General features: G+C 64.9%; 60 protein-coding genes and 3 tRNA genes (1 of these 63 only partly in view). 25 read left to right on the top strand and 38 right to left on the bottom strand.

Annotation, left to right across the window (positions count from 1 at the left end; all coding sequences use genetic code 11):
• Together HMI57_RS19630 and HMI57_RS17090 are read right to left on the bottom strand one after the other, a co-directional pair.
• On the bottom strand, nt 1–67 hold the beginning of the coding sequence (locus tag HMI57_RS19630) for an AraC family transcriptional regulator (RefSeq protein WP_171587197.1). It extends 797 nt beyond the left edge of the window; 67 of the gene's 864 nt are visible here — the first part of the coding sequence; its start codon is at nt 65–67; the stop codon falls past the left edge of the window.
• Nucleotides 60–446, bottom strand: a complete 387-nt coding sequence (locus tag HMI57_RS17090; RefSeq protein ID WP_171587196.1) for a DoxX family protein — start codon at nt 444–446, stop codon at nt 60–62. The genes HMI57_RS19630 and HMI57_RS17090 overlap by 8 nt, the downstream gene beginning before the upstream one ends.
• 47 nt (nt 447–493) lie before the next feature.
• Between HMI57_RS17090 and HMI57_RS17085 the strand changes: the two genes are divergently transcribed.
• Nucleotides 494–1,090: a hypothetical protein gene (locus tag HMI57_RS17085; RefSeq protein WP_171587195.1), complete on the top strand. Its 597-nt coding sequence runs from the start codon at nt 494–496 to the stop codon at nt 1,088–1,090.
• Nucleotides 1,091–1,108: 18 nt separating this feature from the next.
• Here HMI57_RS17085 and HMI57_RS17080 read toward each other — a convergent pair whose 3' ends face one another.
• The 3 genes from HMI57_RS17080 to HMI57_RS17070 all read right to left on the bottom strand — a co-directional run bounded on the left by HMI57_RS17080 (nt 1,109) and on the right by HMI57_RS17070 (nt 3,358).
• Nucleotides 1,109–1,528: a DUF3151 domain-containing protein gene (locus tag HMI57_RS17080; protein ID WP_171587194.1), complete on the bottom strand. Its 420-nt coding sequence runs from the start codon at nt 1,526–1,528 to the stop codon at nt 1,109–1,111.
• Nucleotide 1,529: 1 nt separating this feature from the next.
• Nucleotides 1,530–2,549 (bottom strand): class II fructose-bisphosphate aldolase, encoded by a 1,020-nt coding sequence (fbaA, locus tag HMI57_RS17075; protein WP_171587193.1) that lies wholly within the window; start codon nt 2,547–2,549, stop codon nt 1,530–1,532.
• Nucleotides 2,550–2,722: 173 nt separating this feature from the next.
• Nucleotides 2,723–3,358, bottom strand: a complete 636-nt coding sequence (locus HMI57_RS17070; RefSeq protein ID WP_171587192.1) for a TrmH family RNA methyltransferase — start codon at nt 3,356–3,358, stop codon at nt 2,723–2,725.
• A gap of 63 nt (nt 3,359–3,421) precedes the next feature.
• Between HMI57_RS17070 and HMI57_RS17065 the strand changes: the two genes are divergently transcribed.
• Nucleotides 3,422–4,201, top strand: coding sequence for an HAD-IIA family hydrolase (locus tag HMI57_RS17065; protein WP_171587191.1), 780 nt, complete (start codon nt 3,422–3,424; stop codon nt 4,199–4,201).
• A 4-nt stretch (nt 4,202–4,205) separates the two neighbouring features.
• Entirely contained in the window at nt 4,206–4,940 is a 735-nt protein-coding gene (locus tag HMI57_RS17060) for a tyrosine-protein phosphatase (protein WP_346655252.1), read from the top strand.
• Here HMI57_RS17060 and HMI57_RS17055 read toward each other — a convergent pair.
• Together HMI57_RS17055 and pyrE are read right to left on the bottom strand one after the other, a co-directional pair.
• On the bottom strand, nt 4,934–5,935 hold the full coding sequence (locus HMI57_RS17055) for a thioesterase domain-containing protein (RefSeq protein ID WP_171587190.1): 1,002 nt from the start codon (nt 5,933–5,935) through the stop codon (nt 4,934–4,936). The genes HMI57_RS17060 and HMI57_RS17055 overlap by 7 nt on opposite strands.
• A 16-nt stretch (nt 5,936–5,951) precedes the next feature.
• Nucleotides 5,952–6,515 carry an orotate phosphoribosyltransferase gene (pyrE, locus tag HMI57_RS17050; protein ID WP_171587189.1) on the bottom strand — a complete coding sequence of 188 codons (564 nt, stop codon included), beginning with the start codon at nt 6,513–6,515 and terminating at the stop codon, nt 5,952–5,954.
• 94 nt (nt 6,516–6,609) lie between these two features.
• Here pyrE and HMI57_RS17045 point away from each other — a divergent pair, with 94 nt between their 5' ends.
• Entirely contained in the window at nt 6,610–7,542 is a 933-nt protein-coding gene (locus HMI57_RS17045; protein ID WP_171587188.1) for a DUF5996 family protein, read from the top strand.
• A 42-nt stretch (nt 7,543–7,584) separates the two neighbouring features.
• Here HMI57_RS17045 and HMI57_RS17040 read toward each other — a convergent pair whose 3' ends face one another.
• Entirely contained in the window at nt 7,585–8,796 is a 1,212-nt protein-coding gene (locus tag HMI57_RS17040; RefSeq protein WP_171587187.1) for an ROK family protein, read from the bottom strand.
• 116 nt (nt 8,797–8,912) lie between these two features.
• Here HMI57_RS17040 and HMI57_RS17035 point away from each other — a divergent pair, with 116 nt between their 5' ends.
• The 12 genes from HMI57_RS17035 (at nt 8,913) to HMI57_RS16980 (ending at nt 21,392) form a co-directional block, all read left to right on the top strand.
• The gene (locus HMI57_RS17035) at nt 8,913–10,445 is read left to right on the top strand and encodes a sugar ABC transporter ATP-binding protein (protein WP_346655251.1); all 1,533 of its coding nucleotides are present in this window, start codon (nt 8,913–8,915) and stop codon (nt 10,443–10,445) included.
• Complete coding sequence (locus tag HMI57_RS17030; protein WP_171587186.1) at nt 10,442–11,449, top strand: ABC transporter permease; 1,008 nt, start codon at nt 10,442–10,444, stop codon at nt 11,447–11,449. Before HMI57_RS17035 ends, HMI57_RS17030 begins: the two co-directional genes overlap by 4 nt.
• Nucleotides 11,446–12,552, top strand: a complete 1,107-nt coding sequence (locus tag HMI57_RS17025) for an ABC transporter permease (protein WP_171587185.1) — start codon at nt 11,446–11,448, stop codon at nt 12,550–12,552. Before HMI57_RS17030 ends, HMI57_RS17025 begins: the two co-directional genes overlap by 4 nt.
• Nucleotides 12,552–13,790, top strand: a complete 1,239-nt coding sequence (locus HMI57_RS17020) for a substrate-binding domain-containing protein (RefSeq protein WP_171587184.1) — start codon at nt 12,552–12,554, stop codon at nt 13,788–13,790. The genes HMI57_RS17025 and HMI57_RS17020 overlap by 1 nt, the downstream gene beginning before the upstream one ends.
• Before the next feature lie 55 nt (nt 13,791–13,845).
• Nucleotides 13,846–14,745 carry a sugar phosphate isomerase/epimerase family protein gene (locus HMI57_RS17015; RefSeq protein ID WP_228721176.1) on the top strand — a complete coding sequence of 300 codons (900 nt, stop codon included), beginning with the start codon at nt 13,846–13,848 and terminating at the stop codon, nt 14,743–14,745.
• The gene (locus tag HMI57_RS17010) at nt 14,742–15,902 is read left to right on the top strand and encodes a Gfo/Idh/MocA family oxidoreductase (RefSeq protein ID WP_171587183.1); all 1,161 of its coding nucleotides are present in this window, start codon (nt 14,742–14,744) and stop codon (nt 15,900–15,902) included. Before HMI57_RS17015 ends, HMI57_RS17010 begins: the two co-directional genes overlap by 4 nt.
• A 26-nt stretch (nt 15,903–15,928) precedes the next feature.
• Nucleotides 15,929–16,666 carry a sugar phosphate isomerase/epimerase gene (locus HMI57_RS17005; protein ID WP_171587182.1) on the top strand — a complete coding sequence of 246 codons (738 nt, stop codon included), beginning with the start codon at nt 15,929–15,931 and terminating at the stop codon, nt 16,664–16,666.
• Nucleotides 16,663–17,766 carry a Gfo/Idh/MocA family oxidoreductase gene (locus tag HMI57_RS17000; protein WP_171587181.1) on the top strand — a complete coding sequence of 368 codons (1,104 nt, stop codon included), beginning with the start codon at nt 16,663–16,665 and terminating at the stop codon, nt 17,764–17,766. The genes HMI57_RS17005 and HMI57_RS17000 overlap by 4 nt, the downstream gene beginning before the upstream one ends.
• 9 nt (nt 17,767–17,775) lie before the next feature.
• Nucleotides 17,776–18,774 (top strand): sugar phosphate isomerase/epimerase family protein, encoded by a 999-nt coding sequence (locus tag HMI57_RS16995; protein ID WP_171587180.1) that lies wholly within the window; start codon nt 17,776–17,778, stop codon nt 18,772–18,774.
• A gap of 105 nt (nt 18,775–18,879) precedes the next feature.
• Nucleotides 18,880–19,704, top strand: coding sequence for an ammonia-dependent NAD(+) synthetase (gene nadE, locus HMI57_RS16990; protein WP_171587179.1), 825 nt, complete (start codon nt 18,880–18,882; stop codon nt 19,702–19,704).
• Between the two features lie 29 nt (nt 19,705–19,733).
• Nucleotides 19,734–20,534, top strand: a complete 801-nt coding sequence (locus tag HMI57_RS16985; protein ID WP_171587178.1) for an exodeoxyribonuclease III — start codon at nt 19,734–19,736, stop codon at nt 20,532–20,534.
• A gap of 3 nt (nt 20,535–20,537) precedes the next feature.
• On the top strand, nt 20,538–21,392 hold the full coding sequence (locus HMI57_RS16980) for a hypothetical protein (protein WP_171587177.1): 855 nt from the start codon (nt 20,538–20,540) through the stop codon (nt 21,390–21,392).
• Nucleotides 21,393–21,402: 10 nt separating this feature from the next.
• On the opposite strand, the gene HMI57_RS16975 is transcribed toward HMI57_RS16980, so the two are convergent.
• The 5 genes from HMI57_RS16975 to HMI57_RS16955 form a co-directional block, all read right to left on the bottom strand.
• Nucleotides 21,403–22,140, bottom strand: a complete 738-nt coding sequence (locus HMI57_RS16975; RefSeq protein ID WP_171587209.1) for an alanine--tRNA ligase-related protein — start codon at nt 22,138–22,140, stop codon at nt 21,403–21,405.
• A 9-nt stretch (nt 22,141–22,149) separates the two neighbouring features.
• On the bottom strand, nt 22,150–23,175 hold the full coding sequence (locus HMI57_RS16970) for a LacI family DNA-binding transcriptional regulator (RefSeq protein WP_171587176.1): 1,026 nt from the start codon (nt 23,173–23,175) through the stop codon (nt 22,150–22,152).
• A 6-nt stretch (nt 23,176–23,181) separates the two neighbouring features.
• Nucleotides 23,182–24,144, bottom strand: a complete 963-nt coding sequence (locus HMI57_RS16965) for a carbohydrate ABC transporter permease (RefSeq protein ID WP_171587175.1) — start codon at nt 24,142–24,144, stop codon at nt 23,182–23,184.
• On the bottom strand, nt 24,141–25,106 hold the full coding sequence (locus HMI57_RS16960; RefSeq protein WP_171587174.1) for a sugar ABC transporter permease: 966 nt from the start codon (nt 25,104–25,106) through the stop codon (nt 24,141–24,143). The genes HMI57_RS16965 and HMI57_RS16960 overlap by 4 nt, the downstream gene beginning before the upstream one ends.
• A gap of 129 nt (nt 25,107–25,235) precedes the next feature.
• Nucleotides 25,236–26,588, bottom strand: a complete 1,353-nt coding sequence (locus tag HMI57_RS16955; RefSeq protein ID WP_171587173.1) for an ABC transporter substrate-binding protein — start codon at nt 26,586–26,588, stop codon at nt 25,236–25,238.
• A gap of 175 nt (nt 26,589–26,763) precedes the next feature.
• Here HMI57_RS16955 and HMI57_RS16950 point away from each other — a divergent pair, with 175 nt between their 5' ends.
• Complete coding sequence (locus tag HMI57_RS16950) at nt 26,764–28,509, top strand: alpha-amylase family glycosyl hydrolase (protein ID WP_171587172.1); 1,746 nt, start codon at nt 26,764–26,766, stop codon at nt 28,507–28,509.
• Here the strand turns inward: HMI57_RS16950 and HMI57_RS16945 are convergent.
• The 8 genes from HMI57_RS16945 to HMI57_RS16910 form a co-directional block, all read right to left on the bottom strand.
• On the bottom strand, nt 28,506–29,126 hold the full coding sequence (locus tag HMI57_RS16945; RefSeq protein ID WP_171587171.1) for a hypothetical protein: 621 nt from the start codon (nt 29,124–29,126) through the stop codon (nt 28,506–28,508). The genes HMI57_RS16950 and HMI57_RS16945 overlap by 4 nt on opposite strands.
• Nucleotides 29,123–29,710: a DUF6286 domain-containing protein gene (locus HMI57_RS16940; RefSeq protein ID WP_171587170.1), complete on the bottom strand. Its 588-nt coding sequence runs from the start codon at nt 29,708–29,710 to the stop codon at nt 29,123–29,125. The genes HMI57_RS16945 and HMI57_RS16940 overlap by 4 nt, the downstream gene beginning before the upstream one ends.
• Complete coding sequence (locus tag HMI57_RS16935; protein ID WP_171587169.1) at nt 29,707–30,072, bottom strand: hypothetical protein; 366 nt, start codon at nt 30,070–30,072, stop codon at nt 29,707–29,709. The genes HMI57_RS16940 and HMI57_RS16935 overlap by 4 nt, the downstream gene beginning before the upstream one ends.
• Entirely contained in the window at nt 30,069–30,260 is a 192-nt protein-coding gene (locus HMI57_RS16930; RefSeq protein WP_171587168.1) for a DUF2273 domain-containing protein, read from the bottom strand. Before HMI57_RS16930 ends, HMI57_RS16935 begins: the two co-directional genes overlap by 4 nt.
• A gap of 8 nt (nt 30,261–30,268) precedes the next feature.
• Entirely contained in the window at nt 30,269–30,766 is a 498-nt protein-coding gene (locus HMI57_RS16925; protein ID WP_171587167.1) for an Asp23/Gls24 family envelope stress response protein, read from the bottom strand.
• An 84-nt stretch (nt 30,767–30,850) separates the two neighbouring features.
• A complete protein-coding gene (locus tag HMI57_RS18910) occupies nt 30,851–31,486 on the bottom strand; it encodes a hypothetical protein (RefSeq protein WP_216607646.1) in 636 nt (211 codons plus the stop codon).
• 106 nt (nt 31,487–31,592) lie between these two features.
• Nucleotides 31,593–32,789, bottom strand: coding sequence for an acyl-CoA desaturase (locus HMI57_RS16915; RefSeq protein ID WP_171587166.1), 1,197 nt, complete (start codon nt 32,787–32,789; stop codon nt 31,593–31,595).
• A gap of 13 nt (nt 32,790–32,802) precedes the next feature.
• The gene (locus HMI57_RS16910; protein ID WP_171587165.1) at nt 32,803–33,885 is read right to left on the bottom strand and encodes a ferredoxin reductase; all 1,083 of its coding nucleotides are present in this window, start codon (nt 33,883–33,885) and stop codon (nt 32,803–32,805) included.
• A gap of 105 nt (nt 33,886–33,990) precedes the next feature.
• Between HMI57_RS16910 and HMI57_RS16905 the strand changes: the two genes are divergently transcribed.
• Together HMI57_RS16905 and HMI57_RS16900 are read left to right on the top strand one after the other, a co-directional pair.
• Entirely contained in the window at nt 33,991–35,184 is a 1,194-nt protein-coding gene (locus tag HMI57_RS16905; protein WP_171587164.1) for a helix-turn-helix domain-containing protein, read from the top strand.
• Between the two features lie 143 nt (nt 35,185–35,327).
• The gene (locus tag HMI57_RS16900; RefSeq protein WP_171587163.1) at nt 35,328–35,708 is read left to right on the top strand and encodes a YtxH domain-containing protein; all 381 of its coding nucleotides are present in this window, start codon (nt 35,328–35,330) and stop codon (nt 35,706–35,708) included.
• A 98-nt stretch (nt 35,709–35,806) separates the two neighbouring features.
• Here HMI57_RS16900 and HMI57_RS16895 read toward each other — a convergent pair whose 3' ends face one another.
• The 4 genes from HMI57_RS16895 to HMI57_RS16880 all read right to left on the bottom strand — a co-directional run bounded on the left by HMI57_RS16895 (nt 35,807) and on the right by HMI57_RS16880 (nt 37,188).
• Complete coding sequence (locus HMI57_RS16895) at nt 35,807–36,697, bottom strand: alpha/beta hydrolase (protein ID WP_171587162.1); 891 nt, start codon at nt 36,695–36,697, stop codon at nt 35,807–35,809.
• A 123-nt stretch (nt 36,698–36,820) separates the two neighbouring features.
• Nucleotides 36,821–36,896: transfer RNA gene (locus tag HMI57_RS16890), tRNA-Phe, on the bottom strand.
• 57 nt (nt 36,897–36,953) lie between these two features.
• Nucleotides 36,954–37,027 (bottom strand) — tRNA-Asp (locus HMI57_RS16885).
• A gap of 88 nt (nt 37,028–37,115) precedes the next feature.
• Nucleotides 37,116–37,188, bottom strand: a tRNA-Glu gene (locus HMI57_RS16880).
• Nucleotides 37,189–37,333: 145 nt separating this feature from the next.
• On the opposite strand from HMI57_RS16880, the gene HMI57_RS16875 reads away from it, so the two are divergent.
• The 3 genes from HMI57_RS16875 to HMI57_RS19430 all read left to right on the top strand — a co-directional run bounded on the left by HMI57_RS16875 (nt 37,334) and on the right by HMI57_RS19430 (nt 40,298).
• On the top strand, nt 37,334–37,693 hold the full coding sequence (locus tag HMI57_RS16875) for a metallopeptidase family protein (RefSeq protein ID WP_171587208.1): 360 nt from the start codon (nt 37,334–37,336) through the stop codon (nt 37,691–37,693).
• A 52-nt stretch (nt 37,694–37,745) separates the two neighbouring features.
• Nucleotides 37,746–38,666, top strand: coding sequence for a cation diffusion facilitator family transporter (locus HMI57_RS16870; RefSeq protein WP_171587161.1), 921 nt, complete (start codon nt 37,746–37,748; stop codon nt 38,664–38,666).
• Nucleotides 38,667–38,819: 153 nt separating this feature from the next.
• Entirely contained in the window at nt 38,820–40,298 is a 1,479-nt protein-coding gene (locus HMI57_RS19430) for an NlpC/P60 family protein (RefSeq protein ID WP_346655250.1), read from the top strand.
• A gap of 19 nt (nt 40,299–40,317) precedes the next feature.
• On the opposite strand, the gene HMI57_RS16860 is transcribed toward HMI57_RS19430, so the two are convergent.
• Entirely contained in the window at nt 40,318–41,340 is a 1,023-nt protein-coding gene (locus HMI57_RS16860) for a universal stress protein (protein WP_171587160.1), read from the bottom strand.
• A gap of 267 nt (nt 41,341–41,607) precedes the next feature.
• On the opposite strand from HMI57_RS16860, the gene HMI57_RS16855 reads away from it, so the two are divergent.
• Nucleotides 41,608–42,243 carry an FAD-dependent monooxygenase gene (locus HMI57_RS16855; protein WP_346655249.1) on the top strand — a complete coding sequence of 212 codons (636 nt, stop codon included), beginning with the start codon at nt 41,608–41,610 and terminating at the stop codon, nt 42,241–42,243.
• 114 nt (nt 42,244–42,357) lie between these two features.
• Here the strand turns inward: HMI57_RS16855 and HMI57_RS16850 are convergent, their stop codons facing one another.
• The 4 genes from HMI57_RS16850 to HMI57_RS16835 form a co-directional block, all read right to left on the bottom strand.
• Entirely contained in the window at nt 42,358–43,269 is a 912-nt protein-coding gene (locus HMI57_RS16850) for a glycine betaine ABC transporter substrate-binding protein (RefSeq protein WP_171587159.1), read from the bottom strand.
• 65 nt (nt 43,270–43,334) lie between these two features.
• Nucleotides 43,335–44,279 carry an ABC transporter permease subunit gene (locus HMI57_RS16845; RefSeq protein ID WP_171587158.1) on the bottom strand — a complete coding sequence of 315 codons (945 nt, stop codon included), beginning with the start codon at nt 44,277–44,279 and terminating at the stop codon, nt 43,335–43,337.
• The gene (locus tag HMI57_RS16840; RefSeq protein WP_346655248.1) at nt 44,276–45,493 is read right to left on the bottom strand and encodes a glycine betaine/L-proline ABC transporter ATP-binding protein; all 1,218 of its coding nucleotides are present in this window, start codon (nt 45,491–45,493) and stop codon (nt 44,276–44,278) included. The genes HMI57_RS16845 and HMI57_RS16840 overlap by 4 nt, the downstream gene beginning before the upstream one ends.
• 539 nt (nt 45,494–46,032) lie before the next feature.
• Nucleotides 46,033–46,641 (bottom strand): copper resistance CopC family protein, encoded by a 609-nt coding sequence (locus HMI57_RS16835; protein ID WP_171587157.1) that lies wholly within the window; start codon nt 46,639–46,641, stop codon nt 46,033–46,035.
• Between the two features lie 110 nt (nt 46,642–46,751).
• Here HMI57_RS16835 and HMI57_RS16830 point away from each other — a divergent pair, with 110 nt between their 5' ends.
• On the top strand, nt 46,752–48,203 hold the full coding sequence (locus HMI57_RS16830) for an NCS2 family permease (protein ID WP_171587156.1): 1,452 nt from the start codon (nt 46,752–46,754) through the stop codon (nt 48,201–48,203).
• 15 nt (nt 48,204–48,218) lie between these two features.
• Here HMI57_RS16830 and HMI57_RS16825 read toward each other — a convergent pair whose 3' ends face one another.
• The gene (locus HMI57_RS16825; RefSeq protein ID WP_171587155.1) at nt 48,219–49,013 is read right to left on the bottom strand and encodes a 3-hydroxybutyrate dehydrogenase; all 795 of its coding nucleotides are present in this window, start codon (nt 49,011–49,013) and stop codon (nt 48,219–48,221) included.
• Nucleotides 49,013–50,413 carry an MFS transporter gene (locus HMI57_RS16820; RefSeq protein ID WP_275690912.1) on the bottom strand — a complete coding sequence of 467 codons (1,401 nt, stop codon included), beginning with the start codon at nt 50,411–50,413 and terminating at the stop codon, nt 49,013–49,015. The genes HMI57_RS16825 and HMI57_RS16820 overlap by 1 nt, the downstream gene beginning before the upstream one ends.
• Before the next feature lie 150 nt (nt 50,414–50,563).
• Between HMI57_RS16820 and HMI57_RS16815 the strand changes: the two genes are divergently transcribed.
• A complete protein-coding gene (locus HMI57_RS16815; protein ID WP_171587154.1) occupies nt 50,564–51,472 on the top strand; it encodes a LysR family transcriptional regulator in 909 nt (302 codons plus the stop codon).
• A gap of 23 nt (nt 51,473–51,495) precedes the next feature.
• Here the strand turns inward: HMI57_RS16815 and HMI57_RS16810 are convergent, their stop codons facing one another.
• Genes HMI57_RS16810 through HMI57_RS16785 form a run of 6 tightly spaced genes read right to left on the bottom strand, consistent with a single transcriptional unit; the run spans nt 51,496 to nt 54,985 of the window.
• Nucleotides 51,496–52,365, bottom strand: coding sequence for a fused MFS/spermidine synthase (locus tag HMI57_RS16810; protein WP_171587153.1), 870 nt, complete (start codon nt 52,363–52,365; stop codon nt 51,496–51,498).
• Entirely contained in the window at nt 52,365–52,853 is a 489-nt protein-coding gene (locus HMI57_RS16805; RefSeq protein WP_171587152.1) for a GNAT family N-acetyltransferase, read from the bottom strand. The genes HMI57_RS16810 and HMI57_RS16805 overlap by 1 nt, the downstream gene beginning before the upstream one ends.
• A 4-nt stretch (nt 52,854–52,857) precedes the next feature.
• Entirely contained in the window at nt 52,858–53,355 is a 498-nt protein-coding gene (locus HMI57_RS16800; protein WP_171587151.1) for a GNAT family N-acetyltransferase, read from the bottom strand.
• A gap of 46 nt (nt 53,356–53,401) precedes the next feature.
• A complete protein-coding gene (locus HMI57_RS16795; RefSeq protein WP_346655247.1) occupies nt 53,402–53,941 on the bottom strand; it encodes a GNAT family N-acetyltransferase in 540 nt (179 codons plus the stop codon).
• A 9-nt stretch (nt 53,942–53,950) separates the two neighbouring features.
• Nucleotides 53,951–54,607 carry an O-methyltransferase gene (locus HMI57_RS16790; RefSeq protein ID WP_171587150.1) on the bottom strand — a complete coding sequence of 219 codons (657 nt, stop codon included), beginning with the start codon at nt 54,605–54,607 and terminating at the stop codon, nt 53,951–53,953.
• Nucleotides 54,608–54,643: 36 nt separating this feature from the next.
• Entirely contained in the window at nt 54,644–54,985 is a 342-nt protein-coding gene (locus tag HMI57_RS16785; RefSeq protein WP_171587149.1) for a thiamine-binding protein, read from the bottom strand.
• Nucleotides 54,986–55,305: the final 320 nt, after the last annotated feature.

The following is a 55,305-nucleotide window of genomic DNA, read 5'->3' as shown; positions in this document are numbered from 1 at the left end:
CCAGTTCTCCGGCGGGTGGCCGGTAGTGGGACTCGAACGGTGCACGTTGGGCTCCCACATCAGTCACGGGGTGTGCTGCGCCGACCACGGGCCGGGAGGTGTCTCCGACCCTGCCAGGCCAGCAGCAGTGCGCCAGCTCCCAACAACACGTTGGTCCACACGTACTGGGGGTCGCCGTTGGCGATGTTGGTCACCGCAGCACCGAGCATGACCAGTACCAGGACCAGTGCTCCCAGGGTGCGCAGCCGGGGAACGAAGAGAGCGGCGCTGCCCAGGAATTCACCTGCGGCCGTCAGGTACACCGTCCACTCGGGCAGTCCCGACTTTTGGAAGGGAAGCAGCGCCGCAGGTTCGCCGATCACCTTTTCGATCCCGGCCCGCACGAAAAAGAACGCCAGGATCGCTGCCAACCCCAGCCATACCAGTTCACTCCTGCTCTTCTGCATACCGCCATGATGCCACCCGGGAGAGCTGCGGAGGAGAGAATGTCCTCATGGATCGTTTCGTGGGCAACATTGCAGGGCTCGGCACGGGGTCGGGGACACGGCTGGTGATCGGCAGGTGGGCCGAGTCGCCGTTGGGGGCGTTCACCGACGTCATGATGGAGGATGCCAGTGGTGAGCGGACCCTGATCGCCCCGTCGCAGGCGGTGGCCGACTACGTCAGCGCGACCTACAGCTTCGATGTGGTCCGGGTGGTTGATGTGGTTTCGACCCTCGACGACCGCCGGCTGACCGTGACCGCGGGTTCGCTGGCGGTTACCGCGCAGCTCGGCGCGGTGACGGTGCTGGGGCGGATGCTGCGCCTCGTTCCGGCGCGGCTTGCGACGTCGCCGGCCTGGCTGAGCCTCATCAACCCGGTGGCAGGCCTGGTCATGCCCGGGGTCAGGACAGCGGGATCGGCCGGCAACGGCCGCACTGAATACTATGGCGTCACGATGGCGCGGAAGGTGGTTTCCGCGACAGCCAGCCTGGATGGACGGGATTTGGGCAACCTGGCACCGCTGACACCGCCGGTTCGGTTCGGGTTCAGCTCCGCCCCCGCCGCTCCGATGCTGGTCACCGTAGTGACCAGCATCAGGCGACCGTGAGCTAGCTGCCCACTAGGCCTAGCTGCCCAGTTGCTTGCTGGCTTCCGGGTCGGATTCGCCAAGGAACTTCGCGATCCGCTCGGCCTCGTCGATCTCGCCGATCGATGCCGCCGCCCGGCCCAGGGCGTAGAGCGAGCGGAGGAAACCGCGGTTGGGTTCGTGCGAGTAGGGCACGGGCCCGGTCCCACGCCAGCCGTTACGGCGCAGCGCGTCAAGACCGCGGTGGTAGCCGGTCCTGGCGTACGCGTAGGACTCGATGGTGCGGCCGTCGGCGTAGGCTTCGTCGGCCAGGATGGCCCACACCAGGGACGACGTCGGGTACTTGGCGGCAAGATCTACCGCTTCGTCACCGGCGTCGATCCGGGCGCTGAGGTCCGTCTCCTCGGGAAGGAGGGTCGGCTCGGGGCCGAGGAGGTTGCGGCGGAACTCGTCGGACATACTAGAGCTTCTTTCCGGCGGAGCCCAGGGAGGCTGCAGCTTCCACGACGCGGGCGGCCAGGCCGGCTTCGGCGGCTGCACCCCAGACGCGGGGGTCGTACACCTTCTTGTTGCCCACCTCGTTGTCGACCTTGAGCACGCCGTCGTAGTTCTTCAGCATGTGGTCAACCACCGGGCGGGTGAACGCGTACTGCGTATCCGTGTCGATGTTCATCTTGATGACTCCGTAGGAGACGGCGTCGGAGATTTCCTGGTCCGAGGAGCCGGATCCGCCGTGGAACACCAGGTCGAAGGGCTTGTCCTTGCCCAGTTTGGAGCCGATCTGGTCCTGGATGTCCTTGAGGATCTCGGGGCGGAGCTTGACGCCGCCGGGCTTGTACACGCCGTGCACATTACCGAAGGTCAGGGCGGTCAGGTAGCGGCCGTGCTCGCCGGAACCCAACGCCTCGACCGTGGCCAGGGCGTCTTCGACGGTGGTGTACAGCTTGTCGTTGATGGCGTTCTCGACGCCGTCCTCCTCGCCACCGACGGTGCCGATCTCAACCTCGAGGATGATCTTCGCTGCTGCTGCGCGGGGCAGGATCTCCTTGGCGATGCGCAGGTTTTCCTCGAGGGTTTCAGCTGAGCCGTCCCACATGTGTGACTGGAAGATCGGGTTGTTGCCGCGCTTGACTGCCTCTTCCGACGCCGCGAGCAGGGGCAGGACAAACTCGTCCAGTTTGTCCTTGGGGCAGTGGTCGGTGTGCAGCGCAATGTTCACGTCATACTTCTTGGCTACTTCGTGGGCGAAGGCGGCGAAGCCGAGGGATCCGACCACCATGTCCTTCACCGACGCGCCGGACCAGTAGGCGGCGCCGCCGGTGGAGACCTGCACGATGCCGTCGGAACCGGCCTCGGCGAACCCGCGCATCGCCGCGTTGAGGGTCTGGGAGGAGGTCACGTTCACGGCCGGATACGCGAAGCCCCCAGCCTTGGCACGGTCGATCATTTCTGAATAGATCTCAGGTGTTGCGATAGGCATAAGGACTCCTTCGTGGAATGCGTGCGTAAACAGGCGGGATGGAAACTGACCGCTTAAGCCATCCTATTCGACTGCCCGATCAGCAGAAACGGCCCCCGGGGTCAGGTTTGCCGGTTGCGCGCGACCGTTCAGACCGTCCGGGCCGTTTCTGGCCCCAACGGGTGCGCTCATGGTCAGACTCCCTGCCCGAAGACGTGCCGGCGGACCCACCCGTGCATGGCAATCGCAGCAGCGGCCGAGGCGTTGATGGACCGGGTAGACCCGAACTGGGCGATGGAGAGGGTGGCATCGGCAGCGGCGTGCACCTCGGGTGTCAGGCCCGGTCCCTCCTGGCCGAAGACCAGCACGCAGTTTTCCGGCAGGTCGTAGGTTTCCAGGGGCACGGAATCCGGGAAGTTGTCGATCCCGATGATCCGCAGGCCCTCCCCTTCCGCCCACGTGACGAACTCCTCGACCGTGGGGTGGTGCCGGACGTGCTGATAGCGGTCGGTCACCATCGCGCCCCGTCGGTTCCACCGCCGTCGTCCGATGATGTGGACTTCCTTGGCCATGAAGGCGTTGGCTGTGCGCACCACAGACCCGATGTTCAGGTCGTGCTGCCAGTTCTCGATGGCAACGTGAAAGTTGTGGCGGCGGGAGTCGAGGTCTGCGACGATCGCCTCGTGGGTCCAGTACCGGTACCGGTCGACGACGTTGCGGGTGTCACCCGCGGCGAGGAGTTCGGCATCCCAGTGCTCTCCCTCTGGCAGTTGCCCCTCCCAGGGGCCGACGCCGACCGGGACCAGCGGGAATTCGGGATTTTCTTTCACGCTCCCAGCCTAAGGTGAAAGACTGAGGTCCTAGAGCACCGCCGGACGGCAGGGAGAGATCACATGCGTGAGAACGAACATATTGAGTGCTGGCTGACGGACATGGACGGTGTCCTGGTGCACGAGAACCAGGCGATCCCAGGCGCTGCGGAGCTGATCGACCGCTGGGTGGCCACGTCCAAGCGCTTCCTGGTGCTGACCAACAACTCCATCTACACTCCGCGGGACCTCGCGGCCAGGCTCAAGGCCTCCGGTCTGGAAATTCCGGAGGAGAACCTGTGGACCTCGGCTCTGGCCACGGCGCAGTTCCTCAAGGAACAGTTGCCGGGCGGCCGGGCGTACGTGATTGGGGAAGCCGGCCTGACAACGGCACTGCATGAGGCCGGTTTCGTGCTCACGGACCAGGCCCCCGACTATGTGGTGCTCGGGGAAACACGCACCTACTCGTTTGAGGCGATCACCAAGGCCATCCGGCTGGTCGAGGGCGGCGCACGGTTCATCGCAACGAACCCTGACGTCACGGGGCCGTCAAAGGAGGGGCCGCTGCCCGCAACGGGGGCGGTCGCCGCCCTGATCACCGCTGCCACCAGCCGTGTTCCCTACATTGTGGGCAAACCCAATCCCATGATGTTCCGCTCGGCCATGAACCAGATCGACGCCCACTCCGAAACCACAGCGATGATCGGCGACCGGATGGACACCGACATCATTGCGGGGATGGAGGCGGGGTTGCACACGGTGCTGGTGCTCAGCGGTATCACCCAGCGCGCCGACATCGACGCGTACCCTTTCCGGCCCGCCCAGATCATGGAGTCAGTGGCGGACCTGATCGAACAGGTCTAGTCCGGTGCCCGGGGTGCTCAACCTGCGGGACATCGCCGAGCTCACCGCCGCCGATCCACGGGCACCGGTGCCGGGCAGGGTGTTCCGCTCCAGCCAACCGTTCGACTGGGACCGGGCGGCGACCATGGATTTCCTGACGGCTCAAGGGATCCAGTCGATCGTTGATCTGCGCAGCCACCGTGAGGCGGGGATGGCACCCTGGCAGGTAGCCGCCGACGCGGGGATCGATCTCTTTGCCGCCCCGTTGGACCCATCCGACGCCAACCCGGCGTCGACCATGGGGTTGCTGACCGCTGAGGACCTGGGCAACTACTACGTGGGGTGGCTGCACAGCCGGCCCACGGTGGTGGTCGATGCGCTGGAGCCGATCGTGGCGGGCCGGACCACCCTGGTGCATTGCGCCGCGGGCAAGGACCGCACCGGAGTGATCACCGCGGTGATTCTCCTCGTGGCCGGAGTCGCCGACGAGCTGATCATCAAGGACTACGCCCACACGACTGGCGCCCTGCCGGAGATTCTGCCGGCACTGGCGAAGCTGTGGATGGGGGACGCGCCCGCCGGGACTGGCCGCCTGTCGATGGAGAACCCGCCGGTGATCCTGACCTCGCCGGAGGGCGCCATGGCCACGTTCATCAAGGGGCTGCGCCGCGAGTTCGGAACCGTCGACGCGTTCCTGGAGGGTGCCGGAATGGACCGCCGCGACCTGGGCCGGCTCCGGAGAACGCTCAGCGGTCAGTAGGCGCTTCGCAGGGAACCGCCCTGTGGCAGGGGCAGGAACTCGTCCTGCAGCGCGACGACGATGCTCTGATAGATCAGTGGGTTCCACTGCGGGCTGGCGTGCGCGGGAAGGGCACCCTCGGTGACGTAGTCGGCCGACACCAGGTTGTCCGGGAAGGCTTCCGCCCAACCCGGCCTGGCCCGGGCATAGTTGACCGTGCCGTCGTTGGGGTTGCCGATGAAGGCAATCTGCGTATCACCCAGCGTCTCCTGGAAACGGGTGACGTTGTAGTGGTAGATGTACGAGGACTGCGACTGGATCAGGACGCTCGACGGTGCGAGCGGGGAGAGTTGCTCAAGGGTCTGGTTCAGGATCTGCCGCCAGGTGCGCTCGTTCTTGTTGACGATCCGCTCGCCCAGCTCGTAGCTGCCGCGCAGCACAGTGGGGACCCGGTAGCCGGCGTCGTACAGGAACACCACGCCCTCGAACACGGCCTGATCCAGTACGTCATCCCGGGAGTGGGGACTCGAATCGAGGATGATCAGCTCCACAGCGATTCCCAGCCCGCGCAGCTGCGATGCCACCTCGATCGCCACCATCCCGCCGAAGCTGTGGCCATAGAAGTAGAGCGTTTCCACCTGGAAAATCCTCACGTACCGGTTCAGGGCGGCGACGATGTTGGCGACGTTCAGCCCGCGGTTCGAATATCCCATCACCGCGATCTGCCCGCGCTGGCTGAGGGCGGGCTGGAGGGAGTTGGCAATCCAACCACCCTCTTCCCAGCCGGTCTTGTAGCCGGGGAAGATGATCCACCGTGTCCGGGGGAACCGGCGTGCGGCTTCCGCGTCCTCGACGGGGAGTATCTGCAACTCCTCGCGTTCCTCCTGGATCTGGCGGGTCAGGAACAGGTCGGCGGCGAGGGTGAGCCCAAACGCGGAGCCAGCGATGAAGGACCGGCGGGACATGCCTTTGATCCCGTGCGCATAGCGAAGCAGCCGCTCGGCGTCCTCAGTCATCGGTCTGCCCAGGGTGCTAGCTCAAGCCGAGCTCATCTTTACCGAACGCGTAGAGGTAGGGCACCCCGGCTTCCGACTCGATGCGTTCCTTGGACCCGGTGTCCCGGTCGACGATGACCGCCACCGCCTGCACCTTGCCGCCCGCCCGCCGGACACCTTCGACGGCGGTCAGTGCCGACCCGCCGGTGGTCGAAGTGTCCTCGAGAACGACGACGGTCCGGCCGGCGACGTCGGGGCCCTCCACCTGACGGGCCATGCCGTGGGTCTTCTGGGTCTTGCGCACCACGAACGCGTCAATGCCTCGGTTGTCGCGGGCGGCAGCGTGCATGACGGCGGTTCCCACCGGGTCGGCACCCATGGTCAGTCCGCCAGCGCTCTCGAAGGCGATGCCGGCGTCGTCGAGCATTTGCAGCATCACCTGACCCACCAGCTGCGACGCCTCGTGGTGAAGGGTGATCCGGCGCAGGTCGATGTAGTAGTCGGCTTCCTTACCGCTGGACAGGGTCACTTTCTCGTGAACGATGGCCAATTCCTGGATGAGTTCACGCAGGCGGTCGCGGGCGGCGGTATCGACGGTCATGGTTGCAATCCTAATGTCTCTTCCGGTGGCGACATGCGGGATCCGGTTCGGTAGGCTCTGTGACACCTTGACCCTCCCCCGAGAGGAACCCGCTATGGTGCAACGCGACAGCGACGCAACGGCATGGCCCCGTCTCCGTGTCGACGATTGGTCTGACACGCGGGACACCCTGCATATGTGGACGCAGATCGTCGGCAAGATTCGGCTCGCCCACGCCCCCCTGCTCAACCACTGGTGGCAGGTCACGTTGTATGTCAGTGCCCGCGGATTGACGACGTCGGCCATCCCCTACCGGGACACCGTTTTCGACATCGAGTTCGACTTCTGCGACCACCGGCTCAGGGTCCGCAGCGGGGACGGGCAGACCCGGGAGCTGGCCCTGGCACCCATGCCGGTCAGGGATTTTCATTCCTGGATCATGGGGGCGCTTGCCGAGCTGGGCATTGAAACGGTCATCCAGGCGCGGCCCAACGAGGTGGATCCGGCGATCCCGTTCGCTGAAGACACCGTGCACGCCTCCTACGACCCGGTGGCCGCCCACCTCTTTTGGCGTCAGCTTGTGCAGGCGGACCGGGTGATGAATCAGTTTCGGGCGCACTTCATCGGCAAGGTCAGCCCGGTCCACTTCTTCTGGGGCGCCATGGACCTGGCGTGCACCCGCTTCTCTGGCCGGGACGCTCCAGTGCACCCCGGCGGTGCCCCTAACTGCGGTGACTGGGTGATGGAGGAAGGCTATTCCAAGGAGCTCAGCAGCTGCGGATTCTGGCCCGGCGGCGGGGAGGAGGGTGCGTTCTACTCCTACGCCTATCCGGAGCCGTCCGGGTTTGCCGACCAGCCAGCCGGACCGCCGGGCGCTTTCTATTCGGTCGAGAATGGGCAGTTCCTCCTGCCCTACGAGGTGGTGCGATCCGCGCCGAACCCCGACCTGGTGCTCTTCGAATTCCTGCAGGCCACCTATGCCGCGGCAGCAACGACCGGCCAGTGGGACAGAACCCGGCTGGAGACGGACCCGACCCGGTGGGACTGACCCAGCCGGGATGAACCGGTCGCGGCTGAGCCACGGCTTGGATCAGGGTGCGATCAGGCTTGCGGTCTCGATCGACTCCGGGGACAGGACGTGGGAGATGGCCATCACCGAGGCGCCCCTGACGCCGGCACTTTGCCCCGCGACCGACGGGACAATCCGGAGGTGTTCAGTGGCCAGCGGCAGCGAGCGGCGGTAGACCACTTCGCGGATCCCCGCCAACAGGTGTTCACCGGCCTGGGCCAGACTGCCACCAATCACCACCACCGAGGGGTTGATCAGGTTTACGCAGGTCGCCAGCACGTCGCCGATGTCGCGGCCTGCCTGACGGATCACCTGAATGGCGTTCCCGTCACCCGAGCGCACCAGGTCAATCACGCCCTGGCTGTTCGTGAGGGTTCCGCCGGTCAGTTCGTTCAGGGCGGCGGCGAGCGCCGGTCCACCGGCCATTGCCTCGAGGCACCCGGTGTTCCCGCACCGGCATGGAATGTCCCCACCACGCGGAACACGCACATGGCCAAGGTCCCCCGCGGTACCCTGGGCGCCGCGCTGCAGCATTGATCCGGAGATGATTCCGGCGCCGATGCCAGTGGCTACCTTGATGAACATCAAGTCGGTGGTGTCCGGCCAGTTACTGCTCAGCTCACCCAGTGCCATGATGTTCACATCGTTGTCCACGAGCACCGGCACGGCAAAACTGCGCTGCACCAGACCCGGCACGTCGAAGCGGTCCCAGCCCGGCATAATCGGCGGGTTGATCGGGCGTCCGGTCTCGTGCTCCACCGGACCGGGCAGCCCGATGCCGATGGCGGCCAGTTCGGAACTGCTCCGGCGTGACTGAACCAGCAGGTCACCGATCGTCGCAACCAACCAGCCCAGTACTGCGTCCGGCCCGTCGGAGATGTTCAGCGTCTGCCGGGCGCTCGCCAGTTCCGCGCCGGAGAGGTCGGTCAGGATCACCAGCGCGTGGGTGGCGCCGATGTCGGCACCGATCACCACCCGGGCTCCGGGGTTCAGCGCGAACAACGACGGCGGCCGCCCACCCGTGGACACGGCCCCGCCATAGGGGGCCACCAGTCCAAGCGTCATCAGGGTCTCGACCCGCGAGGCGACTGTGGAACGTGCGAGCCCCGTAAGTTGCGCCAGCTCTGCGCGCGTCCGCGGTTGTCCGTCCCGCAGGAGCTGGAAAACCTCGCTGGCGCCGGGGGCTGGCAACGCGGAGGTGCGACCCTGCTTCTCGGACTCGATCTTCAACACGGTTTTAGTAAACCACGCAGAACTTATAGCTGTCTCGCAAACTACTAACTGATGACTAACACAATACTTTTGCGTGATGCTCGACAAAAGTATGAGTTCTATGTCACAGTGAGCGAGTGGATAAAGAAGTCTTCCCCCTGGAGTCTCGGGTCAACACACCGGTGGTGCTCAGTGTCTCCGGGTTGTCGAAGAGTTTCTTCGGCATTGAGGTGCTGAAGGACGTCTCCCTTGAGTTGCGCTCGGGTGAAGTCCACGGCCTGGTCGGCGAGAATGGTGCCGGCAAGTCGACCCTGATGAAACTGCTGGCCGGGGTCCACCACCGGGATTCGGGAACCATTGAATTGTCTGGCGCCCCAGTTGATTTCTCCCACCCCACCCAGGCGCACGAGGCCGGGCTCTCGACCGTTTTCCAGGAGTTCAACCTGCTTCCCGACCGGACGGTCGCCGAGAACATCTACCTGGGCAGGGAACCCCGCAGCGGGATCCTGGTGAACCGCAAGGCAATGCTGGAGCGGACCAGGGAGCTGCTGGACCAGCTGGGAATCACCAGCATCCAGCCGTCCACGCCGGTAAGCAACCTCTCGGTCGCCCAGCAGCAGATCGTGGAGATAGCCAAGGCGGTCAGCTACGACGCGCGGATCATCTCCATGGACGAACCCACCGCGGCGCTCGCTGGCCCCGAGGTGGAACTGCTCTACAGCATCATCGGGCGCCTGAAGGAGCGCGGAGTGGCAATCCTCTATGTCTCACACCGGCTCAAGGAAATCTTCGACCTCTGCGACACGATCACCGTCCTGAAGGACGGCGAAGTAGTCGGCTCCCAACCGGCGTCGTCAATGGACGACGCCTCACTGGTGCGCCTGATGGTGGGCCGTCCAATCTCCGCCTACTTCCCGGAGGTAACACCGGGCACCATCATCGGTGAACCGCTGCTCGAAGTGGCCGACGCCGGCAACGAACAGCTCGACTCGATCAACCTCGCCCTCCGCACCGGCGAAATCGTCGGCATCGCCGGGCTTCAGGGCTCAGGACGCACCGAGCTGGTCGAAGCGATCTTCGGTGCAGCCCCCTTCACCCGCGGAAGCATGCGTCTCGCCGGCGAAGCCTACACGGCCCGGAGCACCCGTACCGCCATCCAACACCGGGTCGCCCTCATCACCGAAGACCGCAAATCGCAGGGCCTCAGCCTGAACCAGTCGATTCTGGACAACGCGCTCAGCGTGATCCGCTCGGTCTTTCCCGGCCGCACCAACCAGGCGCGCCAGGACGCACCGGGCGTGTTCTCCTCCCTGGAGGTGATTGCCCGTGACCTGGACCAGGAGGTCCAGTACCTGTCCGGGGGAAACCAGCAGAAAGTGGTCCTGGCCAAGTGGCTGGCCATCAGCCCTCGGCTGGTGCTGCTCGACGAGCCGACCCGCGGCATTGATGTGGGAGCCAAGGTGGCCGTGTACAACCTGATGCGGGCGCTCGCTGCCGAAGGGAAAGCCATCCTGATGGTCTCCAGTGAGTTGCCGGAGGTGCTGGGCATGTCTGACCGGGTGCTGGTGATGCGGGACGGGCTTATCGCCGGTGAACTGTCGCCGACGTCCACCGAGGAAGAAGTCCTGCAGCTAGCCACCGGCGCGCGGACCGAGGAGACCCCATCATGAACCGACTCTCACGGCTGACCTCGACGCACATCGTGTACCTGGTGGTGCTGCTGACCGTCATCGTCGGCACCATCCTGGTCGGCTCGGTGGGTCGGAGCTTCTTCAGCACCGGCAACATCTCCGACATCCTCACCGGAACCAGCGTTCTCGGGTTCATTGCCATCGGGCAGACCCTGGTGATCCTGGTCGGCAGCCTCGACCTGTCAGTGCCGTACGTGATCAGCCTCTCCAGCCTCATTGCCGCTGGCATCATGGCCAACCAGGGCGCTAACGTGCTCCCCGGAGTACTCGCCGCCCTCGCCATCTCGGCACTTATCGGGCTGGCCAACGGTCTTGTGGTCTCCGGCCTGAAGGTGCACGGCTTCATCGCCACCCTCGGGATGGGGCTGATCATCAGCGGCTACCTTGCCACCAACTACCAGGGCAGCTCTGGCCAGGCGCCCCTGTCCTTCCGGCTGATCGGGGCCACCGGACTGGGACCCGTCCCGATTTCCACCCTGATCATGCTCGCCACCGCGGGTCTGGTCCTGCTGATGCTGAACCGCACCCGGGTGGGCCACCATATCTACGCGGTCGGCGGGGACCTCGGCGTCGCCAGGATGTCAGGGATCCGCACCCGCACCCCGATCATCACCGCACACGTCCTGTGCTCGGTCATGGCAGGTCTGGCGGGCCTGCTACTGGCCGCACGGCTCGGCGTAGGGAGCCCCACCATCGGCTCCCAAGGCGGGTATGACCTGCTCTCCATCGCCGCTGTCGTCCTCGGCGGCACGCTCCTTGCCGGGGGCAAGGGGTCCCTGGTGGGGACCCTGGGCGGCGTGCTGATCTTCGCCATGCTGGACAACATCATGAGCGTCATGCAGATCAACCCCTTCCTGAAAGATGTGGTCCGCGGGCTGGTGATCGTGATCGCCGTCGCGGTTTACGCCCGCCGCACGGTCATCACCCGGCCACCGCGTTTCGAGAAATCCTCCACCACCCCAGCACGCGAGGTGTCGGCATGAGCGTGAGCGAGAACGCCCAGGGAACGCGGAACGAGATTCTCGCCCGGAACCGGTCGTCGGCCGGTGACCGTCTACTGCGGGCCCTGCGAACCCCCAGCGGCGGCGTCTTCATCCTCCTGATCGCGTTACTGATCGCGGTGATCGCGGCAAACCCGTCGTTCGGGGAACCCGGTTCCCTGATCCGATTCATCGGCCGGACCGCGCCGATCGCGATTGCAGCCATCGGACAGTACTTCGTCATCGTCTCGGGTGAGTTCGACCTGTCGATGGGATCGGTGGTCACCGCTCAGGTTTTCATCGCTGGCAACCTGATCGGCGACGACGACGCCCGGGTCCTCCCGGTGCTGGGGCTGATGTTCGTGTTCGGCGCCTTCATTGGCCTCATCAACGGGCTGGTGACGACCCTGCTGAAGGTTCCGAGCTTCATCGTCACGCTCGGCATGATGCTCGCGTTGCTCGGGATGGTGCTGTACTCGACCGGCGGCGCTGCAACCGGCAACCCGGCGGACAGCTTCCGGCAGATCGGGCGGGGCGGGATCCGCGACGTCCCGGTGCTGGAGATCATCCCCTACCCGGTCATCATTTTCGTTGTCACCGCCGCGGCAGCGCTGTGGCTGATGCGCCGTCCGTATGGCCGCACCCTGATCGCCGTGGGCGACAACTCCCGGGCTGCAGCGCTGACCGGCGCCCGCGTCTGGTGGGTCAAGACCCGCGCGTTCATGCTGTCCTCGCTGTCAGCGACGGTCGCCGGCATCATCCTGGTGGGCTACGCCGGGGTTCACCCTTCCGTGGGCCGCGGCTACGAATTCACCGCGATCACCGCCGTCGTCCTCGGTGGGGTGGTGCTCGGTGGAGGGCGCGGCTGGGTGCTATCCGCCGCCGCCGGCGCCTTCGCACTCGAAACCCTCTTCACCCTGCTGAACTTCCTGGGCGTCGAATCCACCTGGCGGGACTCCGTGCAGGGCATCATCATCATCGTCGCGGTCGCCGCGGCAGCCCAGACCTGGCAGCGCAAACGCCGTGGAGCCAGCTCCCGCACCCACGAACCGACACACCCCATCGCTCCACCGCCCACCGTGGGCACCAATGAGAGAGGAATATGATGCGACGAAGCATCCTGACAAAGGTCACGGTGGTGGCAGCAACCTCGCTGCTCGCCCTGACCGCGTGCACTACCGATTCATCCATTGAGGACCCGCCTACGGAAGACACCACGGCATCCGCCGCGGAGACCGAACCCGCTGCCGAGGAGACCAGCAGCGACGAGTGGTTTGTCCAGGAGGTGTACGACGACCAGTACGAGCAGCGTTCCGCCACCTTCGAAGGTGACCCGGAGCAGCCATGGTTGCAGTACATCGACGGGGAGATGACCGACACCGCCGAGTACGCAGCGGACGGCGCCCAGAAGGCGTGCTTCGCCAACGCCTCGATCTCCAACCCGTGGCGGCAGACCGGCTGGATCACCATGAACGAGCAGTTGAAGGCTCTGCAGGATTCGGGGGTCATCTCCGAGATGGAGACCCGGGACGCGCAGGACGACGACAACACCCAGATCGCCGACATCGACTACTTCATCGCTGAAGGCAACTGCGACGCGTTCATCATCTCCCCCAACTCGACGGCAGCCATGACCCCAGCGGTCGAGAGGGCCTGTGAGACCGGGAAGCCAGTGGTGGTGTTCGACCGCGGCGTTGAAACCGACTGCGCAGTCACGTTCATCCACCCCATCGGCGGCTTCGCCTGGGGCATCGACACCGCCGAGTTCCTGAGCGAACAGCTTGAGGAAGGCGACAAGGTGATTGCCCTGCGCATCCTCCCCGGTGTCGACGTCCTGGAACAGCGCTGGGCGGCCGCCGAGCGGATCTTCGAGGAGAACGGCATCGAGGCAGTTGACTACTTCACCGGCGCTGACCCCACCGAGATCAAGGACATCCTGGCCGACGAACTGGCCACCGGCGACGTCCAGGGCATCTGGATGGACGCGGGCGACGGCGCGGTTGCAGCGATCGAAGCCTTCGAGGACGCCGGAGCTGACCTCCCCGTCATGACCGGTGAGGACGAGATGAGCTTCCTGCGTAAGTGGGAGGAAACAGGAATCACAGCCCTTGCCCCGGTCTACTCCAACTTCCAGTGGCGCACCCCGCTGCTGGCGCTGGAGAAGATCTTCGCTGGCGAGGAAATCCCTGCCGAATGGATACTCCCGCAGGAGCCGATCACCGAGGATGAACGCGGTGACTTCCTGGCCGCCAATGAGGGTATGCCTGACGGTCACTACGCCAAGTTCGGCGGCGAGGACATGGAGGGCTACCCCGAGGTCTGGCAGGAACGCCAGATTCCATAACCCGGCCGCACCCGCGGCACCCGTCAACCCCAATACAGCGAGAGGAGGCAGGGCCTTGGAGAGCTCATTCCAGCGACCCATCGGTGTCAACACCTGGGTGTGGGTTTCCCCCCTCACCGACGCCACCCTGCCTCCCCTGCTGGGGTCCATTGCCGACATGGGGTTCGACGCCGTTGAACTCCCCCTGGAGAACATTGGCGACTTCACAGCAGAGGTGGTCACCGGTTCCCTGCACGGGATGCACCCCTATTTGGTGGGTGCAATGGCGCCGGGCCGTGACCTCATCCTCGCCGACGACTCCGTCATCCTGCAGACCCAGCGGTACCTCAGCGCCTGCATCCAGCTGGCGCACGACATCGGCGCCCCGTCGGTCTGTGGACCGTTCTATTCCTCCACCGGGCGGGTGTGGCGGATGGACGACGACGAACGAACTGCCGCATACCGGCAGTTACGCCGCAATCTTGCCCCGCTCGTGGACGAGGCTGCCGGCGCCGGCGTCGTCGTCGGAGTCGAACCCCTGAACCGGTACGAGACGCCGCTCATCAACACCGTCGCCCAGGGACTTGACGCGCTGGGCCCGCTCCTTGGCCCGCACCTCGGTCTGGCCCTGGACACCTACCATCTGAACATTGAGGAGCGTTCCTCAGCGGACGCCATCCGGGCTGCGGGAGAGCACCTGGTGCACCTACAGGTCTGTGGCAATGACCGCGGCGCACCGGGCGGCGACCAGACTGACTGGACAGCCATCCTGGACGCCCTCGACACCGCCGGGTACGAGGGCCCCCTGAACATTGAGAGCTTCACGGCGCACAACGCCAGCATTGCCACCGCCGCCTCCATCTGGCGGCCCCTCGCCGAGTCCCAGGACCGGCTCGCCCAAGACGGCCTCGCGTTCCTGCGCTCGATCACCCCGCCCAGGACCGGCACGCCCCTGTTTCAAGGAGACCACCTATGACCACCCCCGCCCCGGCAGCCGCTGCCGAGCCCGGCACGCTGGGGGTGGCCGTGCTCGGCTACTCCTTCATGGGGAAGGCTCATTCCAACGCCTGGCGCAACGTGAACGCGTTCTACCCGACGCCCCGGGTGGCACAGCAGCTCCTGGTGGGCCGCGACGCCGGGAAGGTGGCTGAGGCGGCAACCCAGTACGGTTGGGCCGAAAGCTCAACCGACTGGCGTGGGGTGCTGGAACGTGACGACATCCACATCGTGGACATCTGCACCCCGGGTCATCTGCACGCCGAGCTCGCGATCGCGGCCCTGCAGGCCGGCAAACACGTCCTGGTGGAAAAGCCGCTGGCCAATTCGGTGGCCGAGGCCGAGCAGATGGTCGCGGCCGCCGTCGCCGCGCGCGCCCAGGGCGTCCACTCGATGGTCGGGTTCAACTACCGCCGTCTCCCCGCGCTGTCCCTGGCGCGGTCCCTGATTTCTGGCGGGCGAGTGGGGGACGTCCGCCAGATTCGCGTGAGCTATCTGCAGGACTGGCTGGCCGACGAGCGCGCCGCGATGAGCTGGCGGCTGCGCAAGGCGTCGGCTGGCTCGGGCGCCCTCGGCGATCTCGCCTCCCACGCCGTCGACCAGGTGGGGTACCTGCTCGGTGACCCGGTGGTCACCGTGTCCGGGACGGTCAACACCTTCGTCACTGAGCGCCCCGGCCCGGACGGCCCGGAACCGGTGACCGTCGACGACGCCGCCTGGGCCACCCTGCGCCTCGCCTCCGGCGCCGTCGCGAGCCTTGAAGTCTCGCGCTTCGCCACCGGGCGCAAGAACTCGCTGCAGATCGAGGTGTACGGTTCCCGTGGTGGCCTGCGGTTCGACCTTGAACACCTCAACGAGCTGCAATACTTCGACAGCAGTGTGCCCACCGAGCTGCAGGGTTACAGCAAAATACTGGTCACCGAACCGTCCCACCCGTACCTTGGAGCTTGGTGGCCTGCTGGGCACACCCTCGGCTGGGATCACACGTTCACCAGCCAGGCGGCCGATTTCCTCGCCGCGATCGACTCGGGGACACCGCCGTCGCCGTCGTTCGAGGAGGGGCTGGCCACCCAGCGGGTGCTGGCCGCGCTGGAGGAAAGTGCCGCCCAGGCCGGTACCGCCGTCACGCCCGTTTGAACTGATCTACAGCACGCAGGAGATCCATGGAACTGTCAGTCCAGCTGTACACGGTCCGCGACGCTCTCGTCGCCGATCTCGACCGCACCATCGACCGGATCGCTGCGATGGGTTTCACCAGCGTGGAACCGTACAATTTTGCGGCCGACCACGACCGGTTGGCCGCGGCGCTGCGCCGCAACGGGCTGGCAGCCCCGTCCGGCCACGCACCCCTGCTCTCCGCGAACCAGGAGGACATCTGCGCGGCCGCCCAGTCACTCGGGATGCGCACCGTGATCGACCCGTTCGTGGATCCGGCACGCTGGGCGTCGGTCGAGGACATCGCGGCCACCGCCGCTCAGCTCAACGATGCTGCCGCGGTGGCGGCCAGGTACGGCCTCCAGGTGGGATACCACAACCACTGGTTCGAGGTGGAGACGGATTTCGAGGGCCGCACCGGCCTCGAGGTGCTGGCTGACCATCTGGACCCGGCGGTGGTCCTGGAAGTGGACACCTACTGGGTGGCGGTCGGCGGGCAGGATCCTGCTGCCCTGCTGGGGCGTCTGGGTGAGCGGGTCCGGCTGATCCACCTCAAGGACGGCGCCATCGACAGGGACCCCACATCGCAGGTGGCTGTCGGCGCGGGACTGATGAACATCGAAGGCGTCCTCCAGGCGTCTTCGGCGGTCGAGACGGTCGTTGTCGAACTCGACGACAGCGCCGGGGACCTCTTCGCAGCGATCGAGGAAAGCCGGCGGTTTCTGCTCGCCCGGGCTGGCGCGTGAGGGGGCCGGTCGGCGTCGCGGTGATCGGCGCCGGAGTGATCAGCAAGGAGTACCTGACCAACCTGACCGCCTTCCCTGATCTCACCGTGCACGTGGTCGCTGACCTTTTCGAGGATGCCGCCCGCGCCCGGGCAACAGAGTTCGGAGTCGACCTGTCAGGAGGGGTGGAGGTTGCGCTGGCCCACCCCGACGTGGAGATCGTGATAAACCTGACCACCCCCGCAGCGCATGTGCCGGTGGCCCTCGCCGCTGTCGCCGCCGGGAAGCACGTCTGGTCCGAGAAGCCGTTCTCCCTCGACCGGAGTTCAGGCACAGGGTTGCTGGCCGCGGCGGAGGCGGCCGGAGTCCGCCTGGGGTGTGCACCCGACACATTCCTCGGGGCGGGCCTGCAGACCGGCCTGCGCTGCATCCAGCGCGGAGACATTGGGACGCCGCTCACAGCGCTAACCCTCATGCAGTCCCCCGGCCCGGAATCCTGGCACCCCAACCCGGCCTTCCTGTTCCAGGACGGCGCAGGACCGCTGTTCGATATTGGGCCGTACTACCTCACCACCCTGGTCCAGGCGTTCGGCTCCATCCGGCGGGTGGCCGCCGCCGGCTCCCGGGCCCGCGACACCCGGGTGATCGGTTCGGGGCCGCTTGCCGGTGAGGAGTTTCGGGTGTCCGTTCCCACCCACGTCAGCGCCCTCACCCAGTTCGACGGCGGCCAGTCGTCGCAGAGCATCTTCAGCTTCGATTCGCCCCTGCCCCGTACCGGTTTCGTGGAGATCACCGGCACCGAGGCGACCATCGCGTTTCCCGACCCGAACGAGTTCCACGGCGACGTCAGGATCTACCGGCACGGCGCGGCGGACTGGGAGACTATCCCCGCCGTCGGGTCGGTGTTCAGCCGGGGCTCCGGTGTCCTCGAGATGGCACGCGCCATCCGGGCGGACCGACCCCACCGCGCGCAGGGGTCGACGGCGTTCCACATCCTTGATGCCATGGTGGCGACCGCCGAGTCCATCGACACCGGCGAGTTTGTCCCTGTGACCAGTTCCGCCGCGGCACTCGATCCCCTTCCCGAAGACTGGGATCCAGCCCAGCCCACCCTCATCTAGGAGCACCCCATGCCACGCAACTACACCCTGTTCACCGGCCAGTGGGCCGACCTTCCCTTCGAGGAGGTGGCGCGCCTAGCTGGCGAGTGGGGCTACGACGGCCTCGAGATCGCGGTCTCCGGCGACCACCTGGATGCCTGGCGCTGGGACGACGACGAGTACATCGCCGGGCGGCTCGACATTCTTGAGCGCAACGGGTTGAAGGTGTGGGCCATCTCCAACCATCTCAAGGGCCAAGCCGTCTGCGATGACCCGATCGACTTCAGGCATCAGGCCATCGTGGGACCGCGGGTCTGGGGCGATGGCGATCCCGTCGGCGTGCGGGCCCGCGCCGCCGAGGAGATGAAGTTGACCGCGCGGCTGGCCCAAAAACTCGGCGTGCGGACGGTCGTGGGATTCACCGGGTCCTCGATCTGGCAGTACGTGGCCATGTTCCCTCCGGTGTCCCAGGACGTTGTCGAAGCCGGCTACCAGGACTTCGCTGACCGCTGGAACCCCATCCTCGACGTGTTCGATGAGTGCGGCGTCCGGTTCGCGCACGAGGTGCACCCGTCAGAGATTGCCTACGACTACTGGTCCACCCAGCGCGCCCTCGAGGCCATCGGCCACCGCCCCGCGTTCGGCCTCAACTGGGATCCGAGCCATTTCATGTGGCAACAGATCGACCCGGTGGCGTTCATCTCCGACTTCGCCGACCGGATCTACCACGTCGACTGCAAGGACACGAAGATGCGGATGGGTGGCGGGCGGAACGGCATCCTCTCCTCCCACCTGCCCTGGGGTGACCCCCGCCGCGGCTGGGACTTCGTGTCCACTGGCCGCGGTGATGTGCCCTGGGAGGACAGTTTCAGGGCACTCACCAGCATCGGTTACGACGGTCCCATCTCGGTGGAATGGGAGGATGCCGGGATGGACCGGTTGCAGGGTGCCCCGGAGGCGTTGGCCTTCCTGAAGAGGTTCAACTTCGCCCCGTCCGGGACCTCTTTCGACGCGGCCTTCAAGCAGTAGTCAGCGGTTCCCTCCAGCACTCCGGGGCGGGGCCGGCCGGAAGGGCGGCGCCGGTGTGTGATTTGCCGTAACGTGCCCGTTACGCCCCCGTAGTAGCCTGTCCCCATGCGCAAAAACCAAGCCAGCATCATTGAGGAAATGGGTGTGCAGCCCACCATTGATCCCGCCGCGGAGATCCGGGCCAGGGTCACCTTCCTGAAGGACTACCTCCGGGCGACCGGCACCAAGGGGTTTGTCCTGGGAATCAGCGGCGGAGTCGATTCGTCACTCTCCGGCCGGCTGGCCCAGCTGGCCGTGACCGAGCTGGCCGAGGAGGGTGTCGACGCCGATTTCATCGCGGTCCGGCTTCCCTACCGCGAGCAGCACGACGAGGATGATGCGCAGGCCGCCCTCGAGTTCATCCAGCCGAAGAGCCAACGCACCTTCAACGTCGCCGCTGCCGTCGACGGATTCGAGGCGGAGTACGCCGCCGCGACCGGCGAGGACATCTCCGACTTCACCAAGGGGAACATCAAGGCACGGGCGCGGATGGTCACCCAGTACGCCCTCGCCGGGCAGCATAACCTGCTGGTCATCGGCACTGACCACGGCGCCGAATCGGTTACCGGGTTCTTCACCAAGTACGGCGACGGCGGCGCGGACATCCTCCCCCTGTTCGGCCTGAACAAGCGCCAGAACCGGACGCTCCTGAAGGAGCTCGGCGCACCCGAGCAGATCTACGCGAAGGTGCCCACGGCTGACCTGCTCGACCTCCAGCCCGGCCGCACCGACGAGCACGAACTCGGGATCACCTACGACCAGATCGACGACTATCTGGAAGGCCGGGGGATCGATGAGGCAGCCGCACTGGCCATCGAACGCCGTCATGCCATCACCCGGCACAAGCGCACCGTCCCGGTCACCATCCTCGACACCTGGTGGCGGGACTGACGCAACAGGACCTTGGTAACGTGTTCCCTGTGAAGATAGCCACCTGGAACGTCAATTCCCTCCGAGCCCGCGCCGACCGCGTCGAGGCCTGGCTCGCCCGCTCCGACGTCGATGTGCTGGCGATTCAGGAAACCAAGTGCAAGGACGAGAACTTCCCCTGGGAGCTCTTCGAAGCCAACGGCTACGAAGTGGCGCACTTCGGCCTGAGCCAGTGGAACGGCGTAGCCATCGCGTCACGGGTGGGGCTCGCGGACGTCGAACGCACCTTTGAGGGCCAACCGACCTTCGGGAAAGACGCGGAACCGATCCAGGAGGCCCGTGCGATCGGCGCCACCTGCGGCGGCGTCCGGGTATGGAGCCTGTATGTGCCCAACGGCCGGTCCCTCGACGACCCGCACATGCAGTACAAGATCGACTGGCTGGACACTTTGCGGGCCAAGGCGCTCGGCTGGGTCGAGGCTGACCCGTCGGCGCAAATCGCGCTCACCGGTGACTGGAACATCGCCCCCCGGGATGAGGATGTCTGGGACATTGACCTGTTCCAGCGGGAGGGCTACACCCATGTCAGCCCCCAGGAGCGTGCGGCGTTCCACGCCTTCGAAAGTTCGGGCTTCACCGACGTCGCCCGGCCTCACACGCCCGGCCCCGGCGTGTACACGTACTGGGACTACAAACAGCTGAGCTTTCCCAAGAAGATGGGCATGCGAATCGACTTTGTGCTGGCCTCTCCTGCGCTGGCGGAACGCGTGACCGGCGCATCGATTGACCGCGAGGAACGTAAGGGCAAGGGCGCGTCCGACCATGCCCCAGTCATCGTGGAGCTCGGGTAGCTGATGGCGGCCATCGGCCCAGCCGCCACGGGCCACACCTTCCCCTATGTGTCCTACCTCAGGGTCTACGAGCCGCTTGAGGCGTTCAGCGATGCCCAGCAGCTGGTCATCCTCGAACAGCGGTCACGTGACCGCTTGGTCACCGAGGGGATCGAGCGAACCAATTCGCTGCACCGGATCCTCCGGCAGGTGTCCGACCCCTTCCCCCACCACGGAGCGGACCTGGTCCGGGTGCTGCACTTCCCCGGCACCAACGGCACCACAACCCAGTACTACTGCCCCAACCAGTTGGCCGTGCGCACCTCCCTGGCCGCGGAATCCCTGGGCCAGACCATCCGCGGACCGCTGGTGGACGTGCTCCTCCCCGAAGCCGCCACGGACGCCCACCAGGCGCGGCTTGACCCCGAGACCGTCGCGGAGACCACTGCCAAGTTGCACACCCGCTCAGCGACCTGGGGGATCCCCTTTTCGTGGTTCGTCCTGATCCATGAGGATGACCTCACCGAAGTAATCGAGGACGGCGGGAAGGTGCGCACCGTCCGCGTCGCGGCAGCGGTGCACGAGTGCATTGAGCGTGCCAAGCACGCGATGGCCTCGCTGGCTATCGCCGCGCCGGAGCTCGACCTGCTTGATGACCTGACCGACATCATCGGGTGGCTGCAACTCTTCCGCCTGGACGCCGTGGTGGAACTGGACTACGGCCCGGTCGCTGACCTGGTGTTCCCGGACGAGTCACCCATGGATGTCCGCCTGGGCATCGAGTGCCTCGCCGAAGGGGACATGACCGGGGCAGCTGCGTCCTACCGGCGCTTGGCGTCCCGCTGGATCCCCATCCGACAGTTGGCGCGGGCCAACTAGCCGGCTAGCCCTAGTTGACGCCTTCAACCGCGTAGGAGACCTTGGTGAGGCCCTTCTTCGAACGGATCTTCGTGATGGTCAGGGTGCCAATATCCGAGACGTCCTTCACATGCGTGCCACCACACGGGACACCGAAGTCTGGGGTGTAAAGGACGATCCGTGCGGGTTTGTTGGTCGGAATATTGTCCGGGACATTGCGGCAGAACTCGCCCATCTCGGAGACCGGCATGAATCGGATCTCGTTGCTGCTCCCCGCGTCGATCACGTCCTGGGCGGCCCGCTGAATCTGCCCGACGACCGTGTCGACATCAGCTGGCGCGAGGGTGGCGTTGTATTCCACGAACGACATGTGCGGGTAGTGGGCACCCTTGCCGGGAACCCACGGTAACCCCAGGCGTTCCACCGCCAGGTCCACCACATGCCCCGCCGAGTGTAGCCGGGTGTTGGCAGTCCGCCGAGCGGCATCGACTTCAAGGGATACCTCGCCGCCTTCAGTGATAGGGCCGGCACCGAGGTGGTGTACCACTCCCTCTGGATCCAGCCGAACCTCCTCGACGACGAACGCGGTGTCCCCGGTGGAGGACAGGATCCGTCCCATGTCCCAGTCCTGGCCTCCACCGCGGGGGTAGAAACAGGTGCGGTCCAGTACCAGGTCGGTGCGGCCGTCGTCGTCGGCGCTGACCGAGAGAACGCGGGCGGTGCCCGTGAGCACGTCGAAGTCGTTGAGGTACATCAGTTCGGTAGCCATCTGCCGAGTCTAGCGACCTCTGGCATGCCCCCGGGGCGGCGCCGTGGAGTTCCGGATGATCAGTTCGTGCGGTCGGGGCGTCGGCACCGCCAACGGTGGCGCACCCTCCAGTTCTGCGAGGAGAAGGTCGGTCGCATAGGCGCCCTGCTCCTCGGGGCGCTGGCGAATTGTGGTCAGGTTCATCGGCTCCGCGAACTCATGGTCGTCAATACCCACCACCGAGAGTTGATCCGGGATGCTGATGCCCAGCTCGGCCGCCGCAGTGATGACTCCAAACGCCATTTCATCTGACGAGCAGAAGACGGCCGTCGGACGGTCGGCGGGATCCTGCAGGAGCGCAAGCGCCGCCTCCTTGCCCTGTTTGAAGCGGAAATCACCGAACAGTGACCATTCAGGGCGCACCACGAGACCGTGGGCTGCCATGGCGCCCAGATACGCCTCCTCACGGATGCGCGGCACCTCGAACTCGATACCGTAGGACCCACCGCCCCGCAGGTGGGCGATGTCCGTGTGCCCCAGCGAAATGAGGTGTTCGACGGCGTCGCGGGCTGCCGCGTCGTCGTCGATCCCCACGTGCCGGACGCCCCTGACCGACCCGCCGACCACGATGGTTGGCGACTCCAGTGCGTGCAGTGACTGGAGCTCATCATCGGTAAGTTCCATGCACATCACCAGGAGCGCGTCGATCCGCTTGCGGAGGATTGACCGGTGGAACACCCGCTCACGGTTCACTCCGGTCCCGCCGAGGCTGAACACCACCAGGTCGTACCCGGCTGCGCGCAACTGGCGGTCCACTCCCTCCAGCACGGCAGAGAAGTACCAGCGTTCAATTAGCGGCAGCAGCACCCCCATCGCCATGGTCCTGCCGGACGCCAGCCCCGAGGCCGACGACGACGGGACATACCCGAGCGCCTCCGCCGCAGCCAGGACCTTCATCCTGGTGTCGGCCGAAACCCCCGGCAGCCCGCGGAGCGCACGGGAGACCGTAGCGGTGGAGACCCCGATTGACCTGGCGACATGGTCAATGCTGGTCATGGCGGATCACCCTTTCAGGCCACCCGCCAGCAGCCCGCGGACAAAGTACCGCTGCAGTCCGAAGAACACCAGCAACGGAACGACCATCGAGACGAAGGCACCCGCTGTCAGCCGGTGCCACTCACTGCCACGGGTTCCGGTGAGCTCGGCCAGCCGTTGCGTAATGGGGGCGACGTCGGGCGTGCCACCGGAGAAAACGAGTGCCACCAACAGGTCATTCCAGACCCACAGGAACTGAAAGATGGCATAGGACGCCAACGCCGGGACCGACAGCGGGATGATGATGCGCCAGAAGATGGTCGCGTGCCCGGCGCCGTCCACCTTGGCGGCTTCGATCACCTCACCCGGAATTTCGGCGATGAAGTTGTGGAGCAAAAAGATGGCCAGTGGCAGAGCAAAAATGGTGTGGGCTATCCACAGCTGGGCGTAGGACCCCGCCGGAAGCAGCTGCACATCACCGATCTGCAGGTTGACGAACAATCGCAGCAGCGGGATCAGCGCCATCTGCAACGGGATGATCTGCAGGGCGAAGATGAACACAAACATGGTGTCCTTGCCCCTGAACTTTCCCCAGGCAAACATGTAGGCTGCCATGGCCGCAATCACCAGTGGAATAAGGGTGGCGGGAATGACAATTGCCAGCGAGTTCACAAAGTAGTCACCCAGGTTCGGCGACTGGCTTCCGCCCGGGACCAAAACATCAGAGTAGTTCTCCAGGGTGACCTCGAAATCGGCGAAAACATTCCACCAGCCGTTGCGCTGAATGTTGTCTTCGGGCCGGAACGAGGAGATCAGGAGGCCAGCCGTGGGGATAGTCCACACGGTGGCGATGATGATCGCGGCAATGGTTGCTCCGCGGGAGGTGAGGCGCTGTTTTACCCGACGGGTGATGGGCGGCTCCACCGCCGACGGCGTGTCGCTGGGCTGCGGAGTAGCGGGCACTGGCGGGATGGTCGGTGTTGAACTCATCGGATCTGCCTTTGCTGCTTGAGGACGCGGGCGTTGTAGATGACCACCGGCAGGACCATCAGAAACAGGACAAGTGCCAGGGCCGCGCCGCGGCCCGGCTCGCCAGCCCGGAACGCCTGGGTGTACATCTCATTGGCAATCACCGACGTGTCATAGTTTCCGGCAGTCATGGTGCGCACAATGTCGAAGACCTTCAGCGTGATGATGGTAATGGTGGTAATCACCACCACGAGTGCTCCGCGGATTGAGGGAATGGTGATGTCCTTAAACTGCTGCCACGCCGAGGCCCCGTCCAAACGGGATGCCTCGACGATTTCGGCGGGGATACCCTTGATGGCTGCGGACAGGATCACCATGGCGAAGCCCACCTGGATCCAGATCATTACGGCGATCAGGAAGAAGGTGTTGCCCGGTGCATCGAGCAGGAACTGCTGAGGTTCACCACCAAACCAGACCAGGATCTGGTTGAGGAGACCGATCTGTTCCTGCTCCGGACCCTTGTAGGCGTAAATGAACCGCCAGATGACCCCTGCACCGACCATTGAGATGGCCATCGGCATGAAGACCAGCGCCTTGAGCGTCCGCTCCCCCCGCGCCTTGTCGATGATCACCGCGTACACCAGCCCGATACCGGTCGCGAGGATGGGAACGAGGACCATCCACAGCACCGTGTTGCGGAGGGTGATGAGAGCGGTGGGTTCGGTGAACATCCAGACAAAGTTCTCGATCCCGTTGACGTTCCCCTCACGGTCGGTGAACGCCAGGAAAGTGGTCTGCACAGCGGGCCAGATCATACCGACGACGAGGAGGATCGCCGCCGGAGCCAGGAAACCTGCAATCGTCACCCGGTCGCGAATTGATTTGGGCGCCCGATCAACAATGAGCATGATTAATCCGATAATGGCGGCGAATATGGCCAGCGCCACCACTACCTGCAGGAACTTATTGCCAAGATCCTCCATTACGCAGCCTCCTTGGTGCGATAAAGGTTGGGCACAATATGTGCGCGCTGCATCGAGCGCTGGGTGAAAACTGTCAGGCCAAACCCGGCGTTCCTCCTGCTCGGGGGAACGCCGGGTTGGTCACTTCGGTTACTGCGGCCAGGAGCTCTCGATGGTGTCGAGGACCTCCGCGGTCTCCGACCCATTGATCCACTCGACGATTCCGCTCCAGAACGAGTTGGAACCGACTGCACCCGGCATCAGGTCAGATGCGTCGAAGCGGAATACTGTCTCCTCGCTCTGCAGCAGTTCGATGGACTGGCGGTCCAGGTCGGACGTTGCCAGTGCTGGGTCAAGCTGCAGGTTCGCGCTGATTGCCCCACCCTGCTCAACCCGTGCGTTGGCGAACTCTCCGGTTGCCATGTAGGTCTGGAGCGCAACAACCTCGGGACGGTCCGCGTAGGCCGCTACGAACTCACCGCCGCCGGTCACCGCGTTGGCGCCAGCCTCGACGCCCGGCGTGATGAAGGCCCACACGTCGCCGTCTTCAGCGACTGTGGTTCCCTCCGGCCAGTTGGACGCCTGGAACGATGCCTGGTGATGCATGGCGCAGGCGCCGTCGAGCACCGGCTGCCCGGCATCAGGGTGCGGGGTCGACAAGATCGACCGGGAGTCCCCGAATCCACCATTGACATAATCGTCGTTCTTGAGGATGTCGCCCACCGCGTCAAACGCCTCAGAGATCTGCGGGTCGTCGAACGGGATGTCGTGGGCAATCCACTGGTCATAGACCTCAGGACCTGCCTGCCGCAGCACGTAGTCCTCCACCCAATCAGTGCCCGGCCAGCCAGTCGCCTCACCGGATTCGAAGCCAGCACACCAGGGCTTCATGGTTCCCTCAGCGGCGATCTCCTCGGTCAGGGTCATCATCTCGTCGAGGGTTTCAGGGATCGCCCAGCCTTTCTCTTCAAAGGTTGCCGGGTCGTACCAGACGTACCCCTTGATGCTGGCGAGCATGGGTGCGGCGTAGAAGACATCGTCAACGGTGCCGTACCCCTTCCAGTCCTCCGACCAGTTCTCGTCCACCAGCGCTTCCACCTCTGCCGGTGCTGGCAGGACGCTCCCGCCGGCAACCTCAGCGGCCAGGAGTCCGGGCTGTGGGAAGATCGCAATGTCTGGTGGGGTGCCACCCTGGGACCGCACACCGATCTGGGTCTCAAACTCCCGCGATCCTTCGTAGACCACCTCGATCCCCGTGCACTCGGAGAAGTCTGCCCAAGCGCCTTCCAGCCGCTCGGCCTCAACGTCGACGATGGTTGAGTAGGCGCTCACCTCGGCGTCTTCAAAGGTGCCGTAGGTTTCGTAAGCGGCACAGTCAGCAGCCGGCTCGTTGCCGCCGCCGTCGTCATCCGTAGACCCGCCGCCACAGGCAGAGAGGGCCAGTGTCAGTACGCTCAGTGCCGCAAGTGGCAGCAGCGTTTTCTTGGTGCGAATTGTCGCCATGAATAGACTCCTTTGTCTGGCGGCGGCACCTCACAAAACGCGCCCCGCCTCAGCGTTTGGTAAAATGAATGTAAGCGCTTACGTACTTTGCGACAATACATGTGCCAAAAGTCACACCGTTTTGATACCAAATCGTGACTCGCGCCCTGCCCCCACAATTCTCCTAGGAGAGTAAATGACTGCCCCGGCACCCGCTGTCAGCCACTCGACCGACGCCCCCGCTACCCAGAGCCCGTGGTGGGCGGACGCGGTGATTTATCAGATCTACCCCCGGTCCTTCGCCGACGGCAATGCCGACGGCATGGGCGACCTGCCCGGCGTCAGGAGCCGGCTCCCCTACCTCCGTAACCTGGGGGTGGATGCCATCTGGCTGTCCCCGTTCTACGTCTCCCCGCAGGCGGACGCAGGCTACGACGTCGCCGACTACCGCGACGTGGATCCCCTGTTCGGCACACTCGCCGATTTCGATTCGATGCTCGCCGAGGCCCACGAGTCAGGCATGAAGGTGATCGTGGACCTGGTCCCGAACCACACCTCGGACGAGCACGACTGGTTCAAGGCCGCCAAGGCCGCTGCGATCGGCTCACCCGAACGCGACAGGTACATTTTCCGTGACGGCAAGGGCCCGGCAGGCGAGCTGCCACCTAACAACTGGCAGTCGATCTTCGGCGGCAACGCGTGGACACGGCTCGACGACGGCCAGTGGTACCTGCACCTCTTCGACACCAAGCAGCCGGACCTGAACTGGGACAACCCCGAAGTACGGGCCGAGATGGTCTCGGTGCTGCGGTTCTGGCTGGACCGCGGTGTGGACGGCTTCCGCATAGACGTCGCACACGGCATGGTCAAAGCCGAGGGCCTGCCTGACTGGGCCGAGCAGGCTCGCATGATCGACGGCGGACACTCGGACCAGGCTGCCGACTCTGACAGTGCCAGCACCGAGACGACCCCTCCGTACTTTGATCAGCCGGGCGTGCACGATATCTACCGCGAGTGGAACAAGGTCCTCGCCCAGTACGACGGCGACCGCATGCTGGTCGCCGAGGCCTGGGTTGAACCAGCCGAACGCCTCTTCCGGTATGTCCGCCACGATGAAATGCAGCAGGCGTTCAACTTTGACTTTCTGCTGGCTGGCTGGGACGCCGCCCAGCTGACCAGCAGCATCACCGAGTCGCTGGCTGAAGCCGGGAAGGTAGGCGCCCCGAGCACCTGGGTGATGTCCAACCATGACACCGTCCGGCACACCAGCCGGTTTGGGCTCGAGGATCCGACCCAGTTCCCGAAGGGTCTGGGCTCACAGCACGAACAGCCGGATGAGTCCCTGGGCCTGGCGCGAGGCCGGGCCGCGGCCCTGGTGATGCTGGGGCTTCCGGGTTCCGCGTACCTCTACCAGGGGGACGAGCTGGGCCTGCCGGAGCACACCACGCTTCCCGACGGCGTCCGCGAGGACCCCACTTACGCCCGCACCAGCGGGAGCGAGATCGGTCGGGACGGGTGCCGCGTGCCCCTGCCCTGGGTGGCCGAGGCCCCGGGCTTTGGCTTCGGCGTGTACGACGCCGTCAGCGCACCGGGAGCAGCCCCCTGGCTGCCGCAGCCGACCAGTTTTGCCGGCTACGCCGCCGACCAGCAGGTGGGTGTGGACGGCTCCACCTTCGAGCTGTACCGCAGCGCCCTCGGCCTGCGCCGCAGTCACGGGCTGGGGACCGGCCGCCTGGAATGGACCCCCCTGAACAGCCCCCAGGAGGGGGTGCTTTCCTACCGCAACGGCGAGGTCCTGGTCTTCGCCAACATGGGCGCCGAGACGATTGACCTTCCGAATGACCACCGGGTGATCCTGGCCAGCGGCGAGGCATCGGTCGACGGCGGTCGGCTCACTGCCAATGCTTCGGTGTGGCTGGTGGCCGCGGAGTCCGCCAGTTAGCGAACCCGTTCCACCCGGGTGAAACGGGCCCGGGCGCCGGCGCTGATACTGATCAGCACCGGCGTCTGCCGTCCCACCATCAGGTCCAGGGCTTCGACCAGCTCCGTGACCTCGGTTGCCACCTCGTGCGGGGAGACGCCAGGTCGGGGAAACACCTTCACTTTCAGTGCCGGTTCCCCGCCGAACTCGAAGGTGGTGACGGTGGCGTTCACCAGGTCGCTGCGCTCCAGCAGGGCTGACTTCAGCGCCTGCTCTGCCACTGAGCCGTTGACGATGATCCGCCCGGCGGCTTCCTCGCCGTCCTCACCGTCGGTGTAATCCTGTGCCAGGGTTCCCGAGCGGCCGCGGCCCTGCGCCGCAATCCAGACTGCCATCAGAATGACTATCAGCAGCATCAGCAGCGCCACCACAATCCAGAGCCAGCTGTCCTGCTGACCGCTGAGGGTGGTTCGTTCGAGAAGGCCGTCGATTGACCGGCCCAGGTCCGCTGCCACCGCGTGCCACCACCGCGCTACGGCGGGGACCACCTGAAGTACGGCCAGCCCGCCAACCGCCATGAGCAGGACGCCGAGCAAACCCAGCATCACCCGGTTCAGCATCCGTGGTGTCTGGTTCACTGCCCGATCACCCCCGACGGCGCAACTGCCACCCGGACGGCTGGCAGCGGTTCGACCGAGGTCTGCCGCAACTCGTCCTCGACGACACTGCGGACCCCCTCGACGTCAACCGGCACGCCGGATGTAGGGCGCACCTGCACCTCGACGGCGCGGCGCCCTACCGTCACCATCACCTGGTCACCCGTCACCCCGGCGGCCACCCGCGCGCGGCGCGCCAGGGCCGATGCGAGCACTTCGGAGTCCACCACGATGGCGGTGCGCGGGTTGGGAATGGTGTGGCGTGCCCGGCGTCCCGGGAGCACCGCGTTGAGGAAGAACAGTAGTCCAATAATGAACACCAGCAGTCCGGCACCGACCAGCGGTGCCGCCGCGACGTTGTCGGAGAGGCTGCCCACCCATCCGGCTGCCTGATCCGGGCCGACCAGCCACGGGTCCTGCCCGGTCGCCTTTAGCGCGGCTTCGAACATTACGTAGAGGCAGAAGGCGGAAATAAGGACCGCCGCAGCAATGGAGGGCGCGGCGCGCGATGAGTGCAGTTCTCGGCGCACCACCCGCTGGGTCAGCTGCGTTATCCGTTCGCTCACCTGGTGCGTCCCCCTTCAATCAGCCTGATACCGGTGATGCGGATGTCGACCCTGCTGAGCCGTGAACCACTCAAGTGCGCAACCCGTTGGAGGATCAGCGCCTTCGCGGCGTGCGTGCGGTCCCAGATCGACCCGCCGATACCACCGATCAGGGATGGTTCGCGGGCCGCACGGGTCAGTGAGGGCACGCCGATCGGAAGCGACAGGCGGAGCGCCAGCAGACCCCGGTCGTCGGACCAGCTTGCCTTGATTTGTTGCGCCGGTATGCCAAAGACGTCGGCGGCAACGGCTTGGGCGGTACTGGTCAGGGCCTGGGTACTGATCCGGTTGTGCCCCGCAAATCCCGAGGGTGCGCCGTTCACGAGGACGAGCGGCGGCCCGTGAGCGCGTCACGGACGCTGCCCAGATCCAGCTTGCCTTCAGCGACCCGGCCGAGCAGGGCACCGACGGCCAGGAACAGGGTCATCAGGAGGAAGCCCCAGAACCCGAAGATCAGGGCGGTGAAGGCGAGGATGGCGCCGATCGCTATGCCAACTGCTGTGGGAGTCATGATGTGGCCTAACCTGCTGTGCGGGATTTGTCAGGGCTTTTGGGATCATTCAATCCGGGAACGTGAACATCGGTGATCTCGACGTTGACCTCGATCACCTGCAGCCCCACCAGTTCCTGCACCCCGTGATAGACGGCGGCACGCACCTGGTCGGCGACGCCGGTGAGGGGGTGGCCGTATTCGGCCACCAGGACGATGTCAACGGCAACCTGGGTTTCGCCCACCTCGACCTGCACGCCCTGGCTGAGATCGCTGCCGCCGACGGCGTCACGGATGGCACCCAGCGCCCTGCCCGTCCCGGTGCCGAGGCTGTAGACGCCCGGGACCTTGCGTGCGGCGATGGCTGCGACCTTCGCCACGGCGGGGTCGGCAATGGTGGTTCGACCGCCGGTTGCGACCTCCTGACCACTCGCCAGGGTCACCTCACCCGAGGGTGAATCATGCGGGAACTCGGGCAGTTCGTCCATCGGCCGTCGCTGCGGCGGTGGTGTCCGTTTCTCATCCATCTGCTGTACTCGCCTTTCGTTGTGCTCAGCCTAACGGTTACCCCGCCACGAAGGCACGGCCACGGGTCGGCGAGTGAAAACGGACTATTTGAGTGGATCGCTGCAGTGCTGGTGCAGCCACTCCTCGATGGGCGCGACGGCGGCCCGGTACGCAGCTTCGTCGAAGGTCCCACCGTCCTGGGTGCTGGCGGGAACCACGTCCTGCAGCCGGTCAAAGTCATCGGCAAGTTCTGGTGGAACCATTGACCGCAGGTCATCAATCTGCTCGTGCAACCGGTCGACGTTGTCGCTGTCGGTGCCACCCAGAAGGCTGAGGGGGGCGAGCAGGATCGAGGACACGCCTGCCGCCACGATGACGCAGTCCTTGAGGGACGTCTGTGGGTCTGTGGTTTCCGGCTGCGACGAGTCCGGCTGTGCGGTTTCCGTGGCGCCGGGTGCCGGGGACGCCGTGGCGTCCGCGGGCCCCGGCTCTGTGGTCCCGGCATCGCCGTCGGTTTCAGGTCCGTTGCCCCGGTCCGTCGTGTCGCCGGTTGGCTCCGGAGCGGGCGCCTCGGTAGGGGGCGCCTCGGTAGCCGGCGCCTCGGTAGTGGGCGTCTCGGTGACGATGTCTGGAAGCTCGATCGCGGTGCCAGCGGTGTCGGGCGTTGAGCCGACACACCCGGTGAGGGAACATGCCAGCGCCAGCATGGCGGCGGCGACAGCGAAACGCGGTCTCAACACCCAAGCAACTCCTGATCTGGCCGGCTACGAACTGAACATGTCAATGGTACTTAACGCACGAGCGCCCCGGTCTTCTCCTTGACCGGGGCGCTTTCTGGGCGGCTGTCTAGCTGGCGCCCGCTGTTTCGGCTTTTTTCTTCAGCGAGAAGCGCCCGGTGTCGGGCAGCGCGAGCTTGAAGACCTTGGCCCAGGTGGACGCAACCTGCTTGGGCAGGGGTCCGGTGGTGTAGGGCAGGCCGTAGCGGTTACAGATTTCCTTGACCTTCACGGCGACCTCGGCGTAGCGGTTGGACGGCAGGTCGGGGAAGCAGTGGTGCTCCACCTGGTGCGACAGGTTCCCGGTCATCAGGTGCATGAATTTGGACCCGGAGATGTTGGCTGACCCAATCATCTGACGGACGTACCAGTCGCCCCGGGTCTCGCCCTCGACCATTTCCTCGGTGAACGTGTCAGTACCTTCGGGGAAGTGCCCACAGAAGATCACCGCGTGCGCCCAGACGTTGCGGATAGCATTGGCGGCCAGCGTGCCGTATAGCGCCTGCTTGCCGGAGCCGGTCAGCATGGCGACTGCTGGGGTGGCCGCGTAATCCTTGGTGAACTGCTTGACAGCCTTCACGCCCACGGCCTTGAGGTCGCGGTTCATGTCCTCCTTGGACTTCAGCCCCTCCTTGTACTCGGGGATCTCCAGGTCGTACAGGGCAATCCCCCATTCGAAGACGGGCGCCAGGATGGCGTTATACAGCGGGTTACCCAGGTTGAAGGGGGTCCACGGCTGGTCAGCATCCATGCGCAGCAGGTTGTATCCGACGTCACGGTCCTTGCCGACCACGTTGGTCCAGCGGTGGTGGAGGTCGTTGTGAGTGTGCTGCCAAGACCGGGCCGGGGTGACGAAGTCCCATTCCCAGGTGGTGGAGTGAATGTCGGGATCCCGCATCCAGTCCCACTGGCCGTGAAGCACGTTGTGCCCGATTTCCATGTTCTCGAGGATCTTGGCGACGCTCAGCATGGCGGTGCCAGCCACCCAGGCTGCCTTGTTGCGTCCCACCAGCAGAGCGGCGCGGCCGCCGATCTCCAGCCCGCGCTGCACCTTGATGACCCGGCGAATGTACGCGGCGTCGGTGGCTCCGCGCTTCGCGAGCACCTCGTCACGAACCGCATCCAGCTCACGGCCCAGCTCAGCGACCTGCTCATCAGACAGATGCGCGGCGGCCGGCGGCCGAACCAGGGGATGCCCAGTTGCGGCGAGCGCCCCGGGCCGGGTAACTGCAGGCTTGGTTTCGGTGCGTTCAGTCAGTGTGGTCATGCGGTGGTGCTCCTTAAAGGTCCAGATTGACGGGTCCGGCAGCTGCCGAGACACACGTCTGAATTAATTGGCCGGGTTCCCCGTGGACTTCCCCAGTGCGCAGATCACGAACCTGTCCGGCACGCAAGGGGGTGAGACAACTGTGGCAAATGCCCATGCGGCATCCGCTGGGCATGAGGACTCCGGCGTCTTCGCCGACGTCGAGGAGTGGGGTGTCGCCGTCGGCCTCGACTTCGCGGTCGGAGGCCTCGAACTGCACCAGCCCGCCGTCGTGCCCGTCGCCGCCCGCCAGGTTCGTGCTGAACCGCTCGATCGTGAGCGTGCTCCGTTCCGTCGCTGCGTGTTCCGCGGGCAATTCGGGCTGGGCAGCCCAGAGCGCCTCGGCGTCGTCCAGGAACCCTTCAGGACCACAGGCGTAGGCTGCCCGCTCGCGCCAGTCGGGGCAGAGCAACTCAAGATCGGCGTCGGACTGGAAGTCAAGCCTGCCCCGCTCGGCGGTAAACAGGTGGGTCACGCGCAGGTTGGAAAACTGGTCGGCCAGCTCGTTCAGTTCCTCGAGGAACAGGCTGTCCGCGGGCGTGCGGGCCGAGTGGATGAGGACGACGTCGGCATCCGGGCGGCGTGGCACCAGGGTGCGCACCATTGACATGACCGGGGTGATACCGCTGCCAGCGGTGAGCATCAGGAGTGGCCGGGGATGATCGGGAAGGACAAACTCACCTTGGGGGGGTGCGAGGAAGAGAACGTCACCGGGCTTGGTATTTCGCACCAGGACGCCAGATACCGCACCGGCGTCGGTCACCGTGATTGCGGGATCTTCTCCAGCCGCGGCACTGAGCGAATACGAGCGCCAATGGCGAACGCCGTCGAGCTCAACGCCGATGCGTGCCCACTGGCCAGCCTGATGGGCCTTCCATCCCCACCCGGGGTGGAAGTGGATGGTGACCGAATCAGGGGTTTCGGACACCACTTTAGTGACCACACCGCGCAGCTGACGGCTCGAATACACCGGGTTGAAGAGAGCAAGAATGTCTTCAGCGGCGAGAGGAGTAGTCAGGACGGATGCGGCGCGTGCCAATCGACGGAGCCGGATCATGCTTCAAGTCTAAGATAAGCACCGCAACAGTTCTCCTAGCAGGGCATACGATTGACCTCTCGAAACTATCCCGTCGAAACAGTTCCTGAGGCACTTATGAGCTCCATGCCCCTAGATGACCCGGCCAACATCGCCCTGGATCCGCCCTGGCTGGCCCTGCCGGCGGAGATCAGCGGGCTGCTCCGGCCGATGATGCCGGGCGTCGTCGAAGCGATTATCGAGGCGGTGCCTCAGCTGGTTCCCACCTATGCGCGGCCCATCGAGGGTCGGTTCGGGCGGGGGCTACGCCGAGGAGTCGCCGTCGCACTGGAACGCTTCCTTCAACTTCCCGGCACCCGCCTGCCCGCCCTGTCGGAGGAGAGCAGGCAGCTGGTGGCTGGGCTGGGCAGTGGAGAATTTCGTCAGGGGCGAAGCATGGACGCGCTGCTCAGCGCCTACCGGATGGGTGCCCGGGTCACCTTCCGGGAAATGTCGAGGATCTCCATGAAGCAGGACCTCGGTCTCGATGTGGTGGTGAACCTGGGCGAGTCAATCCTTGCCTATATTGACGAGCTATCGGCGGTCAGCGCCGAGGCGTACGCATTCGAACAGTCCGAGCGTGCCGGTGCCGTTGACCGGCGGCGCACCGAACTCCTGGAACTGCTCCTCTCGGGCCAGGCGGATGAGGCGGCACTGCGGCAGGCGGCGTCGATTGCCGACTGGGCCCTTCCGGCACAGTTGACGGTGGTCACCCTTCCCCTGGACCGTGCGGCGGGCTTACGGCGACAGCTGGACCCCGGGTCCCTCCTGGTCGAACGCGAAACGGATGCGGTGGTGCTGATCCCTACCCGCGACACCCCTTCAACGCGTAGGGCCCTCTCGAAGGCCCTGCAGGGACGATCTGCGGCTGTTGGACCCGCCGGGGGCTGGGAACGGGTGCCTGATTCTCTGCGGCTTGCGGTCTTGGCGGCCACGGTGTTCCCCCCGCGGGAAGGGCCAGCGGATCCGCCGGTCTGGGCTGATGAGCACCTCGCTCAGGTAATTCTTGGCGCGGAGCCCACCGCAATCACCGAACTTGCCCAGCGCCGCCTGGCCCCGTTGGACGGGTTCCGGCCGGCGCAGCGGGAGCGGCTGGTGCAGACACTTCTGTCCTGGTTGAAGCACTGGGGTCAGCGGGCTCCGATTGCTGCCGAACTGCAGATCCATCCCCAGACGGTGGGCTACAGGCTGACACAGCTACGGGAAGCGTTCGGCGAGGACCTGGAGAATCCCCAGGTCCGGTTCGAATTGCAGCTGGCCTTGAACGCGGGACGTCGCTGAGGTCAGAGGCAGGCCGTCGGCGGAGAACTGTCAGGAACGTCGGAAATAAACTAAGGTTACTTATGAGCTTGGTGGGTATCCGGCAACAAAACGGATCAATCAGCCTTCCACGACCCCTTGGACAATCAGACAGGAGCACCATTTTGAAGAACAAACTTGTATTCGCAGCAGGCATGGCCGCAGGCTATGTGCTCGGCTCGCGTGCCGGCAGGGAAAGCTATGAGCAGCTGAAGACCAAAGCAGACGAGCTGTGGAACAACCCGAAGGTACAGGAGACTGTCGCAGACACAACCTCGACCCTGAAGAACAAGATGCCCGAGGTGCAGGAGCAGGCCGGCGACGCCGTCAAGAAGGCCAAAGAGACTGTTACGGGCGCACTGCACCGCGGCGACAAGGCGGACGACGCCAAATCGTCATCGTCCACCGGTTCCGCGACGACGGGCCCCAGCGGCGGCAACCCAGCCAAGGTCGAGGAAACGCCGTTCCAGAACCAGGATGACGACACCCGCCCTGACACTGTCTAGGTAGACGCCATCTGAGCCGATTTACCGAATGCCCCGCGTCCCGCACTTCAGGGCCGCGGGGCATTTGTGTGTCTGCGCCTGCAGGGCGTGGCCGGGTGTCATGCCGTCGCGAAGAAGTCCACGATGAGCGCCGTTGTGGCATCCGGGTCCTCATCGACGACGAAATGCCCGGAGCCCTCCACCAGAGCAAGCCTCACATCGGAGCCGATGGTGGTGGTGTCAGCGAAGACCTTGCGGGTGATGTCTGGAGGGAACCCAATATCAGCCGTGCCGAAAATGAAGAGAGATGGCATGGCAAACCGTTCCCGACGGTATGTGCCCCGCACGATCCTCCCCAGTTCGGGGAGCACCATCCGCCGGCACAGGGGCGCGGCAGCGCGGGAGAGTTCTATATCCCGCAGCAACGCGATGTAGAGCGCCAGGACATCAGGGTTGAGGGTGCGAGCGGAGAACCGCGAAAACAACTGCTGCGGCAGGTGGCCCTCACGCAGGAGAGCCGGCCCGAGGACGGGGACCGCGAGCACTTCCTGATGCCAAAGATGCCGCATCCCGGGGCCCATGTCGGGGGAGAATCTCAGTTGAGGGGGTGGTACCGCCAGGATTACCTGGGCAGACACCCGATCCGGGAAGTCCAGGGCGAGCTGGTACGCCGTGATCGCACCCATATCGTGGCTCACCAGCTTCACCTGGCCGTGGCCGAGCACGTCAAGCAGCGCCAGAACATCCTCTGCCCGCTGCGTGCGCGAGATCGCGTCGAAGGGCAGTTCGCTCCAGCCTTCGCCTCTCAGGTCCGGAGCGATCGCCTGGAACCCTGCAGTGGCGAGGGCAGGCATAACCTCGCGCCACTCCCACCAGGTTTGTGAGAAACCTGACAAGAGGACCACCGGATCGCCTGTTCCAAGTGTGGCGACGTGCATGCGCCCGTCCGGCAAGTTGACGAATGTATGGTCAACGCCGTGGACAATAGGCATCGCAATAGTGGTGGTCATCTCACACCTGCCCTGGCAGTCACACTTGGGGTGTGACCACGGTACTACCAGACGCCTGATCCGGCTAGTACCGCTGAAAAGTGATTAAAAAGAAAAAACCCCCGGCTGACCGGGGGTTTTAGCTGGTGGCTCCGACCGGCGTCGATCCGGTGACCTTTCGATTTTCAGTCGAACGCTCTACCAACTGAGCTACAGAGCCGTGCAACTATCCTACGACAGTCACCGCGGTCGACCAGTCGAAACTGGCAAACCTGAGCGACCCTGACGGGACTTGAACCCGCGACCTCCGCCGTGACAGGGCGGCGCGCTAACCAACTGCGCTACAGGGCCTTGCATTTTTTACAAGAGCTTCAGCCTACCAGCATCTCAGCCGCTTCCTGACCGCCCTAGTGTTACCTAGAAACGAATTGCTCCTGCGTACCCCCAACGGGATTCGAACCCGTGCCGCCGCCGTGAAAGGGCGGTGTCCTAGGCCGCTAGACGATGGGGGCCTGGACCACACGAGGCAAGAAATTCTCCCCTGCTGTGGACCTATAAAACTATAGGGCCTGCGCGACGATTCCACAAAACGGCGGTCGCTGCGGCCCGCAGCAGTCGGCCGATCGCGGCGGTACAGTCGTGAGTGTGCCGATAGAGATGACCCTTGAAGACTTCGAGTCAGCTGTGGATGACGCGATCGACCAGATTCCCGAGGATCTGATGCGCACCATGAACAACGTCGCCATCTTTGTTCGGGAGGAGTACGAGCCCGGCCCCGGCGAAGACCCTGACACTGAGCTCCTGGGACTTTACGAGGGCACCCCCCTGACCGAACGCGACTCCTGGTGGGAGGCGGGCTCCCTGCCGGACAGCATCAGCATCTTCCGGCAGCCTCTGATGCGCCATTGTGAGACACGCGAGGAACTCATCGAGGAGATCCTCATTACGGTCATTCACGAGGTGGCCCATCACTTCGGAATCGACGACGACAGGTTGCACGAACTGGGCTGGGGGTAGGGCAGGCTGCCGCGACTCGCCTGGCGGGTCTGCTCGGCGGATACTTGGGTACATGAACGCGCACGATCATGGGTTGCCGCAGGGCACCGCAACCAACAAGCATCGCCGGAAGTTGATACTTGTCGTGGCCATCACCTTGACGATCGTGGTCGTCCAGGTGCTGGGCGCGGTTCTTTCGGGTTCGCTGGCGCTGCTGGCCGATGCGGGTCATATGCTCTCGGACGCGGCGGGCGTCTCGATCGCCCTCTTCGCCGCCTGGATCGCCACGCGCCCCGCCACCCGGCGAAGCACCTATGGGTACCAACGGGCTGAGGTGCTCGCCGCGCTTGCAAACGCGATCATCCTGGTGGTGATCGCCGTTGTCATCCTGATCGAGGCGTTGCGGCGAATCTCCACCACTCCCGACATTCGTACCGACGTAATGATTGTGACAGCAGTGATCGGCGCGGCAGCCAACCTGGCCTGTCTCCTGATCCTGCGTGACGGACAGGCCGAAAGCCTGAACCTGCGGGGGGCCTACCTGGAGGTACTGGGTGACCTCCTGGGCTCGGTGGCGGTAATCGTGGCGGCAATAGTCATCGCAACTACCGATTTTCTCCAGGCTGATGCCCTGGCCTCGATAGCCATAGCGCTGATGATCCTCCCGCGTGCGTGGAGCCTCCTCCGGGAAGTCATCAACGTACTGCTTGAAGCGGCACCCAAGGGTGTCGACTCTGAGATGATCCGCAACCACATTCTGGGCGTCGGTGGGGTGGTGGGAGTTCACGATATCCATGCCTGGACCATCACCTCGGGGGTCCCGGTCTTTTCAGCCCACGTGGTGGTTGATGGCGAAACCCTCAATGCAGAGGGAGTGGACCAGGTTCTCGACCGGCTGACCCACTGTCTTCGTAACCATTTCGATACCCGCCACTGCACCTTCCAGATCGAACCAGCCGAGCATGCAGTCCATGAAACCCGCCAACACGCCTGACAGGACGGGGATGCGCGCCACGCCGCGCCGATAAGGCGGGAAATGACACGAATGTCGTTTACGGTACTGGTGTGACCAATGTTGCTTAAGTGACATACGCCGCCCTATTCTCGTGACTGTTGTGTAACATGCCGCGCGAGGATACGAGGAATAGTGCAGTCATCTGGAAAGCGGCGTGTGCGCTCCCTGCAGGCGACAGGCGTCCTCTCGGCGACCGTCCTGCTGAGCAGTGTGTGCCTCGCCCCCGCCGTTGCCGCGCCCGCTGGGGATGTCCCTTCCGCCGCGGAGGTAGCTGCCGCCCTGGAGAGCACAGCGGCGACCACCGCCCTGGTAACAGAGATCGAGGACACCCTCGCTGCAGCTACGGCTGATCTGCAGGATGCCCAGACCACGGCCATGGAATCTCAGGGCGCGTACGTCGACGCCCTCGCGGTCCTGGAGGAGCGTCGCGCCACAGCCGTTGCCACTACCGCACTTGCTGATGAGGCGGCCGCCGGTCATGAGGCCGCGACAGCCGAGGTCGGCCAGCTGGCTGGCGACCTGTACCGGTCCGGGGGTGTTACCCCTGGCATGACCATGCTGCTGAGCAGCGACGACCCTGATGAGCTGATGTACCGGGCCTCCACCATGTACGGCCTGTCAGCCAATCGGGCCACCACGTTCACCAACGCACGGACGGCCGCGAACACCTGGGATGCCCTCCGCACTGACGCTTCTGCTGCACGTGAGGCAGCAGCAGACGCCGCAGACGCGGCACGCTCTGCGGGAGAGGCAAACCAGCGCGCCACCGCGGCCGCGGAACGGTTGGTAGCCGAGCGGGAATCCGAACGGGCCATCCTGGTTGAGCAGCTTGCATCACTGCGCGACACCACAGCCGCCCTGGAGGAGCGCCGGATCTCCGGTCTCGAGGCCCAACAGCGCGAGCGCGACCTGGCCCGGATTATCGCCGAATCTGAGCGCGCTGCGGCGGCTGAGCTGGCCGCGGAGGAGTCAATTGAGGCCCAGCCGGCGGCACCCGCGGCAATCGTGCCCCCCACACCTGCCGCGGAAGAGCCAGCGCCGAGCACTCCCGCCCCCAACCGCCGGCCAGTGCCCACGCCTCCGGTCCAGGCCCCGGAGCCCACACCCGAGCCTTCGCACACTCCCGTGCCACGGCCGCCGGCACCCGCCCCGTCACCTCCTGCGCCAGAACCCACCCCGGCGCCAGCGCCGCCAGCACCAGCGCCGCCGGCACCCGCACCACCGCCTTCCGACGGTGGCGCTGTCTCAGCAGCCATCAGCTATGCCATGTCCAAGACTGGGTCTCCGCACTTTTACCAGTGGGGTGGAACCGGGCCGCTCGGCTTCGACTGCTCTGGCCTGGTACAGCAAGCCTTCGCGTCCGGCGGCATCTCACTCCCACGGGTGGCTACCGCCCAGTACGCAGCCACCTCCAACCACGTCCCGCTGGCCCAGGCACAGCCAGGGGACCTGGTGTTCTGGGGGACACCGGGAAACTTCTATCACGTGGGTATCTACGTGGGGAACAACCGCGTGGTCAACGCCCTTAACGAGTCCCAGGGCATCCTGGTGACCGATCTGGCCCATATGGGCGGAATGCCGAACCTCTACCCACTGGTGGCCAGGTTCTAAAGCACCGGCTACCGATTGATCAGCTGGTAGGTACAACCATCGGTCCGAACTTTTCGCGGTCCTGAAGCCGGGGGTCATCACTGTCGGGGACAACCAGCACCGGTCCCTTGGCATGATGCAGTACTCCCTGACTAGTGGAGCCGAGCAGCATTCCCGCAAAGCCTCCGCGCCCTCGGGTGCCGACCACCAGCAACTCAGAAGTCCGGGAGGATTCGATGAGCACTTCCACCGGCGGTCCATCGAGGAGGTCAACTGAGATCTCCAGGCCCGGGAAGTGGCTCTGCAGCCACTTCTTCCCGGCGTTCAGCTGAACCCGGATGTCAGCGTGCAGCGCCTCCCGGTCCAGGGGCGCCGGCACCCACGCAAGTGACCCGGTAAACGGCGGAAGTGAACAGACCACCCGTAGTGGCATCCCCCGTGAGACCGCCTGTTCGGCTGCGGCCAGGGAGGCCATACGAGCCTGTTCCGAACCGTCAACACCCACCACAACCACCTTCTCCACCTGATCCGCGGTGGGGCCCGGCTCACCCTTCATCCGGGGCGGTTCCACACCTGCCTCATGGAGGCGGCGGGCGGCGCACAGCGGAATCACTACAGTGGGGCACTTGGCATGTCCGGGTACCGCGCTGCTCACCGATCCCAGCAGCCGTCCGACAAAGCCGCCACGTCCCCGGGAGCCCACCACAATCAGCTCGGCTTCCTCGGAGAGCTCCAAGAGCACCCCGGCGGCGTCGCCAGCTTCCACCCGGGGAACAACGTCGATGGGGTGCCCCTTGATGCGCTCGACGGCCTGGTTCACCACTGCTTCGGCACCCTCGCGGATGACGGCGTCATCGATGGTGGCGTATCCGGCGTCCATGCTGGAGGCCGCGAACACCGGAACCGTGTAGGCCGTCACAACGCTCAGGCGGGTGCCTCTGCGCTCGGCCTCGTGGGCCGCCCAGACCAGTGCACACTGGCTCTGGTCGGACCCGTCCACGCCGACGACGATCCCGCTGCCGTAGCGACTGTTCACACCATTCTCAGACTGTGCCTTTTCCATGGCCACGCCTCCCTACGGTCACAAACTCCGGCGTCCAGTCGACAATCGCGAACCGCCGCCAAACTATTTCAAAGCCTACTCTCCCGCATAGGACTATTCACCGTGCCCAAAGTTATGTACGCTTCGAGAAATCGTTACTGGAATGAGCCACTTGTGGGTCGTCTGTAACGAAGTGCGCTTGGTTGACCCGTTCGCAGCCAAGTGTCCGCACGGCCCGGAAGAGGCGCCGGGCCGTGCGGAATTACACCATCCCCCGGAGGTCTACCTGTGAGTTCACCGATGCCCGGAACCGTGGTCACACGCTCAGCCGTGCATGGCGGTGCGGAACTCACCACCACTGTGGTGATCGGCTCGGGACTTCCCGGCTTGGCGGTGGCCAGCGAGTTGAGCCGACGGGGCATCCACTCCATCGTGGTGGAGTGCCTGGACCCGGTGGACACCGGGCAGCTGTCCCGGACCGCGCTCACTGATTCGGTGTCCCTGTCGGAACGAACCGAGCTGCTTCGATTGCTGCGCGGGTATGCCAGCAGTCATTCATTGGATATCCGTCACAGCACGCTCGCCGAGAATCTGTGCGTGGTTGGGCATTCGAAGCTGCTGCCCGCGCCAATACTGGGAGCGAAGAAGTGGGCAGTCCAAACTGATTGCGGCGTGCTGTTAGCCGACCATGTGGTCCTGACGAAGTACCCCCAAAACCAGCTCCGCCGGTTTCTGCTCTCCCTCGGACTCGCAGTGGGCCATGACCTGAAGTCGGCCACCCAGGCGATCGGCCTGCATCTGGTGGGTGTCGGTGAACTGCTGAGCCCCACCACCCGGGAAATTGTGCGGCAGGCGAAACTGGTCAGCACCGCGATAGTTCAGCATCCACCGCTGCTTGTCCCTACCCGGGCCATCAGCGTCTAGTCAGCGTCCCGGCGTTGCCGGTAATACCGACCGGGCGCCGACGACGGCGGGAGGACCGGAGCATGTCCGATCCTCCCGCCGCAGGGTGCCACCCCTGAAAAATCCAGCTGAGTGCTAGCCCTTTAGGCCATCGATGAAATCAGGGTTCTCCTCGAGCCACTGCTCTACGGCTTCAGCTTCCTGGCCTGACCCGAACTCGTTGACGACGAGGTTCTCCAGCTGACCGTACTGGTCGTCGTCGAGCTTGAAGTTGGTCATCATTTCGGCGATCTCCGGGAAATCCTCGGTGAACCCGGTCCGCGCCAGGGTGTGCAATCCCTCAACCGGGCCGAGTGCAGCCTCGGGGTCCTCAAGATCCTTCAGGGGGAAGGAACTGTTTGCCCAGAAAGGCTTCCACAGGGTCACCACAATGTCTTCCTCGGCGTCGACGGCGCTCTGCAGTTCCGTCAGCATCGCCGTCGTTGACGACTCGACGAGCTCATAGTCGTCCTCAAGGCCGTAGGCGGGCATGACGTCGTCCTTGGTCACGGCAGTGAGGCCGGCTCCCGGTTCGATGCCGACGATTCGGCCGTCGAACATATCGGCGTTGCCGGTGAGGTCAGCGATCGAATCGATATCAGTGTATTCCGGGACGGCGAACGTGAGCTTGGCGTTGTCGTAGTAGGCGCCAAGATCCTCGATGTCGTCGCCGTACTCTTCCATGTACTGGGCGTGGGTTGCTTCGGACCAGCCAGAGGGGTAGACGTCGACGTCCCCGTTCGAGAGGCCAGTGTAAAGGGGGGCGGCCTCGCTCAGTTCCTGGATCTCGACGTCGATTCCCTCAGCTTCAAGGATGTTCTCCCACAAGTAGGCGGTGCTCAGCCCGTCGGTCCAGGAGGGGATGATACCCAGGGTGATGGCCTGTGCCGCATCGTCGGTTCCCTCGTCACTGGACGCATCTGATCCGCCGCAGGCTGATACTCCGAGAGCAACTGTCATCAGTGCTGCAAGTACTCCGACGCGTCGTGTGCGTAGTTTGTTAGTCATTGATCTTCTTTCCTTATTCATCGGAGAGCACCGTTGGAACCGGTGCTCGTGGAGTGGTTGGAGGGTCAAGATTTGGTGGTTTGCGGTACCGGCTTCGCCCCTTGGCGACCGAAAATCCTGGCTATTGCCCGCATAAGTCGGCGGTCGCGGTCCGACCTGCCGTCGCCCACGCCTGCCGTTACCCGATCCAGGAAGATGGCCAATACCACTACCGACAGGCCTGCTTCGAAGCCAAGTCCTATGTCGAGTTGCGAGATTGAGGAGGTCACGGCACCGCCAAGGCCGCCGGCCCCCACGAGTCCGGCAATGACCGCCATGGAAAGCGCAAGCATGATCACCTGGTTCACGCCGGCCATGATGGTGGGCAGTGCGAGCGGCAGCTGTATGCCGCGCAGGATCTGCCCCGGAGTGCTGCCGAACGCGTGCCCCGCCTCCACCACCTCGGAGTCCACCTGGCGGATACCCAGCTCGGTGAGCCGGACACCCGGAGGCAACGCGAAGATGACTGTGGCAACGACACCGCCAGCAACACCAATGCTGAAGAGGGTGACCACCGGTACCAGCCAGACAAAGGCCGGCATGGTCTGCATCAGGTCCATCACCGGGCGGATCGCGTTGCTCATCGAATTCGACTTTGCAGCGGTGACACCGAGCGGAATGGCTATGACCAGCGCAATAAAAGTGGCAATCAGCACCAGGGCAAGCGTCGTCATCGCGTTCTCCCACTGGTCGACGCTGATAACGAATGTGAGACCCACCAACGACACGAGGGCGAACTTCCAGTCCTTGACCAGTAACCCCAGGAATGAAAACAGGATCACCATCACAAACGGAGCCGGCGTGTTAAGCGCGTCGGCCAGACCGTCGGTGGCTCCCAGAATCACATCGCGGACGGAGGTGAAGAAGCTGCCCAGGTTGTCGTCCACCCAGTCAAAGACCGTCTCGATGCCTTCGCCGACGGGGATACGGGGCACTAATTCGCTGTCGGTGCGGCCGGTTGCGAGGCTCACGCCATCACCTCCTGGTCGGGGCCGATATGTTCAACTGTCGCGTTGGGGTCGCCGAGCGCGTTGAGCAGGGTGACCCGCGGGATCACTCCGCTGAGCCGGCCCTCGTTATCAACGACAGCCAGTGCTACGACGCTCTCCGCCGCAGCGGTCAGCATGTCGGCGAGTGGCGTGTCCAGACGGACCGTCGCCGCCGACCGCAGCAGCCCTTCGAGGGTGTCAGAGCCCCGTGAAACGGCGACCGCAACGTCCTGCTCATGCACGATCCCATGCAGTGTCTTATCCCGGCCGACCACCATCAGACTGGAGAGCTGATGTTCCCTCAGAAGCTTGTGGGCAGCCCGGGGGCCTTGTTCGTTCCCGAGCACGGCCACGGCGGGCTCCATGACAGCAGATGCGGTAAGCACCCGCGTCCGATCAACGTCCTGGACAAACTGGGCTACGTAGTCATTGGCGGGATCGTTCAGGATTTGTTCGGTGGTCCCGATCTGCACAATCCGCCCGTCGCGCATCATCGCTATTCTGTCGCCGAGCCGCATCGCTTCGTTGAGGTCATGGGTGATGAACAGGATGGTCTTGCCGAGCTTGTGCTGCAGCTCGACCAGCTGGTCCTGCATCTCCCGTCGGATGAGTGGATCGAGCGCGCTGAACGCCTCATCCATCAACATCACGTCAGTCTCTGCTGCCAACGCACGGGCCAATCCCACGCGCTGGCGCATTCCGCCTGACAGCTCGCCGGGGAGCGACCCAGCCCATCCATCCAGCCCGACCAGCCGCAGTGCCTCCTCGGCCTTCTTCTCCCGCTCGGAACGGTTCAAGCCCTGCACCTTCAACCCGTAGGCAGCGTTCTCCCCCACCGTTCGGTGGGGCAAAAGCGCAAAGTGCTGGAAGACCATGCTGACCTTCTCCCGCCTCACCCGCCGCAGGTCCTTACCCTTCAGGCGAGTGATGTCATCGCCAGCGATGCTCATCGACCCGGCCGTTGGCACGAGCAGGCCGTTGACCATCCTGATCAGGGTCGACTTTCCGGACCCGGACAAGCCCATCACCACAAAGATCTCGCCCTCAGCGACATCGAAAGTGGCATCGATGACGGCCGGGGTCAGGTTGTCCTTGCGGAGTTGTTCACGTGTGGCCCCCGCACGCAAACGTTCGACAGCGCGAACGGGTCTGTTCCCGAAAATCTTGAAGACCCCTTGGGCCTCAATGACTGGCACAGTAATCTTGCTCCTCGCTCTGCGTTGCCTTTTCGATGACTGCCCTGGGCAGCACAATTTGCACTTGCATGGAACGCTGAATGGCACCATAGGGTGTAATCGCACCAGGTGGCCAGGGCATTTAAATGCGCGCCCTGCGGACCTCAAATAAATCGAAAAATAAGCCTGCATATTTGCAGACGAGGACGGGCAACAATGGCCTCAGTCCAAATTCGGCGATCACAATCAGCGGTATTGAGTAACTCAATATACCGGTGATGACACGCTCCAGGCGCGGCTGAACCCCGCATAGGGGCCCGAAACGGCGCTGTTTGATGGCGACCTCAGCGCCGTCGGGCATGTCCTGAACACGCCTCGATCCCGATGGACTCAGGGATTATCGACGTCAGAGCTGCACGTCAGACTGCCTCCGGGAATTGATGTTCTTTCGTTATCTTGCGGGTGTCTCGATTACCGAAAATGCCCATATAACACTGGAAGAACATTACTAACGGAAGGAGCCTGCAAATAGGATCGGCATACCGATCCCGATGAAAGTGCTAGGAATCAGATCCTTGCCGCAACCGCTTCCGTGCTGAGACTGCCAGGAAGACAGCAAGTCCGATCAGAACCACCACCATCACCACAATGCTCCACGGGAAATCACCCTGGGCCGTCTGCTCGGCTTCCTCGATTTCGATGGGCCCCTGGGTGCCTACTGCGGCCGACGGGGATTGGGCTGTACCCGCAGCAGTAGCGGTGAAGGTGAAGGTGCCTTCAATGGGGTGCGAATCCGAGGAAACCACTCGCCAGTTCACCGTGTACTCTCCGGCAGGCGCTCCCGTGCGGAGCGGTTGGCTTGCCACCCGATCGACGATGGCGACGTCCCCGTCGGCCCAGTTGCCGCCTGTCTGGTCAAGGACTTCAACTTCCGAGCCGATCCCTGACGGTACGTTGGAAAAGGTCAGCTCAATCGCCTCGGGGAGCTGCTCAACGCTTGCTCCGTCCTCGGGGTTGCTGCCGACCAGCTCGTCGTGGGCGTTGGCAGTGGACGCGGAGCCCAATGCTGTCATCAAGACCACCAGCAACATCGCGGCTAACAGGGCGGGCACCCTGACGAGGACATTGCTGGCTGCGGCCCGTGCAGAACGGGAGTTGGTGCTACTCATACGGAAACTCTACGTGCCGGTCCTGTCAGCTCGCTGGGAAGAAGCGGAAGACCGGCGAGCAGCAGATAGAATCAACCGGCAGACCTCCCCACTTCGTTCAAGGAATGACCATGCTCAAAAAGGGTTCCGTACTGGACCGCTATTTCGAAGTCTCCCAGCGAGGCAGCACCTACGCGCGGGAGATCCGCGGTGGGGTGGCCACTTTCTTCGCCATGAGCTACATCGTGGTCCTCAACCCGCTCATTCTGGCGGGAGCAGACTCCTCCGGTGCTGAACTGGGTTTCGAACGGGTTGCGGCAGTGACAGCGCTCGTGGCCGGAATCCTGACGATTGTGATGGGTGCATGGGCTAAGTATCCTTTCGCACTGGCCACCGGACTCGGTGTGAACGCCTTCGTCGCGATCACCGTGGCCACCAACCCTGAACTGACGTGGCCACAGGTCATGGGCCTGGTGATGCTTGCTGGGCTGACCATGTTGATTCTGGTCCTCACCGGCTTCCGGACCGCCGTTTTCAACGCCGTCCCCGAAAGCCTCAAGACCGCGATCGTGGTCGGCATCGGTTTGTTTATTGCCTTGATCGGCCTGGTCAATGCAGGATTTGTCAGGAGGGTCCCCGACGACGCACAAACCACCGTCCCGGTGGGCCTGGGCTTCGAGGGAGCACTGCTCGGCTGGCCCACGCTCGTCTTCGTGTTCGGGCTGATTCTCACCATCGCCCTGGTGGTTCGGAAGGTCCGCGGCGGGATCCTGATTGGTGTGATTGCCTCCACCATCCTCGCCGTCATCATTGAAGCAGTCGCCAACGTGGGCCCAAGCGTCGGCCCCGACGGTGCTAACGCGCAGGGCTGGTCCCTGGTGGTACCCGAGATTCCGACCGGATCGTGGGTGGGAGTTCCGGACCTGTCCCTGATCGGCAACGTGAGCCTGTTCGGCGCCTTCGGCACGATCGGGGCTACCGCAGCACTGCTGCTGACCTTCACCATCCTGTTGAGCATCTTCTTCGACGCCATGGGCACCATGGTGGGGCTGGCCAACGAGGCGAAGCTGGTGGACAAGAAGGGGAACATCCCGGGCGTCAACAGGGTCCTCGTGGTCGACGCTCTTGGCGCAGTCGCCGGTGGTGCCGGGTCCGTGTCCTCCAACCAGATCTACGTCGAATCCGGCGCCGGGATCGGCGAGGGTGCGCGCACCGGCATTGCCAACATTGTCACGGGTGTCCTGTTCCTGCTGGCGATGTTCTTTACCCCGCTGATCTCCCTGGTGCCGTTCGAGGCGGTGGCGCCCGCCCTCGTCGTCGTCGGGTTCATGATGGTGGCGCAGGTCGGCCGGATCGACTGGCAGGACTGGGGCGTCGCCATCCCGGCGTTCCTGACCTTCATCCTGATGCCGTTCACCTACTCGATCGCCAACGGGCTGGGGGCCGGGTTCATCGCCTATGTCCTGGTACGCACCTTCCAGGGCCGGGCACGGGAGATCCACCCCCTGATGTGGGCTGTCGCTGGCGCGTTCGTCGTGTTCTTCGGGATTGGGCCGATTGAACTGGCGCTGGGCCTGCGCTAGCGCCAGTTCAATCGGTCAGCGGGCCGACCAGCCACCGTCCATCACATAGGACGAACCGGTCACCATGCCTGCCAGGTCGGAAGCCAGCCAGCACACGAGGCCTGCCACTTCCTCCGGCTCGACCATCCGTTTGATCGCGCTCTCCGTCAGCATGATGGTCGCGAGCACGTCCTCCTCGGAAATCCCATGCAGTCGCGCCTGGTCACTGATCTGATTCTCGACCAGCGGTGTGCGCACGTACCCGGGGTTCACACAGTTGCTCGTCACACCGTGCTCCCCGCCTTCGAGAGCTGTCACCTTGGACAGCCCCTCGAGGCCGTGCTTCGCGGAGACATACGCCGCCTTGAACGGTGAGGCCCGGAGCCCGTGGATGGAAGACACATTGATGATCCGTCCGAATCCCCTCTCGTACATCCCCGGCAGTGCCGCGCGGATCAGCAGGAAGGGTGCCTCCAGCATCAGGGTGTGAATGCGCCGGAAATCGGCTGGGTCAAACTTGTGGATCGGCTGTACGGACTGGATCCCCGCGTTGTTGACCAGGATGTCCACATCGAGGGAGAGGTCCTCCAGTTCCCGGGTGTGCAGCAGGTCCACCGTCCAGGCGTCGCCGTCAACCTCACTCGCCAGGGTGGCCGCGCCATCGCCATCCCGGTCGGCCACCGTCACGAACGCGCCCTGCGCGGCGAGGGCGCGCACTGTCGCAGCACCGATGCCGCTGGCGCCGCCGGTCACCAGCGCCCGGCGCCCGGCAAGTGGCTGCCCGCCGGTGCTCCCCGATGCCGCCGGTTGCTGCGGGCGTGAGGCGACCATCAGCTGGCGCCCTGGGGTGCCGAGAGTCCGTGCCGGTGCGCGTCTTCGGCGTCGACGTCGCGCAGAGAGATACCCCTGGTTTCGCGCAGGGTCACGACGGCGATTCCGGTGACCACGCAGGCGCCGAGGACGTACAGGGCAACCCCCACCCAGGAGCCGGTCTCCTGCAGGATGGCGGTCGCGATGATGGGCGCCATCGATCCGGCGATGATCGACGTCACCTGGTAACCCAGGGAGACGCCCGAGTACCGCATCCGGGTGGGGAACATTTCCGCCATGATCGCTGGTTGGCCCGCGTACATCAGGGCGTGGAAGCACAGACCGATGGTGACGGCCAGGATGATGATCACGGGGTTCTGGGTGTCGAACATCGGGAAGGCGAAGAACGCCCACGTCGCCCCAAGGATTGCTCCCGCCAGGTAGACAGGTTTCCGGCCGAACCGGTCGGACAACCGGCCCACCTGCGGGATCACCAGGAAGTGAACCACGTGGGCGATCAGAAGCGCGAGGAGGAGTTGGCTGGTGTCGTACTCGTGGACGGTCTTGAGGTAGACGATCGAGAAGCTGACGATGATGTAGTACAGGATGTTCTCGGCGAACCGCAGGCCCATGGCTCCGAGGATTCCCTTGGGGTATTTCTTCACTACCTCAAGGACCCCGTAGTTTATCGACTTCTCCCGCTCCACCTGCTCGCGGGCCTCCAGGAAGATCGGGGCTTCGCTGACGTGGGTCCGGATGTAGTAGCCAATCACCACGATGACTGCCGAGAGCCAGAACGCCACGCGCCAGCCCCAGGCGAGGAATTCGTCCTCCGGCAGAATGAAGGACATGGTCAGGAGCACTACCGTGGCGAGCAGGTTTCCTACCGGCACGGCCGCCTGTGGCCAGCTGGCCCAGAAGCCGCGGGACTTGTTGGGGCTGTGCTCGGCAACCAGCAGGACAGCTCCGCCCCACTCACCGCCGACCGCGAATCCCTGGATGAAGCGCAGGACCACCAGCAGGGCGGGCGCCCAGTAGCCGATGGTGTTGAAGCCCGGCAGGCAGCCCATCAGGAAGGTGGCGACACCCACCAGGATTATCGTCACCTGCAGGGTGTGTTTGCGGCCGAGCTTGTCCCCGATCTGGCCGAAGAAGATCCCGCCGAGCGGGCGGGCGATGAAGCCGACGGCGTAGGTCAGGAACGCGGCGATGATGCCGTCCAGCGGGGTGGCAGCGTTGGGGAAGAAGACGACGGCGAATACCAGGGTCGCTGCCGTGGCGTAGAGAAAGAATTCGTACCACTCGACAACGGTTCCCACCATTGAGGCGGCGACAACCTTCTTCAGGCCCGATTCGTCGGTTCGGTCGTGGCCGGTGGACCCTTGAGGCCCGGGCTGGGCGGAGCGTTGATTGACGCTCATGGCGTTCTCCTTCTGTGTCGACGGTGACACGATGCATACTGCGTGATGTTGTGACTGACGTCACCCCACGGACAACCTCATTGAGTATTGCTGCAGATTTGATGCAGATCAATGACCAAGATCGCACCAAGGAGGTGCAAAAATGCAGATATGACCCCGCTGAACCCTGACGACCTGCTGATCCTGCTCAACGTTTCGCACAGTGGTCGTTTCACTACCGCCGCGGACGCCCTCGGGGTGAACCATACGACCGTCTCCCGTCGGATCGCGGCCCTGGAGAAGAGCCTCGGCGGCCATGTGCTTGTCCGGGCCAGCGGAGGGTGGGAACTCACGGAGTTGGGGCACCGGGCGGTCGCTGCTGCGGAACGGGTGGCCTCGGCGGTGTCGATACTCACCAACGGGGACGACGACGGGGCCCCCGTTGCAGGCGTCGTCCGCATGAGCGCCACCGACGGGTTCAGCGCCTACATTGCCGCGCCAGCCTTTGCCCGGTTGCGGCGGCTGCACCCGCGACTGTCGATCGAGATCGTTGCAGCAACCCGCCGCGCATCGCAGACCCGCAGCGGGCTCGACCTGGAGGTGGTGGTCGGTGAGCCGCAGGTGCATCGAGCGGAAGCCATCCGCCTGGGTGAATACATGCTGGGACTCTATGCATCGCGCGACTACCTAGCCGACTGGGGGACGCCACAGACCGTGGCTGAAGCCACCGAGCACCAGTTGGTCTACTTCATCGATTCAATGCTGCAGGTTGATAGCCTCGACACTCCGCGCCGCCTGCTCCCGGCCATGAGGGATTCGCTCAGTTCAACTAACGTCTTTGTCCACGTGGAGGCAACCCGTTTTGGCGCGGGAATCGGTCTGCTGCCGTGCTTCATGGCCGACCGCCACCTCGATCTTGTTCGCCTGCTCCCCGACCAGATTGCCGAGCGGCTCGCGTACTGGCTGGTGGCGAGGCCTGATTCGCTCCGGCAGCCAGCGGTCGCTGCCGTGGTTGCGTCATTGCGGGAGGCCACTACCGCCTACGAAGACCATCTATTGGGCAGACACACGACGCACTGAGGACCCCTGAGCGTCCGGTCGGGCTACTGGTCGCGGATCACCCGGGCTCCGTTGCTGAACTTCCGCACGCGCGTGTCATCCCAGACGTGGGCAGGTACACCACCGCCCAGCAGCACCCGTGCCAGACCCGGGTCCTGGTCCAGCGGGCTGTCGCTACCCGCGATGATCACGTTCCCGTAGCGCCGGCCTTTGAGCATCGCCGGGTCGGCGATGATCGCTGTGTGTTTGAAGACCTCGCCGATCGTGGCCGCCTCCCGGCGTGCCCCGGCAAGGGCTGGCGAGTCACCGCAGTTCACCAGGTAAAGGCCGCCCTCACTCAGGACCCGGCTGGCATGCTGGGTGAACTCGAGGGTGGTCAGGGGGCGCGGGGTGGTGCTGCCGGCAAAGACGTCACGGATGATCAGGTCCCGGCTGCCAGCGGTAAGGGACTCGGTCACTTCCCTCGCCTCCCCCACTCTGATGCGCACCAGGGGGGCCCGCGGCAGATCGAACCAGTCACGCACCAGCCCGGCGAGCTTTCCGTCGAGCTCCACCACCACCTGGCGCGCTTCGGGAAATGCCGCTGCCAGATAGCGTGCCAGCGAGCACGCGCCGCCGCCAAGGTGCAGTGCGCGCAGCGGAGCACCCTCACCCCGAAGGGGGTCCCGCTGGCGGGATTCGACGAGTGCCGCAATCCACCGCATGTACTCAAAGTCGAGCCGCAGCGGGTCGCTCAGATCGATGTGGGAACTCGGCACCCCGTTGACCTTGAGGATCCAACCGTTGGGATTGAACGGATCGGGTTCCAGCTCGCACGTGCCGGTGTCCGTCTCATAGATTCCGGCGACCGGTCCCGTGTCATTCTCAGCCGCCGCTCTCGAGGCGCCCGGGCGGGGCGCACGTTGCCTGCCCATTAGTGACGCACCATCCTGATCTCCTGAAGGTCGGATCCCTCGGTCCTGACCTTCCGTCGGGCACCGTCGGCGACGAACCGGTTCCTAACGTAGAAGGCGGTAGCCCGGTGGTTCACTTCCAGCACCCAGAGGCTTGCCGCCTGCTCACCGAGCGTTTCGGCAAGCAGCGCCGGGCCCACTCCACGGCCGTAGAAGCGCTGGAGCGCGTAGAGGAAGTACAACTCAGTTCCGTCCCGGTCCGTGTCCCGGCTGGGGCCCGCGAGCGCCAACCCGACGAGCGTGTCATCCTCGTCGACTGCGACCATCCACGGTATGCCGTCTTCAAGCTCCCGGCGACGATCTGCGGCGTCGGCGGCGGCGCGGGCTTCCCGTGCGTCGAAGAATTCGGGCGGGCCCAGGTGGCCGTAGGCCTCACGCCACGTCCGGTTATGCAGCTCCACCAGGGCGCCGGCGTCGTCGGGGGTCGCCCGGCGGACAGTCACGGTCACGGCGTCATTGCCCGGACCATGCGCAGCTCGCGCTGGTGATTCCACTGGTCTGACAGGGGTTCAGCGGTTCCATCTGGGGTGAAGCGAGCTTCCGGTAAAACGCAATCGCCCGGGCGTTGCTCTCCAAAACCCAGACGAAGGCCGGGGCTGCGCCGATAGCACCGCTTACCAACTGCTGGCCTAGCCCGGTGCCGTGCGCCTCCGCCAGCACATAGACCATATACAGCTCGACCTCTGCCGGGGGGTTGTCGCCGCGCGCAGGCCCACCAGCGGCGACCCCGACGATGTCGCCGCGGGCATCGGTCGCTACCAGCGGAGGCTGGGCGCCCTGCCTGATACTGTCCTGCCAGTGGGCCGCCTGTGCGGGCAGTTCCGCGTCGAGCCGGTCAAACGCAGCGTCGCTCAGCTGGCCGGTATAGGTTTGCCGCCACGCGAGGTTCTTCATGCGGAGCATGGCTTCCACCTCGTCGGAGGCGCTTGGCCGGATCGTGAACGGGGACATGGTTGTCATGCTAGCCGCACCGGAGCCGGAATCACCTGTGCATCAGTCACTGCCGTGAATCTACCGCCGCTGTCCGTTCGTGGCCGCCGGTTACCTGTTGCTGCCGGTGCATCCTGAACATGGGGCGATGGTGCCAGGTGGGCCCGCACAGGGTAGACGTGCCATCGGGTTCAAACCCATTGCGGAGGTAGAAGCGCTCAGCCCGGGGGTTGCCGTTCAATATCCACAGGTACGCTGCCTGGTCCTCGATCGCTGCGTCCAGCAGTTGCTGGCCCAGGCCGGTGCCGTGGGTCGAGGCGAGGGTGTAGATGTGGTGCAACTCAAAGTCGGGGCGGTCGTCGTCGCGCCCGGGCCCCGAGGTCGCGATGCCCACCGCTGCCCCCGCCTCGTCGAATGCCAGCCAACTCGCCGCGCCGGCCTCAAGAGCTTCACGTCGCTTGGCAATCAGGACCGGAAGTTCGGCGTCGTAATGGCGATGGAATGCCGGTGGCATGATCTGGGCGTAGGTCTCGTGCAGGCCCTGAAGGTGCGTGCGCGAGTACGCTTCGGCGTCATCGGGTGACGCCCGGCGGATGGAAAATTTCACCAGTCCAGTTTAGGGCGCGGCAGCTACCACCACGGCCAACGCCAACCCGTCCCAGTCCTTGGAACCCACGGTCTGCAGCGCCGTCGCCTCCAGCTGGGGGTGCGAGCCCAGCAGTTCGAGCGCACCACGGGTGCCCTGCACCGCCTCGTCCCCGTCAGCCTCCAGGACCGATCCCCCGCGCACCACGTTGTCGAGCACAATGACACTGCCGGGCCGGGAGAGCCGGATGGCCCAGTCGAGATACCGCGGGTTGTTGACCTTGTCGGCGTCGATGAAGAACAGGTCGTAGGGCCCGGCCAAGGTGGGCAGCGTGTCGAGCGCCGCACCCACGTGGATGGTGACCTTCTTACCCACTCCCGCCAGGTCAAGGTTTCTGCGGGCGACGTCGGCGTGGGCCTGCTCGTACTCGCAGGTGTCGACAGTGCCGTCGTCGGGAATCCCCCGGGCCAGCCAGATGGTGCTGAACCCGCCGAGGGTACCGATTTCGAGGACCCGGCGGGCACCGGCGATCTTCGCCAACAGCATCAGGAACTTCCCCTGGGTGGGGGTCACTTCGATCGCTGGCATCCCCGCGTGGGCTGTCGCCTCAACGGCGTTGACCAATGCGCCGTCCGGGTGGACCACTGTGTCCACCAGGTAGCGCTCGACGTCGGCCCATCCGGTCATTGGTCAGCCCTTCCAGTCATTGGTCAGCCCTTCCGATCATGAATGGCCCTGGTACTCATCCATCTCGTCAATTGCCTGCTCAAGGCGTTCCACCTTGCCGGTGAGCTCACCCGAATAGCCGGGCCGGATGTCGGCTTTCAGGACCAGTGAGACACGGCTGCCGTACTTGCCGACAGCCTCGGTGGCCCGTTTGATCACCTCCATCACCTCATCCCAGTCGCCCTCGATGGTGGTGAACATCGAGTCGGTCTGGTTCGGCAGGCCCGAGTCGCGGACAATCTTCACGGCTTCGGCCACCGCATCGTGGACCGAACCGTCGGCGTTTTCGCCTGTGGTGGTGCCGTGTCCGGCCGGGGCAACTGAGAAGGCTACAAGCATGGTCCAAGTCTGGCATAGTGGCGCCCGAGCGGAAGGGGTTGCTGAAGAATTTGTGCAGCCCTGGCGGGTTGGGGTGGACGGGCCGCCGTCGTCTGGGGATCCCGGGTACAGATGTGGCGGGGTGAGGGCTTCTCAACCCGCCCCCAACGCCCGAATCGGCCGCCACCTCCCCGCAGCACCCCCCACACGCGCGCGGGGGGGGGGGAGAGGCGGCCCCCCCCCCCCCAACAACACAAAGGGGGGGGGGAAAAAGACCCCCCCCCCCCCCAAAACTGCCCAAGCCCGGGGGGAGTAGGGGGGGGGAAAAACCACCCCCCCCC

Source organism: Arthrobacter sp. 260, assembly GCF_013116745.1.
GTDB lineage: Bacteria > Actinomycetota > Actinomycetes > Actinomycetales > Micrococcaceae > Arthrobacter_D.
The sequence above is the reverse complement of the archived record's forward strand: the minus strand, read 5'-3'. Positions and strand labels throughout refer to the sequence as shown.

Bases quoted from the DNA above. Each gene is read 5' to 3' on its own strand.
- HMI57_RS17005 (WP_171587182.1), top strand. From the start codon at position 15,929: ATGGAACTGTCAGTCCAGCTGTACACGGTCCGCGACGCTCTCGTCGCC.
- HMI57_RS17030 (WP_171587186.1), top strand. From the start codon at position 10,442: ATGAACCGACTCTCACGGCTGACCTCGACGCACATCGTGTACCTGGTG.
- HMI57_RS17025 (WP_171587185.1), top strand. From the start codon at position 11,446: ATGAGCGTGAGCGAGAACGCCCAGGGAACGCGGAACGAGATTCTCGCC.
- HMI57_RS16835 (WP_171587157.1), bottom strand. From the start codon at position 46,641: ATGAGTAGCACCAACTCCCGTTCTGCACGGGCCGCAGCCAGCAATGTC.
- HMI57_RS16960 (WP_171587174.1), bottom strand. From the start codon at position 25,106: ATGGAGGATCTTGGCAATAAGTTCCTGCAGGTAGTGGTGGCGCTGGCC.
- HMI57_RS16925 (WP_171587167.1), bottom strand. From the start codon at position 30,766: ATGGATGAGAAACGGACACCACCGCCGCAGCGACGGCCGATGGACGAA.
- HMI57_RS16975 (WP_171587209.1), bottom strand. From the start codon at position 22,140: ATGGCTACCGAACTGATGTACCTCAACGACTTCGACGTGCTCACGGGC.
- nadE (WP_171587179.1), top strand. From the start codon at position 18,880: ATGCGCAAAAACCAAGCCAGCATCATTGAGGAAATGGGTGTGCAGCCC.
- HMI57_RS16915 (WP_171587166.1), bottom strand. From the start codon at position 32,789: ATGACCACACTGACTGAACGCACCGAAACCAAGCCTGCAGTTACCCGG.
- HMI57_RS16815 (WP_171587154.1), top strand. From the start codon at position 50,564: ATGACCCCGCTGAACCCTGACGACCTGCTGATCCTGCTCAACGTTTCG.
- HMI57_RS16850 (WP_171587159.1), bottom strand. From the start codon at position 43,269: ATGACTAACAAACTACGCACACGACGCGTCGGAGTACTTGCAGCACTG.
- HMI57_RS16825 (WP_171587155.1), bottom strand. From the start codon at position 49,013: ATGGTCGCCTCACGCCCGCAGCAACCGGCGGCATCGGGGAGCACCGGC.
- HMI57_RS16995 (WP_171587180.1), top strand. From the start codon at position 17,776: ATGCCACGCAACTACACCCTGTTCACCGGCCAGTGGGCCGACCTTCCC.
- HMI57_RS16955 (WP_171587173.1), bottom strand. From the start codon at position 26,588: ATGGCGACAATTCGCACCAAGAAAACGCTGCTGCCACTTGCGGCACTG.
- HMI57_RS16785 (WP_171587149.1), bottom strand. From the start codon at position 54,985: ATGCTTGTAGCCTTCTCAGTTGCCCCGGCCGGACACGGCACCACCACA.
- HMI57_RS17055 (WP_171587190.1), bottom strand. From the start codon at position 5,935: ATGACTGAGGACGCCGAGCGGCTGCTTCGCTATGCGCACGGGATCAAA.
- HMI57_RS17090 (WP_171587196.1), bottom strand. From the start codon at position 446: ATGCAGAAGAGCAGGAGTGAACTGGTATGGCTGGGGTTGGCAGCGATC.
- HMI57_RS16820 (WP_275690912.1), bottom strand. From the start codon at position 50,413: ATGAGCGTCAATCAACGCTCCGCCCAGCCCGGGCCTCAAGGGTCCACC.
- HMI57_RS16970 (WP_171587176.1), bottom strand. From the start codon at position 23,175: ATGACCAGCATTGACCATGTCGCCAGGTCAATCGGGGTCTCCACCGCT.
- pyrE (WP_171587189.1), bottom strand. From the start codon at position 6,515: ATGACCGTCGATACCGCCGCCCGCGACCGCCTGCGTGAACTCATCCAG.
- HMI57_RS16895 (WP_171587162.1), bottom strand. From the start codon at position 36,697: ATGACCACCACTATTGCGATGCCTATTGTCCACGGCGTTGACCATACA.
- HMI57_RS16950 (WP_171587172.1), top strand. From the start codon at position 26,764: ATGACTGCCCCGGCACCCGCTGTCAGCCACTCGACCGACGCCCCCGCT.
- HMI57_RS16875 (WP_171587208.1), top strand. From the start codon at position 37,334: ATGACCCTTGAAGACTTCGAGTCAGCTGTGGATGACGCGATCGACCAG.
- HMI57_RS17065 (WP_171587191.1), top strand. From the start codon at position 3,422: ATGCGTGAGAACGAACATATTGAGTGCTGGCTGACGGACATGGACGGT.
- HMI57_RS16870 (WP_171587161.1), top strand. From the start codon at position 37,746: ATGAACGCGCACGATCATGGGTTGCCGCAGGGCACCGCAACCAACAAG.
- HMI57_RS17010 (WP_171587183.1), top strand. From the start codon at position 14,742: ATGACCACCCCCGCCCCGGCAGCCGCTGCCGAGCCCGGCACGCTGGGG.
- HMI57_RS16980 (WP_171587177.1), top strand. From the start codon at position 20,538: ATGGCGGCCATCGGCCCAGCCGCCACGGGCCACACCTTCCCCTATGTG.
- HMI57_RS16810 (WP_171587153.1), bottom strand. From the start codon at position 52,365: ATGGGCAGGCAACGTGCGCCCCGCCCGGGCGCCTCGAGAGCGGCGGCT.
- HMI57_RS16930 (WP_171587168.1), bottom strand. From the start codon at position 30,260: ATGACTCCCACAGCAGTTGGCATAGCGATCGGCGCCATCCTCGCCTTC.
- HMI57_RS17080 (WP_171587194.1), bottom strand. From the start codon at position 1,528: ATGTCCGACGAGTTCCGCCGCAACCTCCTCGGCCCCGAGCCGACCCTC.
- HMI57_RS16790 (WP_171587150.1), bottom strand. From the start codon at position 54,607: ATGACCGGATGGGCCGACGTCGAGCGCTACCTGGTGGACACAGTGGTC.
- HMI57_RS16860 (WP_171587160.1), bottom strand. From the start codon at position 41,340: ATGGAAAAGGCACAGTCTGAGAATGGTGTGAACAGTCGCTACGGCAGC.
- HMI57_RS16965 (WP_171587175.1), bottom strand. From the start codon at position 24,144: ATGAGTTCAACACCGACCATCCCGCCAGTGCCCGCTACTCCGCAGCCC.
- HMI57_RS17045 (WP_171587188.1), top strand. From the start codon at position 6,610: ATGGTGCAACGCGACAGCGACGCAACGGCATGGCCCCGTCTCCGTGTC.
- HMI57_RS16910 (WP_171587165.1), bottom strand. From the start codon at position 33,885: ATGATCCGGCTCCGTCGATTGGCACGCGCCGCATCCGTCCTGACTACT.
- fbaA (WP_171587193.1), bottom strand. From the start codon at position 2,549: ATGCCTATCGCAACACCTGAGATCTATTCAGAAATGATCGACCGTGCC.
- HMI57_RS16800 (WP_171587151.1), bottom strand. From the start codon at position 53,355: ATGTCCCCGTTCACGATCCGGCCAAGCGCCTCCGACGAGGTGGAAGCC.
- HMI57_RS17020 (WP_171587184.1), top strand. From the start codon at position 12,552: ATGCGACGAAGCATCCTGACAAAGGTCACGGTGGTGGCAGCAACCTCG.
- HMI57_RS16830 (WP_171587156.1), top strand. From the start codon at position 46,752: ATGCTCAAAAAGGGTTCCGTACTGGACCGCTATTTCGAAGTCTCCCAG.
- HMI57_RS17085 (WP_171587195.1), top strand. From the start codon at position 494: ATGGATCGTTTCGTGGGCAACATTGCAGGGCTCGGCACGGGGTCGGGG.
- HMI57_RS16905 (WP_171587164.1), top strand. From the start codon at position 33,991: ATGCCCCTAGATGACCCGGCCAACATCGCCCTGGATCCGCCCTGGCTG.